43 protein-coding genes are annotated in these 55,105 nt (G+C 67.6%); 4 read left to right on the plus strand and 39 right to left on the minus strand.

The genetic code is table 11. The annotated features are described in order from the left end of the window. From NN2_RS25825 to NN2_RS25835, 3 genes are all read right to left on the minus strand, one after another. Positions 1-1,834, minus strand: a 1,834-nt coding sequence (locus tag NN2_RS25825) for a WXG100-like domain-containing protein (protein ID WP_176580377.1), incomplete at its 3' end; no start/stop codon positions are given. Between the two features lie 16 nt (positions 1,835-1,850). Further along, positions 1,851-2,351 carry a YbaB/EbfC family nucleoid-associated protein gene (locus tag NN2_RS25830; RefSeq protein WP_063016680.1) on the minus strand — a complete coding sequence of 167 codons (501 nt, stop codon included), beginning with the start codon at positions 2,349-2,351 and terminating at the stop codon, positions 1,851-1,853. A 25-nt stretch (positions 2,352-2,376) separates the two neighbouring features. Further along, positions 2,377-2,697, minus strand: coding sequence for a WXG100 family type VII secretion target (locus NN2_RS25835; RefSeq protein WP_146098677.1), 321 nt, complete (start codon positions 2,695-2,697; stop codon positions 2,377-2,379). Positions 2,698-2,861: 164 nt separating this feature from the next. On the opposite strand from NN2_RS25835, the gene dtd reads away from it, so the two are divergent. Continuing rightward, a complete protein-coding gene (gene dtd / locus NN2_RS25840; protein ID WP_063016682.1) occupies positions 2,862-3,305 on the plus strand; it encodes a D-aminoacyl-tRNA deacylase in 444 nt (147 codons plus the stop codon). A 9-nt stretch (positions 3,306-3,314) separates the two neighbouring features. On the opposite strand, the gene NN2_RS25845 is transcribed toward dtd, so the two are convergent. From NN2_RS25845 to NN2_RS25865, 5 genes are read right to left on the minus strand one after another with little or no spacing between them, the layout of a single operon-like run. Further along, positions 3,315-4,103: an ESX secretion-associated protein EspG gene (locus NN2_RS25845; RefSeq protein WP_063016684.1), complete on the minus strand. Its 789-nt coding sequence runs from the start codon at positions 4,101-4,103 to the stop codon at positions 3,315-3,317. Between the two features lie 10 nt (positions 4,104-4,113). Further along, the gene (locus NN2_RS37425; RefSeq protein WP_063016686.1) at positions 4,114-7,074 is read right to left on the minus strand and encodes a PPE domain-containing protein; all 2,961 of its coding nucleotides are present in this window, start codon (positions 7,072-7,074) and stop codon (positions 4,114-4,116) included. A gap of 2 nt (positions 7,075-7,076) precedes the next feature. After that, positions 7,077-7,409 (minus strand): hypothetical protein, encoded by a 333-nt coding sequence (locus tag NN2_RS25855; protein ID WP_063016688.1) that lies wholly within the window; start codon positions 7,407-7,409, stop codon positions 7,077-7,079. A gap of 21 nt (positions 7,410-7,430) precedes the next feature. Beyond that, positions 7,431-9,986, minus strand: a complete 2,556-nt coding sequence (locus tag NN2_RS25860; protein WP_063016690.1) for a WXG100-like domain-containing protein — start codon at positions 9,984-9,986, stop codon at positions 7,431-7,433. Positions 9,987-9,992: 6 nt separating this feature from the next. Continuing rightward, positions 9,993-10,508 (minus strand): YbaB/EbfC family nucleoid-associated protein, encoded by a 516-nt coding sequence (locus NN2_RS25865; RefSeq protein WP_051755293.1) that lies wholly within the window; start codon positions 10,506-10,508, stop codon positions 9,993-9,995. A 252-nt stretch (positions 10,509-10,760) separates the two neighbouring features. On the opposite strand from NN2_RS25865, the gene NN2_RS25870 reads away from it, so the two are divergent. Beyond that, the gene (locus NN2_RS25870) at positions 10,761-10,958 is read left to right on the plus strand and encodes a hypothetical protein (RefSeq protein ID WP_030513409.1); all 198 of its coding nucleotides are present in this window, start codon (positions 10,761-10,763) and stop codon (positions 10,956-10,958) included. Between the two features lie 59 nt (positions 10,959-11,017). Here NN2_RS25870 and map read toward each other — a convergent pair whose 3' ends face one another. The 16 genes from map to rplN all read right to left on the minus strand — a co-directional run bounded on the left by map (position 11,018) and on the right by rplN (position 20,122). Further along, on the minus strand, positions 11,018-11,818 hold the full coding sequence (gene map / locus NN2_RS25875; RefSeq protein ID WP_030513408.1) for a type I methionyl aminopeptidase: 801 nt from the start codon (positions 11,816-11,818) through the stop codon (positions 11,018-11,020). A gap of 5 nt (positions 11,819-11,823) precedes the next feature. Then, positions 11,824-12,369: an adenylate kinase gene (locus NN2_RS25880; protein ID WP_062994277.1), complete on the minus strand. Its 546-nt coding sequence runs from the start codon at positions 12,367-12,369 to the stop codon at positions 11,824-11,826. Continuing rightward, on the minus strand, positions 12,366-13,685 hold the full coding sequence (gene secY, locus NN2_RS25885; RefSeq protein ID WP_063016692.1) for a preprotein translocase subunit SecY: 1,320 nt from the start codon (positions 13,683-13,685) through the stop codon (positions 12,366-12,368). The genes NN2_RS25880 and secY overlap by 4 nt, the downstream gene beginning before the upstream one ends. 194 nt (positions 13,686-13,879) lie before the next feature. Next, the gene (rplO, locus tag NN2_RS25890; RefSeq protein WP_030513405.1) at positions 13,880-14,326 is read right to left on the minus strand and encodes a 50S ribosomal protein L15; all 447 of its coding nucleotides are present in this window, start codon (positions 14,324-14,326) and stop codon (positions 13,880-13,882) included. Then, positions 14,323-14,508 (minus strand): 50S ribosomal protein L30, encoded by a 186-nt coding sequence (rpmD, locus tag NN2_RS25895; protein WP_030513404.1) that lies wholly within the window; start codon positions 14,506-14,508, stop codon positions 14,323-14,325. Before rpmD ends, rplO begins: the two co-directional genes overlap by 4 nt. A gap of 1 nt (position 14,509) precedes the next feature. Continuing rightward, complete coding sequence (gene rpsE / locus NN2_RS25900; protein WP_039776501.1) at positions 14,510-15,154, minus strand: 30S ribosomal protein S5; 645 nt, start codon at positions 15,152-15,154, stop codon at positions 14,510-14,512. A 49-nt stretch (positions 15,155-15,203) separates the two neighbouring features. Beyond that, complete coding sequence (gene rplR / locus NN2_RS25905) at positions 15,204-15,611, minus strand: 50S ribosomal protein L18 (RefSeq protein ID WP_030513402.1); 408 nt, start codon at positions 15,609-15,611, stop codon at positions 15,204-15,206. Positions 15,612-15,614: 3 nt separating this feature from the next. Further along, entirely contained in the window at positions 15,615-16,154 is a 540-nt protein-coding gene (gene rplF / locus NN2_RS25910) for a 50S ribosomal protein L6 (protein ID WP_030513401.1), read from the minus strand. A gap of 14 nt (positions 16,155-16,168) precedes the next feature. After that, positions 16,169-16,567 (minus strand): 30S ribosomal protein S8, encoded by a 399-nt coding sequence (rpsH, locus tag NN2_RS25915; RefSeq protein WP_030513400.1) that lies wholly within the window; start codon positions 16,565-16,567, stop codon positions 16,169-16,171. A 261-nt stretch (positions 16,568-16,828) separates the two neighbouring features. After that, on the minus strand, positions 16,829-17,200 hold the full coding sequence (locus NN2_RS25920; protein WP_063016694.1) for a hypothetical protein: 372 nt from the start codon (positions 17,198-17,200) through the stop codon (positions 16,829-16,831). Positions 17,201-17,282: 82 nt separating this feature from the next. Continuing rightward, positions 17,283-17,615, minus strand: a complete 333-nt coding sequence (locus NN2_RS25925) for a hypothetical protein (RefSeq protein ID WP_231983020.1) — start codon at positions 17,613-17,615, stop codon at positions 17,283-17,285. Between the two features lie 201 nt (positions 17,616-17,816). Continuing rightward, a complete protein-coding gene (locus NN2_RS25930) occupies positions 17,817-18,386 on the minus strand; it encodes an SMI1/KNR4 family protein (RefSeq protein ID WP_063016698.1) in 570 nt (189 codons plus the stop codon). Between the two features lie 295 nt (positions 18,387-18,681). After that, complete coding sequence (locus tag NN2_RS25935; RefSeq protein WP_025347225.1) at positions 18,682-18,867, minus strand: type Z 30S ribosomal protein S14; 186 nt, start codon at positions 18,865-18,867, stop codon at positions 18,682-18,684. A gap of 4 nt (positions 18,868-18,871) precedes the next feature. Then, entirely contained in the window at positions 18,872-19,435 is a 564-nt protein-coding gene (gene rplE / locus NN2_RS25940) for a 50S ribosomal protein L5 (RefSeq protein WP_030513397.1), read from the minus strand. A 2-nt stretch (positions 19,436-19,437) separates the two neighbouring features. After that, positions 19,438-19,752, minus strand: coding sequence for a 50S ribosomal protein L24 (rplX, locus tag NN2_RS25945; protein ID WP_036498213.1), 315 nt, complete (start codon positions 19,750-19,752; stop codon positions 19,438-19,440). A 1-nt stretch (position 19,753) separates the two neighbouring features. Then, on the minus strand, positions 19,754-20,122 hold the full coding sequence (gene rplN / locus NN2_RS25950) for a 50S ribosomal protein L14 (RefSeq protein ID WP_030513395.1): 369 nt from the start codon (positions 20,120-20,122) through the stop codon (positions 19,754-19,756). Positions 20,123-20,525: 403 nt separating this feature from the next. Here rplN and NN2_RS25955 point away from each other — a divergent pair, with 403 nt between their 5' ends. Further along, positions 20,526-22,565, plus strand: coding sequence for a M13 family metallopeptidase (locus NN2_RS25955; RefSeq protein ID WP_063016700.1), 2,040 nt, complete (start codon positions 20,526-20,528; stop codon positions 22,563-22,565). A 2-nt stretch (positions 22,566-22,567) separates the two neighbouring features. Here the strand turns inward: NN2_RS25955 and NN2_RS25960 are convergent, their stop codons facing one another. The 12 genes from NN2_RS25960 to NN2_RS26015 all read right to left on the minus strand — a co-directional run bounded on the left by NN2_RS25960 (position 22,568) and on the right by NN2_RS26015 (position 46,710). Continuing rightward, a complete protein-coding gene (locus NN2_RS25960) occupies positions 22,568-24,676 on the minus strand; it encodes an amylo-alpha-1,6-glucosidase (protein WP_063016702.1) in 2,109 nt (702 codons plus the stop codon). Between the two features lie 268 nt (positions 24,677-24,944). Next, positions 24,945-26,099: an alkane 1-monooxygenase gene (locus tag NN2_RS25965; protein ID WP_063016704.1), complete on the minus strand. Its 1,155-nt coding sequence runs from the start codon at positions 26,097-26,099 to the stop codon at positions 24,945-24,947. Between the two features lie 264 nt (positions 26,100-26,363). After that, positions 26,364-27,680, minus strand: a complete 1,317-nt coding sequence (locus NN2_RS25970) for a lipase family protein (protein ID WP_146098678.1) — start codon at positions 27,678-27,680, stop codon at positions 26,364-26,366. Between the two features lie 104 nt (positions 27,681-27,784). Further along, a complete protein-coding gene (locus NN2_RS25975) occupies positions 27,785-28,933 on the minus strand; it encodes a lipase family protein (RefSeq protein ID WP_245658852.1) in 1,149 nt (382 codons plus the stop codon). A 330-nt stretch (positions 28,934-29,263) separates the two neighbouring features. Beyond that, entirely contained in the window at positions 29,264-30,073 is an 810-nt protein-coding gene (locus NN2_RS25980) for an ABC transporter permease (protein ID WP_082857262.1), read from the minus strand. Further along, entirely contained in the window at positions 30,070-30,855 is a 786-nt protein-coding gene (locus tag NN2_RS25985; RefSeq protein ID WP_063016710.1) for an ABC transporter permease, read from the minus strand. The genes NN2_RS25980 and NN2_RS25985 overlap by 4 nt, the downstream gene beginning before the upstream one ends. Then, on the minus strand, positions 30,852-31,829 hold the full coding sequence (locus tag NN2_RS25990) for an ATP-binding cassette domain-containing protein (protein WP_245007148.1): 978 nt from the start codon (positions 31,827-31,829) through the stop codon (positions 30,852-30,854). Before NN2_RS25990 ends, NN2_RS25985 begins: the two co-directional genes overlap by 4 nt. Before the next feature lie 76 nt (positions 31,830-31,905). Beyond that, a complete protein-coding gene (gene nbtC, locus NN2_RS25995) occupies positions 31,906-34,950 on the minus strand; it encodes a nocobactin polyketide synthase NbtC (protein WP_063016714.1) in 3,045 nt (1,014 codons plus the stop codon). Then, complete coding sequence (locus NN2_RS26000) at positions 34,943-36,241, minus strand: beta-ketoacyl [acyl carrier protein] synthase domain-containing protein (RefSeq protein WP_063016716.1); 1,299 nt, start codon at positions 36,239-36,241, stop codon at positions 34,943-34,945. Before NN2_RS26000 ends, nbtC begins: the two co-directional genes overlap by 8 nt. Continuing rightward, entirely contained in the window at positions 36,238-36,987 is a 750-nt protein-coding gene (locus tag NN2_RS26005; RefSeq protein WP_063016718.1) for a thioesterase II family protein, read from the minus strand. Before NN2_RS26005 ends, NN2_RS26000 begins: the two co-directional genes overlap by 4 nt. A gap of 23 nt (positions 36,988-37,010) precedes the next feature. Further along, the gene (locus NN2_RS26010; protein ID WP_063016720.1) at positions 37,011-43,181 is read right to left on the minus strand and encodes a non-ribosomal peptide synthetase; all 6,171 of its coding nucleotides are present in this window, start codon (positions 43,179-43,181) and stop codon (positions 37,011-37,013) included. A gap of 52 nt (positions 43,182-43,233) precedes the next feature. Next, complete coding sequence (locus NN2_RS26015; protein WP_063016722.1) at positions 43,234-46,710, minus strand: non-ribosomal peptide synthetase; 3,477 nt, start codon at positions 46,708-46,710, stop codon at positions 43,234-43,236. A 145-nt stretch (positions 46,711-46,855) separates the two neighbouring features. Between NN2_RS26015 and NN2_RS26020 the strand changes: the two genes are divergently transcribed. Continuing rightward, positions 46,856-47,554, plus strand: coding sequence for a siderophore-interacting protein (locus tag NN2_RS26020; RefSeq protein WP_063016724.1), 699 nt, complete (start codon positions 46,856-46,858; stop codon positions 47,552-47,554). A gap of 86 nt (positions 47,555-47,640) precedes the next feature. On the opposite strand, the gene NN2_RS26025 is transcribed toward NN2_RS26020, so the two are convergent. The 3 genes from NN2_RS26025 to NN2_RS26035 form a co-directional block, all read right to left on the minus strand. After that, a complete protein-coding gene (locus tag NN2_RS26025; protein ID WP_063016726.1) occupies positions 47,641-49,371 on the minus strand; it encodes an ABC transporter ATP-binding protein in 1,731 nt (576 codons plus the stop codon). Next, a complete protein-coding gene (locus NN2_RS26030) occupies positions 49,368-51,293 on the minus strand; it encodes an ABC transporter ATP-binding protein (RefSeq protein WP_063910876.1) in 1,926 nt (641 codons plus the stop codon). The genes NN2_RS26025 and NN2_RS26030 overlap by 4 nt, the downstream gene beginning before the upstream one ends. A 22-nt stretch (positions 51,294-51,315) precedes the next feature. Then, positions 51,316-55,105, minus strand: a 3,790-nt coding sequence (locus tag NN2_RS26035; RefSeq protein ID WP_063016728.1) for an AMP-binding protein, incomplete at its 5' end; no start/stop codon positions are given.

Raw genomic sequence — 55,105 nt, forward strand, 5'->3', positions numbered from 1 at the left:
GAGCGTCGACCGGCGACGCTCCGGACGCGGCCGTGGAGCCCGTCGACGCACCGGCTGTCGCGCTCGAGCCGGTCGACGCTCCGGGGCCCGTCGCGCTCGAGCCCGACGACGCGCTCGATCCCGACGATGCGCTTGATCCCGACGTACTCGGCCCCGACGAAGCGCTCGGGCCGGACGATGCCGCCGGTCCCGGGGCGGCGGCGGAACTCGCCGACTCGGCCGGTCCGGACGATGCGGCAGGACCGGCGGCCGTGCCCGCTTCGCTGCCGGCGGGTACGGCCCCCGAGGCATGGGACGCCGATTCGGAGGCGGGAGCCGTTGTCGGCGTGACGTTTTCGTGCGTACCACCGCTCGGTGTCGCGGCGGTGTCCGCGGTGGTGGAATCGTGCGCGCCGCCCGGCACCTCGCTGCGAGCCGGAGGAGTCGGCGACGAGTCGGATACCGGTCCGGTGGATGTCGCGGATTCGGACGGCGTACTCGAGCCCTCCGACCCGGGACGCTCCGCCGGCGGAGTCGACGGTGTGGTCTCGGAGGTATCCGAACGATCTTGTGGCGCGGTCTGTTCCGGCGTACCACCGGCGTCGGATGCCGGGCGCTCGTGGGTGCCGGCCGTCGTAGTCGGCGCACCCGCGTGGCTGTCGTGACCGTTGGTCACCGCCCCGCCGCGCACGGACCCGGAGGATCCCGGCTCGCCGTTCAGGCCGGTAGCGGAATCACCGTGCGGCACAGCGCCATTGCTGTCGGACAGGTCGACACGGGCGTTCGGCACGGTGCCATCGTGGGTGGAGCCGTGCAGATCACCGATATTGCCCAGATCCGGCCGCGGCGCGTTCAGCTTCCAGAACGGCGAGTTCTCGAAATGGCTGTGCGCCATATTGTGATTCACCGCCGACGCCCCGCCGGTGATCGCTCCGGCGCTGAACATGCGCCAATCGACGTGCGTATTCTTCAGATTCTTCAGCGCGGTGTCCAGATCACCGTGCGCCAGATCGGAGGCGAACTGCCAGCCGACCGAGCCCCCGAAGGCTGCCACCGAGTTGACCAGGCCCGATCCCGCGCCGATCCCCGCGCGGGTGAGATTGACGCCCCACTTCGAGGTGACGTCGCCGACCTCGTTGCGGAAGGCGTTGCCGAACTTCTTGCCCATCGCCTCACCGAAGGCGCCGCCGGCCGCGCCACCGACACCCGCGGCGAAGGTGGTGACCTCGAGCTGCTGCCAGTCGATGCTCTTGCGGTGCCCCTCCCACACCTGCCACTGCTGCACCGCGAAATCCTGGATCGCCCCGAGGGCCGCATTCAGCAGCACATGGCGGAACATGAAGCGCACCAACGCGTTCTCGGCCAACCGGCCCGCCCAACCGGCCATCGCGTCGAGTACCCGGCGCATCATCATCCGCACCGCGACACGGGTTGCGACGATGATGCCCGCTTCCTCCGCGGGAGCCGTCGGCGGGAAGATCCACACCGCGGCGATATCGGCGGCGGTGATCACCAGCGTCGAATAGAACATCAGCTTGGTGTATTCGATCTGCGTTCCGCCGCCGTAGACCGAATCCCCGACCTGATCGAAGTATCCCGCCAGCGCCTCCAGCGAATCCTTGCCGTGGCGCATGCTGTCGAAGGTGTCGATCATCTGCTGCTGGCCGTCGCCGGACGGGTACGCGGCCAGTGTCGCGGATTTGGCGTCGTCCATCAGGCTCAGGATGTCGCGCAGTTCGCCGGCGGCGGTATGCCAGTCGCCTGCCAGCGACCACATATCGTCTTCGTTGCCGTGCGGCCACTCCATCCCGATGGCCGCACCCAGCCACTCGAGCCAGCTGGGAAACTCGATCATGCGCGGTTACCCCGGGTCACCAACTGGAGTCGGTGACTCGGCGTTCCGGTTCGACCGGATAGGTCTCCGCATCCGCGAACCGGAGCTCGTCCTCGCCATAGGCGGCGGTTCGATCCGGTGAATCCGGCGGCGCCAGTGAGGGTTCCGGTGCGGTCGGCAGGCGCATATCGGGCATGCCCTCGATCAGATCGGTGAGTTTGGGCAACCGGGCCCGGCGTTCCTGCAGCGGCGCCATCAGTTCCCGATGCCGCTGCGCCAGATTCTTCGACGCCTGCTGGGCGGCCTCGGTCACCGCCCGAGCGATCTCGGAATAACTGAGATCCTCGATTCCGGCGCCGAACTTGGTCTCGATGACGGTGCCGTCGGCATTCACGCTGACCGTCACCCGGTTCTTGCGCACCGACGCGGTGCCGGTCAATTCCGCACGGTCACGCTGGATTTCGGCGATCACGCGCAGTTGCTGTTTGGCCTCGCCGATGATTCCCGCCAGCTCGGCCTTCATATGCTCGTTCGTCATGGGCGCTCGATCCGCGGCTGTTCGATCACTTGAAGCCGTAGGTGTTGCCGTGCTCCATGGTCTCCAGATAGGTGGCACTGTCGTTCTGGCCGTCGGAGAACTTCTCGAAGGCGGTGGAGAAGTTACGCGCGCCGGTGACCATGTTGTCGTGTGCGGCGAGGTAGCCGTCGCCGCTGCCGGTACCGGCGAACTGCTTGCCCAGACTGTCGTCCCCCCAGCAGTTTCCGTAGCCGGTGGTCTTACCCTGCAGTTTCGTCAGCACCTGTTCGATGTGGTCACGCACGTCCTGCGTCTTCCCGGCGGCCGTGCGGAGTTTCGCCACCTCGACCTCGATCTCGTCCGCCATCGTCCGTCCCTCCATCGCACTGCCGGCCGGCGCCCGTCGACGCTGGTCTTCGACGATGGCAGTCCCGGGAGAATCATCAGTGGCGCCGACGTGAACTCCGGGTGGCCGGTCCCGAAAGCCACCGCGAAACCCACCGCGGCGGCCGGTAACCGATGATGGGGGGCATGCGAATCCTGGTACAGCGCGTCAGCTCGGCCCGGGTCACGGTCGACGACGAGGTGGTGGGCGAGATCGACCCGCCCGCGATGGGAGTGCCGCACGGCCTGCTCGCCCTGGTGGGCGTCACCGGCACCGATACCGCCGCGCTCGCGAAGACGCTGGCGGACAAGTTGTTTCGCCTGCGCATTCTGGAGGACGAACGCTCGGCCGCCGACCTGGGCGCGCCGATCCTGGTGGTCAGCCAGTTCACCCTCTACGCCGATACCGCGAAGGGCCGGCGGCCCTCCTGGTCGGCCGCGGCACCCGGAGCGGTCGCCGAACCCCTGGTCGACGAATTCGCCGCAGCACTGCGCGATCTCGGCGCCACCGTCGCGACCGGCCGCTTCGGCGCGCACATGCAGGTGTCGCTGGTGAACGACGGGCCGGTCACGCTCCTGCTCGAGGCGTGAGCGGCGCGCTCACTCGTCCACCTCCTGATAGTCGTTCATCCGCTGCACGATGTGCTCGGCCTCGGTGTCGATCCAGTCGGCCAGTCCCGCCGAGCCCATCCCGACGGCCACCGGCGCCGGTTCCTCCAGGGGAATCACATAGCGACCGTCGTCGGGCAGATCGCGCCACAGCCGGGCCACCGAGATGCGGCCGCGGGGACCGAATTTCGATCTGCCCTGGGTCAATCGAACGGTGCCGGTGTGAGTCGCGGGAATGTCGAAGAAGGCCGCACTGGTGAGCCCGCGGTAGTCGTCATCGTCGTCGGCGACCATCGAACCGCCACCGGAGGACCGGCCGGTGCTCTCGCCGATCTCGATCTCGATCGGTCCGCGCCGACCCGGTCCGGCCGCCGGCAGCAGTCCGACGACCGTCTCACCGAGCGCCCGCGGATCGCAGGCGGTGATGGTGAAACCTTCGGCGTGTCTGAGGGTTTCGCCCGGCAACTGCACCACGACGAACCCACGGGAGCCGAGCCGCCCGGCATAGAAGCGCACCCGCTTGTTCGGATTGTCGAAATCCGAATCCTCCCACGCCTCGCCGCCGACCAGCACCTCCGGCAGCACCATGGTGTCCACGATCGCCTCGAAAGCGCTGTCACCGCGGTTCTCCAACTCCGCTCGGATGCGGCGCCATTCGCGCTCGTAGTCGTCCAGATACGGGATGCGGCTGGTGATGCTGAACATCGACGGCACCAGACCGAAGAATCGGGTATCGCACAACACCTTGAATTCCAGGTCCGTCAGGGTCCACCTGTTCACATTTCCTCGTTCATGGTTCGATCACCGGCTTGACCCGGAACGGGGTGTCGCCCATCGCGTCGTCGAGCCAGTCCGTGGACGTCAGGTATTTCGGCCGCCGGTGCTGACCCTGCGGTCCGGAGTTGCCCGCGCTCGACGCCGGGGTACCCGCCATACCGGGCTGGCCGGGTTGTCCGGGCTGACCGGCCTGCTGATCGTACGAATCGTGGTGTCCGGCACCATAGGTGGAGACGTCCGCCGGTAGCGATGCGCGCGGGAATTTATCCGGTTGCCGCGGTTGATCGAGTTGCTGGGGCGGTGTCGCATCGTCGGGCCCGACACCGCCACCGACTCCACCACCGTCACCGGCTCCGCCACCGGCATCGGCGCCGCCACCGGCATCGGCGCCTCCCCCGCCGGCGCTGTCGCCGCCGGGATCCAGTTGTGCCGCGATATCCGACAGCCCCTCCATACCCGGGGTGTGGCTGAGGTCCCGCAGCCGTTCCGCCAGCGAGTGCAGCGGATCGGTATCGCCCGTACCGGACAACAGTTGATCCAGGCCGGGAATCCCGGAAAGCAGGTGGCTCAGATCCGGATTGCCGGAGAGCAGTTGATCCACCCCGGTCGATCCCGAGACCAACTGGTCCAGACCGGGGATACCGGACAGAAGATGACGCAGATCCGGATTGCTCGCCAGCAACTGATCGAACCCAGGAATGCCGGAGAGCAGTTGCCCCAAGCCGGACAGGCTGTCGTGGGCCGTCTGCCCGAGCTGGTTCAGTGCCTGTTCGCCGCCCGAGAGCAGCGATTCGAGCGGATTGGTGCCACCTGCGCTCCCTCCGAGCAGCGACGCGAGCGGATTCGAGTTGCCCGTCCCGCCGGACAGCAGCGACTCCAGCGGATTCGCACTTCCCGTCGTCGCCGAATTACCGAAGGACGGCACCGTCCGACCGGCGCTGTCGCCGGTGGTGCCGGTTCCGGCCTCCGTATTCTGTTCTCCCGCAAGGCCGGACAGGAGATCGTCGAGTGACGGCAGCTGCTGCTGACCGTTCTTGGCCGCGCCCGCCCCGGACTGCTGGGTCTTACCGAGACTCGACGGAATCGACGACGAACCCGTCCCCGAGGTGGATCCGGTGCCGGTCGACGAGCCGGTGCCACTGCCGGTCGGACCGGAGTACGGCGTGCTGCTGGGACCGGAACTGCCGCCGGAGGATCCGCCGGTGTCGCCGAGTCCGGCGGAATTGAGCAGGTCGCTCAGATTCGGTAGTTGCTGGTTGGACTCGCCGCTGCCCGGCATGCTGTCGTAGTTGCTCGGCATCGGCGAACTCTTGCCGGTGCGACTCGAACCCGAGCTCGCCCCGGATCCGCCGCCGTAACCGCCGCCCGTACCACCTCCGTAACCGCCGCCCGTGCCACCGCCGTAGCCCGAGCCGTAGTCGGAACCGCTGCCGTAGCCCTGGCCGCTGCCATAGCCTTGGCCGCTGCCGGAGCCCTGGCCACTCCCGTAGCCGTCGCCACTGCCGTAACCGGATCCGCCGCCGTAACCGGAACCACTGTCGTAGCCCGAACCACTGCCGTAACCGCCTCCGTAGCCGGAGCCACTGCCGGAACCCGAACTGTGCGAACCCTCTTCGTAGCCGACCTGGTAGCCCTGCTGGTAGGCCTCCTGCAGCTGCTGCGATGTGGCGCCACTACCCGACCCACTGCCGGAGCCGGATCCGCTGCCATAACCCGACCCACTGCCGTAACCCGAGCCGCTGCCGGAGCCGTTACCCGAACCGCTGTCATATCCCGAGCCGCTGCCGTACCCGGATCCGCTGCCGTAACCCGAGCCGCTCCCGTATCCGGAACCGCTGCCGTAGCCCGAACCGCTGCCGTATCCAGAACCGCTCCCATAGCCCGAACCACTGCTGTAGCCCGAACCCGAACCACTCCCCGACCCGCTGCCCGAACCCGAGCCCGAGCCGCTGCCCGACCCGGATCCACTACCCGACGTGCTACCACCGCTCGCCTGGCCCGGGATGGCGATCGTCGGAATCGTCGAGATCGTCGATTTCATCGGTTCCGCGTAGTACTTCTTGTAATTCGCGCGGTATTCGTCGGTGTGGTGATGTTTGCAGCCCGTCTTCTCCGGCTGTCCGGGAGTGGGCATCGACTTGCGCGTGGCCTCGAGCCAGTCGCTGGTGTACCGCAGACTGGCACCGGTCACCTTGATGGCGTCGATCAGATCCTGCGTACTGTCCTTGTAATTGCGCACGGCGGTCACCGCCGCGGCCGACGACGTACCGGTCCAGCTGGCCTGCAACTTCGCGATCTGGTCCGCGTAGGTGGCCATATTGCTGGAGAGCAGCTTCGACATCGAATCCCAGAATCCGGACAGATCCATCGGCGGCTGGGCGTGAATCGTCTGCCCCAGCTGAATCATCTGGTCCCAGTCCAGACTGTCCGGGTTCTCGATATTGATGGTGACCGAATCGGTCTTACCGCCGTAACCCTGGATCGCCTCCGGGAAACTCGGCATCGACCAGCTGTCGTCGACGAGATCCTGATTGAGGTCGGCGACCAGACTCCCACCGTTCGAGGAGAGTTTCGGCGGCGTCACATTGCTGGTGACGTCCTTGGGTTTGGCCAGCGTGTCGAAATTGAACGTCGAACTGTGCTCGTGCGCCGCGAAGGTCTTCCCCGCGGCGACGAAGGTGTCGAACTGATCGCGGACCACATTCGCATGGGTCATCAGCGAGTTGTACAGTGCCGCACCGTGATTGCTGTAGACACCGGCCAGATCGCGGCTGGACTGCAGAATACTGAAGGCGCCGACCTCGTGCGCGCGGGTGTCGTGGACCGATTGCGCCAGGGCTTCCAGATTGGCGATCAGCTGCGCCGCGGCATCGGTGGCGGCCTTGATGTCCTTCGTATCGAACTGCAGCACACCGGAATTCGCCGCACCCAGAATTTGGGTCCATTCGGTGGTATCCGCATTCGGCAACGTCATGATCAGCCTCCGAGGCCTTGGGTCGAACCTTGTTCGGCGGCTCTGAACTGGTCGGCGGCCGACCGCTCACCCTCGGCGAATTGAAACAGGGCATCGGCCATGCTGTAGCCGCCGTCGACCATATTGGTCCGCGTCGCCTTGTATCCCTTGTCGCCGTCGGCGAACTTCTTGCCGGACTTGTCGTTTCCCCACGGCTGGTTGGCGGAGTCGTTCTCGATTCCGGCCAGCGTGCTGTGCAGGGTATCGATCACGCCCCGAACCTTGTGTGAGACTTCCTCGGGCAGGTCGGCGGCTCTTGTCAGCGCGTCGACATCCACCTCGATCTTCTCCGCCATTGTCAGTCCCTACCTGTGTGCCTACATCTGGAACGGCTTGTCGACATTCGGGTCGCCCCCACCCGGGTCGCTCGCGCCCGGATCGTCCGAGGCCGCCGCGCGCGGCGCGGGCGGAGGCTCGGCCGCGTCCAGCCACGCTTGCTCGCCCGGTGCGTCCGGGGCGTCGTAGTGCGCCGGCATCGGACCGATGTCCGGCACCTTCTTCGGCCGCGACTTCGCGCGATAATCCTTGCCCGGCCCCAACGGCCTCCCCGGATCCTTCGGCTCATCCGGGTCAGCGGGCGGGGGCGGAGCCGGCGCCGGACGCGACGGCGTCATGTAATTCGGATCCGACGGGTCGCGGAAACTGCCGCCCTGCCCACCATTCACCGGCGGCTGCGGCGCCCGACGCGACGGAGTCATATAGTTCGGATCCGACGGATCCCGGAAACCACCGCCCTGCCCTCCGGTGGAGGGATTCGACACCGGGGCAGTCGGAGGGCCTTGCTGGGTGAACGGTCTGGAAAAGTTCGGCGGGCCACTCGGATTGCCCGTCGAATTCCCCACCGGCGCAGCGTGAACCGGCGCCGACGACGAGCTCACCGGCCCGCCCCCCGACGCACCCGGCTGCGTGAACGGCCGGGAGAAATTCGGCGGATTGCTCGAATTCCCCACCGGCGCAGCGTTGATAGCAGGCGCCGGGCGAGAGCCGGGGGCCGCGCCCGCGGAATTGCCGATCGGATGCGGCACCGATCCGTCACCACCGCTTACCGGCGGGGCGGGGGCCGGACGCGACGGCACCATGTAGTTCGGATCCGAGGGCGAACGGAAACCACCGCCCCCCTGCCCACCACTCACCGGCGGCTGCGGCGCAGGACGCGACGGCGTCATGTAATTCGGATCCGACGGATCCCGGAAACCACCACCGCCCTGCCCGCCGTTCACCGGCGGCGCAGGGGCCGGACGCGACGGCACCATATAGTTCGGATCCGACGGATCACGGAAACCACCACCACCCTGCCCACCACTCACCGGCGGCTGCGGCGCAGGACGCGACGGCGTCATGTAATTCGGATCCGACGGATCCCGAAAACCACCACCCGCTATGGACGTCGACTGATGCGGTCCACCGAAACCCGCTGGGCCCGAATGCGTTCCGCCCGTTCCTGATTGTCCGCCCGCCCCCGCTGCGTGCGTCGGCGGTGCAGGGGCCGGGCGCGACGGCACCATGTAATTCGGATCCGAGGGATCCCGGAAACCACCGCCCCCCTGTCCGCCGTTCACTGGTGGCTGCGGCGCAGGACGCGACGGCGTCATGTAATTCGGATCGGACGGATCCCGGAAACCACCACCTTGCTGGTGGTTTCCGCCGTTCGTCGTCGAGGTATTCGTCGTAGACGCCGCCTCATTCTGTCCCGGCACCGGTCGCGGCGTCAGCGGATTGTTCGTGGGTGGCGTCTTCGGCGGGGCCCAGGGCGCCTTCGCATTCATCCAGAGGTTGAATCTCGGGTCGCCCTCGGTATTGGTGGTCGTCTTCGTTCCCAGACCGCGCATACCGCCGACCATTCCGCCGCGGGCCGCACTACCTACCCAGCCTTCCGGTCCCGCGAACGCGCCCGCGATATCACCGGTCACCGCACCCGCGCCGATATTGCCGAATATGTTGCCGAAGACACCGGCCGTGGCACCGATCGTCGCGCCTTGCAGGAACATTCCCGACCGGAACGGCATATTGGTGATCGCACCGCCGAACTTCTTGTCGAGATTGCCGATCCCGAAGCCCATGTACCGGCCGAGTTCGCGGCTGGGAATGGTGCTCAACGCCGAGGCCGCCCAGGACGCGCCGAATTCCTTCCAGTTGAATCCGTGCCGCTTACCGTCCGCGATCTGTGCGCCCTGCACGATCGCGTTGGTCACCGGAGCCCAGAGCGCGCCCTCACCGAATTTCAGCGTATACACGCCCATGCCTTTGGCCGTGGGCAGAATCGTCTTGGCCTTGTACTTCCAGGTCTGTCCCTTCATCCCCTTCCAGGTATCGGCGGAGAGGATGTGCTTGAACCAGTACCGCGAGGCGCCGTTGAGTTCGCCGCGGGTGGCGAATCCCAGTTTCGCCCAGGCACGTTCGAGCGCATTCTGCAGTGCGTCGGCGATGAATTTCACGATCGATCGGGTGGTGCCGATCGCGGCGGCCTCCACCGCCGGCGCGGTCGGCGGGAACAGCCACGCCCAAGCGATCTCGACCAGCAGAATGCACAGCGAGACGATGATGTTGATCTTCGCCGACTGCAGTTCGGTACCGACGTCGAAGGTCGAATCGCTGATGGTCTTGAACGATTCGGCCAGCGTCGCGAGCGACTGGTCACCTTGCAGAAAGGCATCGAACAACTTGCCGATCTGATCGGCGGCATCCCCGGCCGGAAATGCCGCCATCGCTGCCGTTTTCGCGCTCTCGATACCGGGAACCTGCGCCGCGAGATCCTTGGACGCCTGCTCCCAGGCCCGCGAAACCGCCCACATCTTGTCTTCGTCACCGTCGGGCCAGCTGGCGCCGGCAACCCAGGCGATCGGACGTACGGGCGGGGGCAGGTACAGGCTCACGGGGGATCAGTCCTCGTCGGACACCATCGAGCGGTGCGCGCTGCCGTCCACCGGATGCGCGGGCGGGACGTCGCGATAATCCTCGATCCGGGTCGGCGCCGGTGGCGCGGTCGGCATCATCTGCCCGAGATCCGGTGCGCCCTCGACGAATTCCGACAATTTCGGCAATTGCAGCTTCCGCTCGCGCAGCGGCTGCATGAGTTCGGCGCCGAGTCGCAGCACCTCCGCCGCGGCCTGCTGCACCGCCGCGGTCATCCCCGCGGCGATCTCGTCGTAGGTCAGATCCGCGATATCGTCGGCGAACTTCGTGTCGATGAGCAGTCCGTCGGCATTGACGGTCACCTGGATTCGCTGCTCACAGGTGTTCGCCGTGGCCGTCAGCCGGGAGCGTCGCAACTGGATCTCGGCGATGCCGCGCAATTGCTCGTCGAGCCCCTCGAGCACCGTCATCATGTCGGCATGGAGCCGTTCGTTGACCACTGCCACCTCCACCGTCGACGCGCGCAGTAGCAACAACAGCACACCAGATTGAATATCCGGTGGCGCCCAAGGAAATTCAGTGTCGGCTACCGCCGTGCACCCGGGCCGGGGCGGGCGACGGCGGCGCCGGGTAGCTGTGGCACACCCGCAGCGCCTCGCCGCACCGCTTGTGAGATGTCCAATGCGCCACCCGGAACGGAACGATCGGACCGGCCCGAGAGTTAGGTTCTCGACCAGCAGATATTCATCACCACGTGCGGTCTCGACGCCGTGCGCCGACTGTGAGGAGGGCCCGTGACCGAACGCAGTATCGCCATGAACCCCGGAATGCACGAGGTTCTCGACTACTTCGGCAAATGTCCCGAATGCGGTTATCCCGCACGGGCTTCCGCCGATTTCGCCGGGGCGCCCACCGTCGTCGCCAGTTGCGACCGCCCGTGCGGCTGGACCGGCGTGGTTCCGCTCACCACCATGACGGGACGCACGGCGTAACACCCCAGACAGCACGACGCACCCGCGCCGACGAGGCCACGGGTGCGTCGCGAAACGTATTATTCGGGTCGAACGGTCAGGATCCGCGGACCGTCCTCGGTGACCGCTACCGTGTGCTCCCAGTGCGCGGCGCGACTGCCGTCGGTGGTGACGACGGTCCAATCATCGTCCAGCACAGTCGTTTCCGTGGTGCCGAGAGTCAACATCGGCTCGATCGCCAGCACCGAACCGACCACGAGTTTCGGGCCACGTCCGGGTGCGCCCTCGTTGGCGAGGAACGGATCCATATGCATCTGGCGGCCGATGCCGTGTCCGCCGTACCCGTCCACGATGCCGTAGGCGCGGCCGTGCTCCTTCTCCGCGGCGCGCGTCCCCAGCTCGATCGCGTGCGAGACGTCGGTCAGGCGATTGCCCGGCAGCATGGCCGCGATACCGGCGTCCATCGACAGCCGGGTGGCCTCGCTGAGCAGCCGATCGGCCTCGATGACCTCACCGATGCCGAACGTCCACGCCGAATCGCCGTGCCAGCCCTCGAGAATCGCGCCGCAGTCGATGGAGACCAGATCGCCCTCGGCGAGCACCTCGTCCTTCGACGGAATCCCGTGCACCACACGGTCGTTCACCGACGAGCAGATCGATCCCGGGAAGCCGTGATAGCCCTTGAAGGACGGGACGGCGCCCGCCTCGCGAATGGTCTGCTCGGCGACCTCGTCCAATTCCCAGGTCGACACCCCGGGCTTGGCGGCCGTACGCACGGCAACCAGCGCACGGCCGACGATCGCGCCGGCCGCGGCCATGGCATCGAGCTCACCGGCGGTGCGGAACGGCACCACCTTCTTCTGCTTGAGGCCGAAAACCATTCGCCTCAGCGACCCAGAACGTGGAGCACGCGGGCGTTGACCTCGTCGACCTCACCCACGCCGTCGATCGAGACGACCAGGCCGTCGTAGTGCTGCAGCAGCGGTTCGGTCTCGTCGCGGTACACCTGCATCCGGTTGCGGATGACTTCCTCGGTGTCGTCGGCGCGGCCCCGGCCGAGCATCCGCTCGACCACCACATCGGTGGCCACCTCGAAGCTGATCACGGCGTCCAGCGCGTGACCGGACTCCTTGAGCATCTTCTCCAGGGCCTCGGCCTGGTCGACGGTGCGCGGGTAGCCGTCGAGCACGAATCCGTTGACGGCGTCGGGCTCGGCGATGCGGGACTCCACCATGCGGTTGGTCACATCGCTGGGCACCAGGTTGCCGGCGTCGAGGTACTTCTGCGCCTCGCGACCCAGCGGGGTCTGCTGGGAGATGTTCGCACGGAACAAATTCCCCGTGGAGATGTGCGGAACACCCAGCTTGTCCGACAGCAGTTCGGCCTGTGTCCCTTTACCGGCACCCGGCGGTCCGAGCAGTACGAGTCTCACTTGAGGAACCCTTCGTAATTTCTGTTCATCAGTTGGCTCTCGATCTGTTTGACCGTATCGAGGCCGACGCTCACGACGATCAGCACCGACGTGCCTCCGAACGGCAGGAAGTTCGAACCGCCACCGCCGGCACCGATGTGCAACAGCAGGTTGGGCAGTACGGCAACAGCACCGAGGTAGATCGAACCGGGGAGGGTGATTCGGCTCAGTACATAGTTCAGATAGTCGGCGGTCGGCTTACCCGGACGGTAACCGGGAATGAAGCCACCGAACTTCTTCATCTCGTCCGCGCGTTCCTCCGGGTTGAAGGTGATCGCGACGTAGAAGTAGGTGAAGAACACGATCAACGCGAAGTAGATCAGGACGTACACCGGGTTACCCGGGTTCACCAGATACTTCTGGATGATCTTCTGCCACCAGCTGTCGGAGTTGGAGGACTGGGTCAGCTGGGCGACCAGATTCGGCAGATACAACAGTGAGGACGCGAAGATCACCGGGATCACGCCGGCCTGGTTGACCTTCAGCGGTAGATAGGTCGACGACCCGCCGTACATCTTTCGGCCGACCACGCGCTTGGCGTACTGCACCGGTATTCGGCGCTGGCCCTGTTCGACGAAGATCACGCCGACGATCACCACGAAGGCGGCGACACACACCAGCCCGAAGATCAGACCGCCCTTGCTGTCGAGGATCTGCTTGCCCTCGCTCGGGATGCGGGCGGCGATACCGGCGAAGATCAGCAGCGACATACCGTTGCCGATACCGCGCTCGGTGATCTGCTCGCCGAACCACATCACCAGCGCCGCGCCGGCGGTCATCACCAGCACGATGATGATCAAGCCGAAGATGCTGGTGTCGGCCAGGATCTCGTCCGGGCAGCCGCGCAGCAGCTGGCCGCGCGAGGCGAGCGCCACCAGACCGGTGGCCTGCAGAATCGCCAAAGCGATCGACAGATAACGCGTGTATTGCGTCATCTTGTTCTGGCCGGACTGGCCTTCTTTTCGCAGTTCCTCGAACCGCGGAATGACCACCGTCAGCAGCTGGATGATGATGCTCGCGGTGATGTAGGGCATGATCCCGATCGCGAACACCGACAGCTGCAGCAGCGCACCACCGGAGAACAGATTGATCAGCTGGTAGATGCCGGCGTTGTCACCGCCGGAGACGACGTCGATGCAATGGCGGATCGCCTTGTAGTCGACTCCGGGCGACGGTAGCGAGGCGCCGACGCGGTACAGCGCGATCAGGCCCAGCGTGAAGAGAATCTTCCGCCGCAAGTCCGGGGTCCGGAAGGCCGACACGAAGGCGGAAAGCACAGATCCTCCTGGCTGACGACACGGGGGTCACGCCCACTTCCGTCACCTCGGCACATACCGGTGCCCTACAGGGCAGGGCCGGTCCTGTGCCACGACAACGGGGCAGACTGGTTGGCAGACAACACTTGAACTCTAACAGCGGCGCCGGACGGGCTCTCACCCGTCCGGCGCCCCGACTGTATTACCAGTAACTGTCAGCCCAGTTCGGTGGCGGTACCACCGGCGGCGGTGATCTTCTCCTTGGCGGAGCCGGAGAACTTGTCGGCGCTGACCTGAACGGCCACACCGATTTCACCCTCGCCGAGCACCTTCACCAACTGGTTCTTGCGCACGGCACCGGCAGCGACGAGCTCGTCCTTGCCGATGGTGCCGCCCTGCGGGAACAGCCGCGCGATATCGCCGACGTTCACGACCTGGTACTCGACGCGGAACGGGTTGGTGAACCCCTTCAGCTTCGGCAGGCGCATGTGGATCGGCATCTGGCCGCCCTCGAAACGGGCCGGCACGTTCTTGCGAGCCTTCGTACCCTTGGTACCGCGACCGGCGGTCTTACCCTTGGAGCCTTCACCGCGACCCACACGGATCTTCTCGGTCTTGGCGCCCGGGGCGGGCCGCAGGTGGTGGAGCTTGATGGGGGTCATGCGGTTTCCTCCTCAACGGAAACGAGGTGGCGCACGACGTTGATCAGCCCGCGGTTCTGGGCGTTGTCCTCGCGGACCACGGTCTGGCGGATACCGCGCAGGCCGAGGGTGCGAAGCGACTCCCGCTGATTCTTCTTGGCGCCGATCGTGGACTTGATCTGGGTCACCTTGAGCTGTGCCATGTCAGACTCCCTGTCCGGCACGCGCACGCAGCATGCCCGCCGGGGCAACGTCCTCGATCGGCAGACCGCGGCGAGCGGCCACCTCCTCCGGACGCTGCAGCATCTTCAGGGCAGCGACGGTCGCGTGCACGACGTTGATGGCGTTGTCGCTACCGAGCGACTTGGCCAGGATGTCGTGGATACCGGCGCACTCCAGCACGGCACGCGCCGCACCACCGGCGATCACACCGGTACCGGGCGAGGCCGGACGCAGCATGACGACACCGGCGGCAGCCTCACCCTGCACCGGATGCGTGATGGTGCTGCCGATCATCGGGACGCGGAAGAAGCCCTTACGAGCCTCCTCGACACCCTTCTGGATGGCCGCGGGGACTTCCTTGGCCTTGCCGTATCCGACACCGACCAGGCCGTTGCCGTCGCCCACGATCACCAGGGCGGTGAAGCTGAAGCGACGACCACCCTTCACGACCTTGGAGACGCGGTTGATCGCGACGACGCGCTCGAGCTGGTTCTTCTCGGCCGCATTGTCGCGACGGTCACCGCCGCCGCGACGGTCACGACCGCCGCCGCGCTGATCGCGCTCGTTGCCACTGCCACCCTGTCCGGCGGGTCCGCTGCCGCCGTCACGCCGCTGACGTCCCGGCATCAGACGTTCCTTCCGTTCATGTTCATTCGGTCCATGAGCTGAATCTGCATCAGAATTTCAACCCACCTTCGCGAGCAGCATCCGCCAGAGCGGCGATGCGGCCGTGGTAGTCGTGGCCACCGCGGTCGAACACCACGGCCTCCACACCGGCAGCCTTCGCGCGGGCGGCCAGCAGCTCGCCGACCTTCTTGCCCTTCGCGGACTTGTCACCGTCGAGCGCGCGCACATCGGCCTCGATCGAGGACGCGGAGGCGACGGTCTTGCCGACGGAGTCGTCGATCACCTGGGCGTGCAGGTGCCGCGAGGAGCGGAACACGACCAGACGCGGACGCTCGGCGGTGCCGAGGACCTTCTTGCGCAGACGGAAGTGCCGACGGGTCTTCGACACCCGGCGACGAGTCGACGCATCCTTGCCGACCGGCTGGCGGGCGGCTTTCTGAGCTTCAGTTTGTGCCATGGCTTACTTACCCGTCTTTCCGACCTTGCGGCGAACGACCTCACCGGCGTAGCGGATGCCCTTGCCCTTGTACGGGTCGGGCTTGCGCAGGCCGTGGATCACTGCGGCGATCTGGCCGACCTTCTGCTTGTCGATGCCGGACACCGAGAACTTGGTGGGGGCCTCGACCTGGAAGGTGATGCCCTCGGGGGCCTCGATCGGAACCGGGTGGCTGTAGCCGAGGGCGAACTCGAGGTTCGAACCCTTCTGCTGCACGCGGTAACCGACGCCGAAGATTTCCATCTTCTTCTCGTAGCCCTGGGTCACGCCGACGATCATGTTGTTGATCAGGGTGCGGCTCAGGCCGTGCAGCGAGCGGTTGCGGCGCTCGTCGTCCGGACGGCCCACCTCCAGCTCACCGTTCTCGGCCTTGGTGACGGTGATCGGCTCGGCGACGGTGTGCGAGAGGGTGCCCTTCGGACCCTTCACCGACACCTGCTGGCCGTCGATGGTCACCTCGACGCCGGCGGGAACCGAGATCGGCTTCTTACCGATACGCGACATTGTTCCTACCTCCCTTACCAGACGTAGGCGAGGACTTCCCCGCCCACACCCTGCTGCTTGGCCTGACGGTCGGTGAGCAGGCCCTTCGACGTGGAGATAATTGCCACGCCCAGACCGCCCAGCACCTTGGGCAGGTTGGTGGATTTCGCGTACACCCGCAGACCCGGCTTCGAGACGCGGCGCACACCCTGCAGGCTGCGCTCCCGGCTCTGGCCGTACTTCAGGTCGACGATCAGGGTCTGGCCGACGGGCGCATCCTCGGTGCGGTAGTCGGCGATGTAGCCCTCGCGCTTGAGGATCTCGGCGATGTTCGCCTTGAGCTTCGAGTGCGGGGCCTTCACCTGATCGTGGTACGCCGAGTTGGCGTTGCGCAGACGGGTCAGAAAGTCTGCGATCGGATCAGTCATGGTCATGTGTTGACCGTTACCTTTCTCGCCGCGGTTCCCATACAGCACCGTCACGCGGGGCGGTCGTGGGCCTACGACAATTTCGGCTGGTCCGGCCGACACCGTTGCCGACCGGATTGGAATGCTGTCACCCGGAGCAGCGCGCACGCATATGGGCACGAGGGTGCCCGAGCAACCGGTCTAGTGTAGGCGAGCGGTATGAGCGGGCAAAATCGGGGTGACCACCGCCGACTGCGTCACAGCGCGCCGTACTCCGCCGCGCTTCGGCTACACCTCGAGTTCCTCTTCGATGCCGCGCAGGCGATGCCGCGCCGGAGCGAGGTTCGCCCGGCCACGATCCAAGGCCAAATAGAGGAACAGGCCCTTGGAAGTGCGGCCGGTCATCGGGCGAATGATGTGGTACTGCGTGGACAGGGAGATCAGAATGTCCTCGATCTCCTCGTTGAGGCCCAACTGTTCGATGGTACGCAGTTTCGCGCGCACCACCTCCGTATTACCGGCACCGGCGACCTGCAGGTCCAGAGCCTTCGAACTGCCGAGCATTCCCAGCGACATGCCGCTGTTGTAATCGACGACCGATGCGCCGAGCGCGCAGTCGATCGCCATCATTTCCTTCAGCGCCAGATCCAAATTGGACATAATATTCCCGGAACGAACCGTCCCCCGCGTGCAACACCCCGGTACTTCTCTCCTGCTCCAGCCGTGTCATTCCACGGCCAGGTCAGCGCCCATGACTGCCTTCGGCGAGTTCGGACAGGATCGCGCGCAGCTGGTATCGGGACATCGCCAGATTCCCGGTCTCCTCGTCGAAGAGGACGTGGACGAACAGCCGGCCGTCGAAATCGCCGTCGACCATATTCAGCAGGTGATAGCCGCGGGGGCCGGACACGATGATTTCGGTGACGTCGTCGTCCGGTTCCGCACCCAGCGCCGGGCAATTCAGCACGGCGCGCACCACATCCGTTGTGGCAGCGGCATCCTCGTGCTCGTCGATCGGATCGTGCCTACCGGCGGCGGCGACGGCGAGCCCACTCGCCCCGTCCACCAACGTCACTCCGCGCGCACCCGGAACTTTCGTCGCGCCACAGGTCATCCGGTTCGCATCAGGCCCGGTACAGCCGAAACCCGCTACCCGCACCCATGTTTCGGGCAGTCCCATTCACCGGCCGGGTGCCAACTGGACAGTCGAGCAAATCGCAGGTGCACACCCGGTCCCGGCATCCGGACAGATCGGACGACCGCGGCGCGAACCGGGTCAGAACGGTGCGAAGCTCGGCTGAATCGCCCTGTCGGCGATCAACTCCGCCACATCCTCCGGCTCCAAGAACGTCAACTCGTCCGGACCGGCGACGTCCCGGGGTTCGGGATTTCGCAGCCGGTCGACGAAGCGAAGCACGAATCCGGTGAACGGTCCGTCGAAGACCTCGGTGCCGACCTCGTGCACCATCGTCACGACCTTCCAACGCTCCGGGTCCGGATCACAGGGCAGGAAGAAATGTTCGTCGCCGCTGTGGTCGTAGCCCCAGGAAATGAGACCCCCCGGCTCGGGGTGAATCGGATACGGCACGTCATCGGGATCGTCTTCTCGCAATTCGCCGAATGTTTCGTGGATGAGCTGCATGCGCTCCAGCAGCGGACTCGGTCCCTGCGGATGAAAGACGGCGAGCTCTCCGGAAATCACCCCACTGCCGTAGGCATCGAGAAACGCCTTGAAGTCACCGGGCAATGCGGCGCCCACATAGTTCTCGACCTGCGCCCAATCGCCGGCCGCGCGCCGCGGCGCCGGAGCGCCCAGCAACCGCACGAGTTCATCGAAATCCGTCACGCACTTCCCCGTTCCATCGACAGCCGAGCGGTGGACAAGGTAGCCGCGCGATATGAACTGCGCCGGCGATTCGTTGCCAGCAGTGAGAAGGACGCGAACGGCAAATCTTTTGCGCCACAGGATTTCCGGCGGAGTATGGACGCGTCGATCCCCGAGCCGGATTTTCGCGGAGATTGCACGAGGAGTTCGAAACCTTCACCCCCAACACAAGAAAGGGTACGGACTCGGATGAGTCCGTACCCTTTCTCGATTCGATTGTCGCGCTCAGCGCGGGCGCTGCGTCAGCAGCGCCGGCTCACCAGGAGCTCTTGTGCACGCCCGGCAGCTCGCCGCGGTGCGCCATCTCACGGACGCAGACGCGGCACAGGCCGAACTTGCGGTAGACCGCGCGGGGGCGGCCGCAGCGCTGGCAGCGGGTGTAGCCACGCACGGCGAACTTCGGCTTCGCGGCGGCCTTGTTGACGAGAGCTTTCTTAGCCATGTGCTCAGTTCTCCTTGAACGGGAAGCCGAGGTGCTTGAGCAGGGCGCGGCCCTCCTCATCGTTGGTCGCGGTAGTAACGACCGTGATGTCCATACCGCGCGGACGGTCGATGGAGTCCACGTCGATCTCGTGGAACATCGACTGCTCGCTCAGGCCGAACGTGTAGTTGCCGTTGCCGTCGAACTGCTTCGGCGACAGGCCGCGGAAGTCGCGGATACGGGGCAGCGCGATGGACACCAGGCGGTCCAGGAACTCCCACATGCGGTCGCCACGCAGCGTGACGCGCGCACCGATCGGCATACCCTCACGCAGCTTGAACTGCGCGATGGACTTGCGGGCCTTGCGGATCTCCGGCTTCTGACCGGTGATCAGGGCCAGGTCGTTGACGGCGCCGTTGATCAGCTTGGCGTCGCGGGCGGCGTCACCGACACCCATGTTGACGACGACCTTCACCACGCCCGGGATCTGCATCACGTTGGCGTAGTTGAACTCGTTGTTCAGCGCGTCCTTGATCTCCGCGCGGTAGCGCAGCTTCAGGCGGGGCTGAATCTTTTCAGACGTGGTCATGCTCAGATGTCCTTCCCGTTGCGACGGGAGATGCGCACCCGCTTGCCGTTCTCGTCGGTGCGGTAACCCACCCGGGTCGGCTTGCCGTCGGAGTCGACAACCATCACGTTGGACACGTGGATGGGCGCCTCCTGGGTCACGATGCCGCCGGAGCTGGCGCCGCGCTGGTTCGCGGAGTTCGCGACGTGCTTCTTGATCCGGTTCACGCCCTCGACCAGGACCTTGTCGGTCGCCGGGTAGGCCTGGATGACCTTGCCCTTTGCGCCCTTGTCCTTACCCGAGACGACGATCACGGTGTCGCCCTTGTGCACCTTCATGTCAGAGCACCTCCGGGGCCAGCGAAACGATCTTCATGAACCGCTTGTCACGCAGCTCGCGGCCGACGGGGCCGAAGATGCGGGTGCCACGCGGATCGTTGTCCGCCTTGATCAGCACCGCGGCGTTCTCGTCGAACTTGATGTACGAGCCGTCCGGACGACGACGCTCCTTGACGGTGCGCACGACGACCGCCTTGACGACGTCACCCTTCTTGACGTTGCCGCCGGGGATGGCGTCCTTGACGGTGGCGACGATGACGTCGCCGATACCGGCATAGCGACGCGACGACCCGCCGAGCACGCGGATGCACAGAATCTCCTTGGCACCCGTGTTGTCGGCGACGCGCAGTCGCGACTCCTGCTGAATCACTTCAGCTCCTCCTAGACCTGGACGTAATGCACGCCGGATTGCCGACCCGACGGGCATGGTCAGTTGCCCTTCGACGGACCTTGACGGCCCGCTCCCGCAAGCTCAGCGGGGCAGCGCCTGCCAGCGGTTTTGCATGATCGGAAGGATCAACCACTGTGGGTTCGCGGCCGAAGTGCGGGCACAATACCCGCAGGCAACCCGACAAGTGTAGCGAAGCCGCAGGTCGCGCCCAAATCAGGGTCGAACGGGGTCCGGCACGGCCACCCCACGGGTGGCGGTCGAACTCAGCCGAGTCTCAGCAGGTTCGGTTAGCCTCTCACGGACGCAACCGGCCCGGCCTCCGCGTGGAGTCGCAGTGACGGTCGTCGCGCAGGTGCACGATGAGTCGGGGAGAGGATTTTCTGTGACATCGTCCGGTCGCCAGGTCCGCCTGGGTCGCCGCTCGTTCCTGATCGCCCTCGGCGCGGTGCCGGTGGCCACCGCCCTGGTGGCGTGCAATAGCGACGCGAAGCCGAAACCCCTCACCGGCCCCGATCTGTCGGGCGTCGATCCCGCGGTGCGGCCGCAGGACGATCTGTACCGCAATATCAACGGCGCCTGGCTGCGCACCTACCAACTGCCGCCGGACAAGGTCTCCTACGGCACCTTCGCCGAGGTGTCCGATCGGGTCGAAGGGCAGCTGCGCGAGGTCATCGACGGAATCCACGATCCCAAGGACGGGTCGGAGGGCCAGCAGATCCGCGACCTCTACGACGCGCGGATGGATCTCGACACACTCGAGAAGCTCGGCACCACCCCGCTGCAACCGCTGTTCGCGCGGATCGACGGGGCGCAGACCAAGGCCGATCTCGCGAAGGTCATGGGCGCGCTGCCGCTGGGCGGCCTGATCGGGCTCGGTGTGAGTATCGACCGCAAGAATTCGAATGCCTACATTCCGTCCGTGGGCCAGTCCGGTCTCGGAATGAGCGAGCAGTACTACCGGAAACCCGAATTCGCGCAATATCTTTCCGCGTACCAGACGCTGCTGCACAAACTGGCGACCGGCGCCGGCCTGCCCGATCCGGACGGCGCGGCCGAACGCACACTGGATCTCGAGAAGCGCATCGCCGCCGGTTACTGGGACAACGTGCGCACCCGCGACTCCGATGCCACCTACAACCTCATGGCGTGGAACGAGATGACCACGCTGGCACCGGGTTTCGACTGGGAGCCGTGGCTGGCCGGCAGCACCGACCGGCCCAAGGAACTGTTCGGGAAGATGGTCGTCGGCGAACCGTCGTTCGTCACCGCGGCCGGGCAGCTGTGGACCGAGGTGGATATCAACATCTGGCGAGAATGGCTGAAGCTCAGCCTGCTGCGCAAATACGCCAAGTACATGAACAAGGATCTGTCGGACGCGAATTTCGATTTCCTGAAGGCCACCAGCGGGATCGAGCAGCGCCCGGAGCTGTGGAAGTCGGCGGTCGCGGTGGTCGACGCCAATCTCGGTGAGCAGCTGGGCAAGTTGTACGCGGCGAAATACTTTCCGCCGCAGGCGAAGACGCGCGCCAAGGAGCTGGTCGACAATCTGCTGGCCGCCTATCGCGACAACTTCCGCAACTCGTCGTGGATGTCGCCGCGGACCCGCGAGGCCGCGATCGCGAAACTGGACAAGATCACGGTCAAGATCGGCTACCCCGACAAGTGGGTGGACTATTCGAAGCTGAAGGTCACGCGCGGCCGGCTGGTCGAATCCCTGCTCGCCATCGAGGCTTTCGAGGCGAAGCGTTCGATGGACAAGCTGGGGACGCCGGTGGACAAGGCCGAATGGGGTATGTCGCCGCAGACCGTCAACGCCTACTACGAGGCAACCTCCAATTCCATCAACTTCCCGGCCGCGATCCTGCAAGCCCCGTTCTTCGACACCGACGCCGAACCGGCGGTGAACTACGGCGCGATCGGCGCGACCATCGGCCACGAGATCGGGCACGGCTTCGACGACCAGGGCTCGAAGTACAACGGCGACGGCAATCGCGAGGACTGGTGGACCCCGGAGGACCGGACCGCCTTCGAGGCCAAGACGAAGCAGCTGATCGATCAGTACAACGCCCTGGTGCCCGAGGGCCTGCCGCCCAGCGATCACGTCAACGGCCAGCTGACCGTCGGTGAGAACCTCGCCGACCTGCGCGGACTGATGATCGCGCTGGCCGCCTTCCGCATCGAGGAAGCCAAGAACGGCCGCAACACGCCCGACTACACCCCGATGTTCCAGTCCTGGGGCCGCAATTGGCGGGAGAAGCAGACCCAGCAGTCGCTCGAACAGCAGGTTGCCACGGATCCGCACTCCCCCGGCGAATTCCGCTGCAACCAGGTGGTGCGCAATCTGCCGGAGTTCTACGCGACCTTCGGCGTCCAGCCCTCGGACAAGCTCTTCCTGCCCGAGGACCAGCGCGTGATTCTGTGAGGTCAGTGGGTGATCAGCCGCCAATCCTCGGGCAGGTTGGCGGCGGTCACCTGCTCACCGTCCACTGCCAGATCCACCGCAGTTCCGCCGAGGCGCAGATCGGTGAGCTCTACCCTGCCCCAGCGCGCGGGGACATGCGGCAGGACGGTCACCGTGCGGTGCGGCACGTCGGGTTCGAGCCCCAGGAACGAACGGACCAGCAACAGCGGCGCGGCGCTGGCCCAGGCCTGCGGGGAACACGAGGTCGGATACGGCACCGGCGCCGAGAAGCGGGAGCGCTGAAAACCACAGAACAACTCGGGCAGCCGGCCGCCGAAAGCGGTTGCGGCGTCGAGTAATCCGTTGGACAACCGGGTGGCCAGCCCGACCGCGCCCGGGATGTGGCGGTAACGCAGCAGACCGGCGACCGCGATGGCGGTGTCGTGCGGCCAGACCGAACCGTTGTGATAGCTCATCGGATTGAACGCGCCCATCCCGGAAGACAGTGTGCGCAAACCGAATCCGGAGTCCATCTCCGCGGTCGCCAGATGGTGCACCAGTTGTTCGGCGTGGTCGTCGGTGACGATGCCCGACCACAGGCAATGGCCGACATTGCTGGTGAGCGCATCGACGCGGCGCTTGTTACCGTCCAAAGCGACCGCATACCAGCCCTTTTCGGGAATCCAGAAGGCTTCGGCGAATTTCGTGCGCAATTCGGCGGCATGTTCGCGCAGCTTCCCGGCCTTGTCCGACTGCCCGAATTCCTCGGCCAGTTCGGCCCGGGCCAGGATCGCCGCATAGACGTAGCTCTGCACCTCACACAGCGCGATCGGCGCCTGGGCGAGATGTCCGGCCGCGTCGTTGATGCCGTCGAAGCTGTCCTTCCAGCCCTGGTTGATCAGGCCGCGGTCGGTCGCGCGCTGATATTCGACGAAGCCGTCACCGTCGCGATCGCCGAAGTGCGACATCCAGTCGAGGGCCGCGTCCGCCGCCGGCAGCAGCGTCTGCACCGCCTCCGGCGACGCGCCCCAGCGCCGGGTCTCGGCCAGCAGCATCACGAAAAGTGGTGTGGCGTCTACGGTTCCGTAGTACACCTCCCCGCCCAGGGCCAGTCCGCCCGCCGGTCCGCGGCGGATCTCGTGCATGATCCGGCCCGGCTCCTCCTCGGTCAGCGCGTCGACCTGCTGGCCCTGCATTTCGGCCAGCTGCTGCATGGTGCCGAGTGCGAGCGAGGAGTCCAGCGGCAGCGCCATCCACGCGGTGAGCAGCGAGTCGCGGCCGAACAGCGTCATGAACCACGGTGCGCCGGCCGCGACGAAGGTGCGATGCCGGCGTTCCTCGCGAATCTGCAGTGCGCCCAAATCGCTTTCGGTGCGCTGCAGAATGGCGGTGAGCTGCGGATCACCCGTGGTGAGTTTGGTGGCGGTGTCACGCCAGGCCGCCATCTTGCGGCCCGGTTCGCTGCTGCGATAGTGCTCGCCGGGGCGCAGGGCGACATGCACCCGCTGATTGGCCACGGTCGGCTGCGCGAGGATCTCGGTCTGCCAGCGGCCGGTGGCGGGCACGACGATGCGCCAGGTCAGCGAGCCGGGCAGCACGGTCGGGAGCTCCGAGGAGGACACCGCCAGGCCGCGTGCGCGATCGGAGCGGTCGTTGAGCAGCAGTTCGTTGTCGGTGACCAGTATTTCGGCGCGTCCGTGCCCGGCCCGGCCCTCCTTGACGGCGAACAGATCCACGAAGTCGGCGTCGGCGCGCAGCTCGAGCACGACGGCCGTGGGTTCGCGGCCGAGATTCTCCAGGATGACCGTTTCTCGCATCCCGTCGGCGACGAGTCGTTCGCGCACCACCAGGAGACTGGAATCGGCGGCGCCGGACCGCGGCGGCCGCCGCAGGATGAAGCGCGCGGTGAATGCCTCGGGGCTGAGCACCGACAGCGGTTCGAGCCGCTGCCCGTCCACGCGCAGCTCCCACCGCGACACCACCCGGGCGTCGCGATAGAACAGGCCCTGCGAGGTTCCCGATTCCACATCGCCGACCCGGTCGGACAGGCAGAAGGTGCTGCCCTCGACCAGCGTCACCGAACCGTTCAGCAGGGCGGGTTCGCCGCCGTTGAGAGGTGAGGGCCCGGTCATCGCGCATCACCCACTCGGGGGTGTCGCGGCGCCGCGGTAGGCACGGTAGATCGTTTCGTCGACTCGAACATCACCATCGCGAACGGCTCCTCCCTGATCACCGGCGACAACCGATCCGGCTCGAGGTTTGCGTGGGCCTATCCGACAACGTTCGCACGAGAACGTCTCGATCATCGAGAGTAACCGCTGAACGGTGCTCGGCACGGCCAATCCCTCGACCAGGTCGCAAATCCGCGCTGTGGCACGGCACGGCGCATCGCCGAAAAACTCAGCGCGAGCGCTCGCCAGTCCCCTCGATCGGCTGTTTGCGCCGCGTTTTGACGTTGACCAGGCCGAGGTCACCGCCGTAGTGGGCCAGCACGCGAGGATCGATCACGGCGCGCCACAGCGGCGGCACCGCGGCCAGCAGGACCATCCCGGCATAGCCCATCGGAAGCTGTGGCGCCTGCTCGACGCTGCGCAAGGTCTGGTAGCGGCGACCCGGATTCGCGTGGTGGTCGCTGTGGCGCTGCAGATGGAACAGGAAGATGTTGGTGACCAGACTGTCGCTGTTCCAGCTGTCGCGCGGCGAGCAGCGCCCGAATGTGCCATCGGCGCGGCGCACGCGCAGCAGGCCGTAGTGCTCGACGTAGTTCACCGTCTCGAGCAGACAGGCGCCGATCAACGCCTGCAAGGCCAGCCACGGGATCACCCGCGGACCGAAATACAGGATCATGGCGCCGAACAGCACGACGCTCATCGACCAGGCCTGCAACAGATGGTTCTCGTAGCTGAACCACCGTTTTCCCCTGCGTGCCAGGCGGTCTCGTTCGAGCCGGAACGCCGAGCGGAGCCCGCCGAACATGCTGCGCGGCAGGAACACCCACAGGGACTCGCCGAAGCGGGCGCTGGCCGGGTCCTCCGGTGTCGCGACGCGCGCGTGATGGCCGCGATTGTGCTCGACGAAGAAGTGCCCGTACGCGGACTGCGCCAGGGCGATCTTCGACAGCCACCGTTCCAGATGCTCGGACCGGTGGCCGAGTTCGTGCGCGGCATTGATCCCGATGCCGGACACCACTCCGAGTGTGATGGTGAGGCCGAGTTTGTCGACGAACGACAGCCCCGTGTCCACCCACAGATAGCCCGCGATGAACAGGCCGAGGAATTGCATCGGCAAGAACAGGTAAGTGCACCAACGGTAGTAGCGGTCGTTGGAGAGCGCTTCGTAGTCCTCGTCGTGCGGATTACTGCCGTCGTTCCCGATCGCCCAGTCCAGCAGGGGGATGACCACGAAGACGATGATCGGCCCGATCCACCAGAACACCGGTGAGCCGGTGACTACCACCAGCGGTCCGGGGAGCAGGGCACAGGCCGGTGCTATCAACCCCAGCATCCAGAGGTAGCGCTTGGGGTCGCGGGCACGGGTGTTTTCGAAGATCGCCATGTACTTCTCGCTATCCAGAAGTGACACCAGATCGAGAATGCGGCCGCGCGAAGCGGCGCCGGCCTGAAATATGAAGCGGCGTAGGCCTGAAACATTCAGAGTAGCCGCTCCTCCCAGGCTGTCCAGAGATCAGCGAAAAAGACCTACAGACGTGCAGATACCCCGAAATCGCCAAGGTATGACAGCAGTTTTTCGGACTGGGGTCTCGATCCGAGACGACGCGACGCCGCCCACCCTGTCGGCGGGCGGCGTCTGCCGGGCTCGCTACGGTAGGGCGCCGCAATTGGTCGGCGCGGGCAGACCGGCCAGCCGATCGGTCATCCATGAATGCGCGGTCATCAGCGACGGGAAATAGGCCAGGTCGTGGGTGCCCACGACGCCGGTGATAGCGGGCAGTTGCGGATTCGCGTCCAGCTGGACCGGAGTGCCGCCGGCACACCACCCGGCGGCCACGGCGCGAACCGGTGGATACGGTGTGCCTTCGTCGTTCACGGCCGAGGCGATGAGCACGGGCATCGTGGGCGCGATCGTTCCGATGCGCTGTTCGTCGAACGCCGCTTTCAGCGCCGGCGACCGGTCGATGAGAGCGGTGAGAGGTTCTCCGCTATTGGTGATTTGCGTTATTCGCCGTATTTGAATGTCGAGTGACGCGGCGATAGCGCACTTGTCCAGCGCGTCGCGCATCAGCCCTTTACCCGCGTCGTTGATTTCGGCATCGAGGATCGGCCGCGTTTCGGGATAGTCGGCGGCGATACCGTTGAGGGTGAACGGCGCGGCGGATCCGACACCGGGCTGGCCGTAGTTGTAGCCGATGAAATTCTCGGGGTCGACGATCGGGCCGCCGATGTAGGCACCACGCACGTTCAGTTCGGGTGCGTAGCTCGATTGCAGTTCGGCGGCCCCGGCCGAGGCCATACCGCCCTGGGAATAGCCGAACAGGATGACCGGCGAATGCGGATTCAGTCCGGTGCCCGGCAGCTGCAATGCGGCACGGGCGGAATCGAGTACGGCATACGCCTGAGCCTTCCGGTTGAGGAAGTCGTGCACATCGGGCGTGCCCAGTCCGTGATAATCGGTCAGCACCACGGCCATACCGCGGGCGAGCAACGAGGCCAGCGCGATGACGTCGTATTCGGCGATGACGTCGTACGGCGGCCGGAACTGGGCCAACTGCGGCAGCACCTTCGACGGCGCGCACTGGTCGCCCTGGCCCTGAGAGCCGACGCCGTAGGCGACCAGCGGACGTTCGCCCGGTCCGGTCCACGGCACCACCGGCTGTAGATACGTCGCCACCACCGCGGTCGGGGCATCGTGAGTATCGCTGCTGAGATACATCATTCGCGTCGACGCCGCCGGCACGACACCCGGCTGGCCGGGTGCCGACAAAGCCAGCGCCGCCGGTTGGGTACGAAGGATCGCGCCCGGCGGCATCGGCGGTGGCGGCGGCGGTATGTAGAAATCATCGGCGGCGACCTGCGTAGCCGGTTGCGGCGACGCGGGTGGCGCCGATATCGCCGCGCCCGCGATGACGACGAGCGAGCCGAACAGAACTGCGTTCCATCTGCGGATCAAGCCCCTCACGATCGATCCTTCCCTGCGTTTTCAGCGGATATACATCGAGCGTCGAGCGATCGAACATCGGTGGCCCGGGTGGGGGTCTGCGGCCTCTCCGGGCACGTCGGCCGCTACGGCAACGCGGCGCAATTGCTCGCCGCGGGTGCCGCCGCGAGCCGATCGGTCAGCCACATCTGCGAGGCCGCCAAGGACGGGAAGAAGGCGAGATCGTGGGTGCCGACGACGCCGGAAATCGGCGGAAGCTGGGAGTTCGCATCGATCTGCACCGGGACGCCGCGACTGCACCACGCGGCGGCCACATCTCGGATGGGCGCGTACGGCGCGCCCTCGTCGTTCTTCGCCGAGGCGATGAGCACCGGCGCCGACGGCGTGCCGCCGCCGATGCGCTGATCGGCGAAGGCCTGGCTCAACGCCGGGGAGCGATCGATCACCGTGGTGAGTGGCTGTCCGCTGGAAGTGAACTGGGCCGTCTGCCGCTGCGGATTGTCGATCGATACCGCGATCGCACATTTGTTCGCGGCGTCGCTCAGCAGCGCCTTGCCGGCATCGTTGAGTTCGGCGTCGAGTTCCGGGCGCGTCTCGGGGTAGTCCGCCGCGATGCCGTTGAGTGTGAATCCGACCGCGCCGGACAGGCTCGGCTGGCCCTCGTTGAAGCCGATGAAGTATTCGGGATCGACCACCGGCCCGCCGATGTACGCGCCACGCATATTCAGTTCGGGCGCATAACTCGGCTGCAATTCGGCCGCACCGGCCGAGGCCATACCGCCCTGGGAGTAGCCGTACACGATGACCGGCGGCCGCGGCCCCAGACCGTTGTTCGGCAACTGCTCCGCGGCCCGCGCCGCGTCGAGTACCGCATAGGATTGCGCTTTCCGATTCAGGAAGTCGTGCATTTCCGGTGTGCCCAGCCCGTGGTAATCGGTGACCACGACGGCCATACCGCGCGACAGCAGCGAATACAGCGCCAACACATCGTATTCGGCGATGACGTCGAACGGCGGCTGGTATCGGACGAGCTGCGGCAGCAATTTCGAGGGCGCGCACTGGTCGCCCTGGCCCTGCGTTCCGACCGCGTACGCGACCAATGGGCGGTCACCGGGACCGGTCCACGGCAGCATCGGCTGCAGATACGTTCCCGTCACCGCGGTCGGCGCGTCGTGCGTGTCGTTGCTGAGATACATCATGCGTGTCGAGATCGCCGGGACGACGCCGGGTTGTCCCGGCGCCGAGAACATCAGCGATGCGGGCTGAGCTCGCACGATGGCTCCCGGAGGACCGGGGGGCAGGGGCGCCGGCGGAACGTAGAAATCATCATCGGCGGCGGCCTGCGCCGGAGGCTGCGTCCAGGCATGCGGCGCGGAAACCATTCCGCCCGCGACGGCGATGAGAGCTCCGAACAAGACAGCGGTACAACTGCGTATCCGGCTCCGCACGATTCGTCCTTTCCTGAGCTTCGGGATGCCTATCGGAACGAACAAACGGATCTCGACAGTACCGAAAAAGACGGATCGATCTTCGGTGAATCAGAATGACACTCGGCGTGTCTCGCTAATTACGGGCTAATGGCTTGTCAGGAGGCGGAAGACGGGTCAGCTCTGGGCGGCGCGACGGTAACCGCGAATGGCGACGGCGCCGAAAACCACCATCAGCCCCACCGACCACGCCACGGTCTGCAATACCGGAACCAGCAGCGGACCACCGAGAGTGAAGTCGCGCATCGCCTCGATGGCGCAGCTCATCGGCTGAGCCCGCACGATCGGTTGCAGCCGGCCCGGATAGTTCTGCACCGGCACGAATCCGGAATTGAAGAACATGCCGACCAACACCACGATCGCGAACAGCTGCACCACCTTGTCACCGGCGCTGCTCACCCCGACCGCGATGACCAGCGGGGTGAATCCGGCGATCACGATCACCGGTACCAGCAGGACGCCGATCGCACCGCCCCAGCCCTGCTGGAACCGCAGGCCCAGCGCCATGCCGACGGCGACGACCACGACCGTCGCCGCGAACGCGCGGGCGCATTCGGCGGCCAGCCGGCCGGACAGTCCGGCCCAGCGATGCATCGGAAGCACCCAGAATCGGCGCAGCAGACCGCTTTCCCGCTCGGCGTACAACGACATGCCGGTACCCATCGCGCCGTACATCGCCCCGGCGACGGCGATCATCGGCACGAACCCGTAGATCGGGTCGGCCCCGCCGGCGGCGCCGAGGGATTTGTCGAGCACCAGGTCGTACATGAGCAGCAGCAGAATCGGCAGCACCAGCGTGCTGGTGATCACCTCCGGCTGCCGTGACCAGCGCCGCAGCAGGCGACCGGTCTCGATCAGGGTCTGCGACCACAGATCACCGATCCGGGAGCCGAGCACGGGAGAATCGTCCACAACGGTCGCACTCATCGCCGGTGCCCTTCCGCTCGCACTGCCAGGACCACGGCGACCACCAGCAGCACCGCGATCCAGATCGCGGCCACGCCGAGTTCGGCGGGGTACTTCCCCGCCGCCAGTCCGCGCAGCGCGTCGGTGATCTGCGAGACCGGCTGATTGCGTACATACGGCTGGATCCAGCCCGGAAAACCCTGCACCGGAACGAACCCGGTGGAGGTCATCACGAGCAGCAGTTGCGGGCCGAACAGGACGGTGCCGCTGAGTTCGCTGTTGCGGGTGATGGTGCCGAGCGCGTCGGTGGCGATCACGAGCGTGGTGCCGAACGCCAGCACCACCAGCACGAAGACCAGCGTGGAATCCGCGCCGTGGAATCGGAATCCGAAGATCGTGCCGATGATCAGCGCCCCGGCGAAGGCGGCAACGGCGCGCACCAGATTCGCCGACATCCGAGCGGTCACCGGAACCCACGGCGGCACCGGCATCGCCCGCAGCCGGGTGGCCATGCCGCCGACGACCTCTCGCGCCGCCCGGTCACCGGCGAACATGGAGGTGAAGAACATGGCGAAGACCGCGATCAAGGGCAGCAGGTACTGCGCGTAGTCGATACCACCGGCCTCCATCGACTGCCGCAGCGGCACGTAGAAGCAGACGAAGAACACCACCGGCGCGGCGAAGGCCAGCACCAGATCGCCCTCGCGCAGCGCGGTGCGAATCATGCGGCCGCTCAAAGCCGTCCATTGCAGCCCGGCCGGAACCCGGAACAGTTCGGGGGTTTCGGTGCTCGCCGCGGTCATGCCGGGATCTCTTCGGCCGGTTCGGTCAGCTGGATGAAGACCTCGTCGAGGGAGGGACGGCGCAAGGCGATGTCGATCAATTCGATTCCCGCGCTGTTGATTCGGTCCAGTGCTTCCGACAGCGTCACCGCGCCACCGGGCGCGGGCACCGACACGCGGTCCTGCGATTCGGCGATCGTGACCTCCCCCAGGCTCGCCAGCGCGGCGGCCACGGCCGGCACATCGCCGGCATCGACCGGGACGACCTCGCAGTAGCTGTCGCCGGAGCGGGCCTTGAGCTGATCGGCGGTGCCCTCGGCGATCACGGTGCCCTTGTCGACGACAATGATGTTGTCGCTCAACGCATCCGCTTCCTCGAGGTACTGCGTGGTGAGCAGAATCGTGACGCCCTGTTCCTTGAGCGAGCGCACCATCGCCCACAGGCTCTGGCGACTGACGGGGTCCAGGCCGGTGGTGGGTTCGTCGAGGAAGACCACGCGCGGCGGCCGGACCAATCCGCAGGCGATATCGATGCGCCGGCGCATACCGCCGGAGTACTGGCCGACCCGTCGTTCCGCCGCCTCGGTGAGCGCGAACTGCTCCAGGAGTTCGTCGGCGCGCTGCGCGGCGGCCTTGCGCCGCAGGCCCATCAGACGGGCGAAGAGCACCAGATTTTCCCGGCCGGTGAGCATTTCGTCGAGCGCCGCGTACTGGCCGGTCAGCATGATCGAGGAGCGGACCTGCGCGGCCTGGGTGACGACGTCGAAGCCGGCTACCCGCGCAGTACCGGCATCGGGACGAATCAGCGTCGACAACACCGATACCGTGGTGGTCTTACCCGCGCCGTTGGGCCCGAGCACACCCAGCACACTGCCCGCGGGGGCGCTGAAACTGATGCCTCGCAACGCGCGCACCGCGCCGAAGGTCTTCTCGACACCGTCGACGACGATCGCGTTGTCCGTATCCGCCGGACTACCCATTGAATTCGACACCATGCTCTCCGTCCGAGCTCCCGCCCAGTTACTTTGGTAAGGCTAACTTGATAATTCGATGAACTCCACCGCCTCGGCCTCAACCGAGCAGCGCCACCACCTCGTCGAGAGAGGCGCCGCCGAGAATGGCGGTGACCGGGAGATCCCGCCGCAATTCGGCCTCGACCCGCTTGCGGAGGTCGAGCGCCTGCAGCGAATCCAGGCCCAGCGCCACCAGCGGGACCGATCCGTCAACGGCCTCGCTCGGTTCCAACCCCATCACCACCCGCAGGGCATCGCGCACGGTGTCGGCGGTGCCGCGCGCGGCGGCCGTGTCGGCGGCGGGCTCGGGTTCGGTCACCGGTTCGGCCACCGTAGCCGCCTCCGGCTCCGGTTCGTCGGTGGGTAGTTCGGCGAACAGCGGCGCGAAACCGAAGACCGAGAACAGATCTCGGATGCGACCCCACTGGGCGGCGGCGACCAGCACAGTGGCCGCGCGTGGCGCGAAACCGGCGGCGACCGCCACCGCCGGGTCCATCGGCAGCAATCCGGTGCCACTGATGCGGGCCAGCGCTTCGGCATGGTCGGCGCCGACCGCCCGCCACAGGCCCCACTGCACCGCCGAGCATCGGATGCCTTCGGCCCGGTAGTGCGCGGCCTGCGCGTCCAGCATCCGGTTGATCGCGGAGTAGACCATATGCCCGCGCCCGCCCAGTGTGGCCGACAGCGACGAGCACACCACGATGCGACCGTCGTCGGTGCGCGGGAAGATACGCGTGAGGTTGTGCAGCACGACGGATTTGGCGTTCGCGGCCGCGCGAATGGCCGCCGGATCCGGATCGGCGGCCGCGGCGTCGTAATCCACGGCGGCATGCACGACGAGAGTCGCCGGGCTCGCGGTGTAGTCCGCCGCGAGGTCGGCGAGTGCGTCTGCGTCACCGGCGTCGCAGCGGCGCACCACGATCTCGGATTCGTGCCGGGCGCCGATCTCGGCGATGCGCGCCGCGGCGGCGGCCGAACCGCCGGACCGGCTGATCACCGTGATGCGGCCCGCGCCCGCGGCGGCGAACTGCTCGCAGAAGTCGAGCCCCACCTTGCCGGTGCCGCCGACGATGACGACCTCGCGCAGTTCCTCCCCGTGCGGCGGAAGATCACCCGCGGTGTCGTCGAGGATCAGCCGTTTCGCGTAGTAGCCGCCGTCGCGCACGGCCAATTCCGGCTCCACCGCGATATGGATCGCGCCGAGCAGCGCCTTCGCCGCCGCGGCGGCATCGGTCCCGGCGCCGAGATCGACGTGCCGGAAGGCGACGCCGATGTGTTCGGCTGCCAGACAACGGAATCCGGCCTGTGCGGCGGCATGGAACGGATCCGGCAGATCGGAGTCGACGACCTGTTCGCCGCCGCCGGTCACCAGCCAGATATCGCCGATGCCGTCGAGTTCGGCCAACCAGCCGCGGTCCCCGAGGAATTCGGACACATCGTGCACCGGACCGTCCGGCGACGCGGGCGGGGCCAGCACCACCAGGGTGTCGGGCCGCGCGCCGGTACCCGCCTCGATCACCGTGGCGCCCTGGCGGGGCGCGGCCGCTCGGACGGCGGCCGCGAGTTCGGCGTGGGCGCCGCTCGGATCGACCACCGCGAGGGTCCGCGGCGGCACCATCGTGCGCCGCCGCAATCTGGTCCAGGTCTCGAGCACCCGCTGCGGGGCGACCGTGGAATCGTCGGAATCGCTTCCAGTGGAGCTCTTTTCGACAGTGTGAGCGTAATCGAACGGCGCCCACAGCGATTTGGCGTTCATCTGCGTATTGGGGAAATCGAGCAGCGGCAGCGCGGGCACACCGCCGTCGCCCGGTTCGCGCAGCGCCTCCCACCGATAGTTCGCGTCGTGCACCGCGACGGTCGCCAGATTGCGGGTGAACTCCCGCAGATCCTCGGCGGTCCGGCGCGAGGTGCCCAACATCTGAAATTCCCGCTGCCCCGGAATTTCCGACAGATTCTCCTGAATCGCGAGCATCAGCGTCGGATGTTCGGAAATCTCGATGAAGGTGCTCGCCCCGGCGTCCACGGCTTTCCGGATCGCGAGGTCGAAGCGCACCCGGTTACGCAGGTTCAGATACCAGTAGTCGACGATGGACAGCCCCGGATGGAGGCGGTCGCCCATGGTGGCGCCGATACAGTCGATCTCGGTGTCGATGAAGGCGTGGTTGTCCATTTCCGGACCGACCGTGGCAGCCAGCAACTCGCGCCCGGCACTCACATAGGAGGTGTGCGCCGGATATCGGACGCGAATCTCTTTGGCGAATTTCCCTGCGGCATTGAGTGATTCGACGATGGTGACGACGGCGTCGCGTTCCCCGGAGATCGCGATGATGTGGCGGGAGTTGATCACCGACAACTCCACGAAATCGGCCTGGCGTGCGATCAGGTCCTCGCACTCGTCGCGGTCGATGCCCAGCACCGCCATGGAATAGCCGCTGAGCTGACGGTCGTCGACGATCCGCGCCCGGGTGGTGACGATTCGGACCGCGTCCCGCAGGGTCTGCGCCCCGCTGACGTAGGCGGCGGCGATCTCACCCTGCGAATGCCCGACCGTCACACCCGGGCCGACCCCGGCGGCCTGCCACATGGCCGCCACACCGACCATCTGCACGAACAGCGCCGGTTGCACGGTCAGCGCCTTGTCGTCGGCCTCCTGCCCGGCCTCGAGCAGATAGGGGCGCGGCGACCAGCCGTAGAGATCGTGAAAGACCTTGTCGCACTCGTCGACAGCATCGCGATAGGCCGACGAGTGCTCGTAGAGCATCGCGCCCATACCGGGGCGCTGGCTGCCCTGGCCGGGAAAGACGTAGGCCACGCGCTGCGCGGTCGCGGCGCGCTCCGATCGCACCACCGCCGGATGCGGTCGGCCGTCGGCGACGGCACGTAGCGCGGCGATCACATCGGTCTGCGCATCCGCCATCACCACAGCGCGATGGCGGCGCGGTGAGCGGGTGCGAAACAGCATGTCGGCCAGGCGGTCCGGAGTCACCTCGGGATGGTCGGCGAGGTAGTCCGCGACGGCGGCCGCCTCCGGTCCCAGCAGGTCCGGGTTGTCGCTGGACAGCAGGATCGGGACGCTGCCGTCGGGCAGGCGGTAGCTAGACATGACTCTCCTCTTCGGCCGGAATGGCCAGCAGCGCATGAGCATTCGTGCCCGACACCCCGAACGACGACACCGCCCCGTAGCGCACGCCGTCGTGCGGCTGCCAGTGCTCGAGTTTCGCCGCCAGCCGCAAGCCGGTCGCGTCCCAATCCACCTTGCCGGTCGGATTGTCGGCGAAGCGGGTCGGCGCGATCTGTCCGTGCAGACCGCTGAGCAGCACCTTGATCAGCCCGAGCATGCCCGCCGCCGCCTGTGCGTGGCCCAGATTCGATTTCACCGAGCCCAGGCGCGCGGAGCCCGATCCGTAGACGCGGTCCAGCGCCTCGAGTTCCAGCGGATCGCCGACCGCCGTCGCGGTGCCGTGGCCTTCGATCATGCCGACGACCTCGGGTGAAATATCCGCTGCCGCAACCGTCGCGCGGATCAGTCGCTCCTGCGCGCGGCTGCTCGGCACGGCGATCGGCGCTCCGGCGCCGTTGTGGTTGACCCGGGTGGCGAGCAACCGGCCGTAGATCCGGCGACCGGCCGCGCGGGCCCGCGATTCGCGTTCCAGCACGACCACCCCCGCGCCCTCGCCCCAGAGCGTGCCGTCGGCGGCATCGGAATACGGTTTGCACTGCCCGTCCGCGGCCAGCGCGTTGTTCTTGGAGAATTCGAAGAACGCGGCGGGCGAACCCATCACACAGACCGCACCGGCCAGCGCCCAGTCACATTCCCCGGCGCGGATCGCCGCCGCCGCCATATGCAGCGCCGACAGTGACGAGGCACAGGCGGTGTCGACCACGATCGACGGGCCGCCGAGGCCGAGGCAGTTGGAGATCCGCCCGGCCACCGCTCCCAGCGCCGCGCCGGCCGCACGATAGCCCGAATAGTCGTTGACCTCGGCGCTGTGCGGACCGTATTCGGTCGGCGAGGCGCCCATATAACAGCCCACCTCGTCACCGTCGACGGCCGCGGGATTGATGCCGGCGTTCTCCAGTGCCCGCCAGGCCACCCGCAGCGCCACCCGCTGCTGCGGATCCATCGCGACCGCCTCGCGCGGTGTGATGCCGAAGAACATCGGATCGAATTCTGCTGCGCGATCGAGAAATCCGCCCGCGTCGCGGACCGCGGCCCAGCCGTCGTGGCGCGACAGGTTCAGCAGTTCGGCGAGCGGCCAGCCGCGGTCGCGCGGGAACGGCCCGGTCAGATCGCGGGCCTGCGACAGCGCCGCCCAGTACTGGCCCGGGGTCTCGATGCCGCCGGGCGTCTCGACGGCGAGGCCGCTGACGACGATGGGATCCGCATCGCTCACGCTGTTGTCTCCATCTCGGCGACGAGCAGCTCCGCGATGCCCTCGACGTGGTCGTGCAGATAGAAGTGGCCACCGTCGAATATCGATACCGCCAGCTGCGATTCGGTGTGCTGCCGCCAGCCGTAGAGGTCGCCCATGGTGACGTACTCGTCGTCGCTGCCTCCCATCGCCTGCACGGGAGCCTGCACCCGCACGTCCGGCGGGCAGGTATAGCGGTCGAAGGCGGCGTAGTCGGCCTTCAATGCGGGCAGCGCCATCCGCATCAGGTCGCGATTGCCGAGCAGATCCGAGCCGGTGCCCTCCAGCCCGGCCATATGGTCGAGCAACTGTTCGTCCTCGGTGGGATGGTTGGGCATCTCGGCCACCCGCGACGGGGAAACCGCACCCGAGACGGCCAGCAATCGCACCGGCACGCCTTCGGATTCGGCGATGCGGACGAATTCGAAGGCCACGATCGACCCCATGCTGTGGCCGAGCACCGTGATCGGCTCGTCGCGGTTCCACGGTGAGAGCGCGAACTCGTCGAAGGCGCCCTCGGCGATCTCCGGCAGCGTCCGCAGCGCGGCCTCGCGAGCGCGGTCCTGGCGGCCGGGGTACTGCAGCACACCGACGTCGAAATGGTCGCGCAACTGCTTCGAGAAGGGCCGATAGGTCGATGCGCCGCCGCCCGCGTGCGGGCAGATGATCAACGGTGCGCTCGCCCCGCGCGGTGCGTGGAACTGCCGGATCCAACCGGGTGCTGCCATGCTCGTCTGACTCCTCATATCTGTCACTGCCACATCCGCCGCATCACCAGCAAGCCCTGATCCTCGTCGTCGAGCACGGTGGTGTCCGCGACGGCGCGGTCGGGCTGTTCGGCGATGGCGCGCAACGTATTCCGGAACGCGGTCTCGATGATCCGGGCGTCGTCGGCCTCGAAACTGTCCTCGGCGTAGAACACCACTGCCCGCACTCCGTCGCCGGGTAGCAGGGAATTGGCCGGGAAGATCATCAGCAGCAGCGCGTTGTCGGTGGCGCCGCCGCCCTCGAACGACACCAGCTCCAAACCGCCCTCGCGCAACGAGGTTTCCAGTTCGTCGCGGCCCGGCGGATAGGACTGGAAGACGAACATGCTGTCGAACAGCTTGCGCGCCGCCGGGCCCGACCGTCCCGCCGCCCGCATCGCCGAGGTGAGCCGGTACTGGTGGTACTCCATGAGATCCACCCGATGCCGCTGCATCTCGGCGAGATGGTCGCGCCAGGTACGGTCGCCGGCCAGGTCGATCGCGACCGGAACGGTGTTGGCGAAGCAGCCGACCGCATGGTCGACGCCGTCGAGGTCGGCGGGCCGGCCCGACACCACCTCGCCGAAAACCGTTGCCTGGTCGCCGGTGACGTATCGCAGCGCATTGGCCCAGGCGAGCTGGCAGACCAGGCTGAAGGTGGCGCCCTGCTCGGCGGCCATTTCGGTGGCACGCGCGACCGTGTCGTCGTCGAGAACGAACGTGCGCCCCTCCGGTACGCCGCCGCTGTCGGGCGTGCGTGCCGGGGCGACGAGGCACGGTCGCACATCCTCGAGGTAGTTCCGCCAGGCCGCCTCGGTGGCCTCCTCCCGGTCCCGGGTGAGGCGCAGGAAGCGCGCGAAGGTATCCGGATCGCCGAGCGGCTCGCCCCCGCGCCCGGCGTATTCGGCGAAGATCTCCCGCGGCAGCAGCTGCCCGGACCAGCCGTCGGTCAGTAGATGGTGCGAGGTCAGCACGACCGTGTGCCGGTTGCCGGGCAGATGCACCACGGTGACCCGCAGCAGCGGACCCTGGGTGAGGTCGAAATGTTCCGCCTGGTCGGCCCGGAAGAAGTCGTGCAGCCGCTCCTGCGCGTCCGGCAGATCCGCGAAGTCGATCTCGCGCACCGGAATGCTCATGTGGTCGGCGACCACCGCATAGGGCTGTCCCGCATGCGACACCGAAATCGACACGCGCAGATTGGGATAGCGGTTGAGCGCGGTGTCGAAGGCCGCGGACAGCCGCGGCAGGTCGAGTTCGCCGCGGACCCCGATGAGCGTTTGCACGTTGTAGACGTCGTTACCCGCGGACCCGAGCGCGGTGAAATACAGACCGGCCTGCAGCGGGGCCAGCGGGTGGATGTCCACGCATCCGCGATACAGCGCCTGCCAGCGATCCAGATCCGGCTGGGTCACCTCGTCGGCGACCACGTCGCTGGGCGTGAGGCGGCGAATCGGGTTGTCGCGCACCGTCTTCACGAGTTCGCCCAGACCCTCGGCCCACAGCTGGGCCAGTTCGCCGGCTTCGTCCTCGGACAGCGGACCCGCCGGGAACCGGAAGGAGGCGTGCAAACGCACACTGTCGCCGTCGGCCAGTGCCACGGTGTTGACGTCCAGCAGCGCCGGGGCGGGCATGGCCGGATCCGCATGACCACCCAGATAGCCGAATTCCGGTGCGGCGTCCCAGGTTCGGACCGAGTCGCGGTCCGCGGCGGATTCGGCGAATCGGCCCATGTAATTGAAACTCACCTGCGGCGAGCGTGAACCGGCCAGCTCGGCGCGGGTCTCCGGGTTGAGCCAGCTCAGTAGTCCCCAACCGATCCCCGATTCGGGCACCGCGAGCAGTTGCTCCTTGACCGCCTTCACCGCGGATTCGACCTGCTCGCCCGCCTCCGGAATGCGCAGCGAGACCGGGTAGGTGGTGGTGAACCAGCCGACGGTGTTCGCGAGATCCACTCCGCTGAAGAGGGTTTCGACCCGGCCGTGTCGTTCCATCGTCACCGCGACCGCATCCGCGTCCCGGTCGCGGCGGCGGCGGAAGCGATGGATCGCGACCGCGAGCGAGGCGACCTGGATGTCGAGAAAATCGCAGCCGAAAGCCGTTGTGGCCGTGCTCATCAGGAACGCGGTATCGTCCGCGTCGAGGGTGGCGGTGATCTCACGCACGGTCGCGACGGTGTCGACGGCCGGATCCAGGGCGCGACTGCCGAGCAGCGGATCCACTGCTTCTACGGCCGCGCGCCAGTACGGCAGCGTCGCGAGGACGGCGTCGCTGTTCGCCACCTGTGCCAGGCCGGTGTTCCAGGTCTTGACCGAGGTCCCCGGCTGCGGTTCGACCGTCGTGGCCGCGACACCCCACAGTCCACGCAGATCGTCGTGCAGCACACGCCAGGACACACCGTCGACCACCAGGTGGTGGACGACCAGCAGCAGCCGCCCCTGGGTTCCGTCGGCGGAGTGCACCCAGGCGGCGGCGAGCATGCGGCCCGCGCCGGGGTTCAGCTGCGCGCTCAGCTCGGCCAACTGCGCATTCAGCTGCGCACCCGCGGTGCGGTCCCAGTTCTCGTCATCGATCACGACCTCGGCGAAAGCGGGCGCGACGGTCGGCTCGTCCGGTTCCGGGACGTAATACGCCGTGGCGCCCTGGGGATCGGTGCCGAGCCGGGCACGCAGCATCGGATGGCGTGCGGCCAGCGCCGAGACGACCTCGGCGATCTGCTCGCGAGTGCTGTGCGCGGGCGCGACGACCGCGGTGGCCTGGGTGTAGGAGCGGTAGTCGTCGGATTGTTCGGTGAGCAGCGCCGCGATGGGATTGAGCGGGATCCAGCCGGCCGGGCTCTCCGCCTCGATCAGGACCGGGCCGCTGCTTTCGGCGATCGGCTCGCACGCCGCGGCGATGCGGGCGATCGTGCGCGCCTCGAACAGCGCGCTGGTGGTGATCAGCAATCCGTACTTCTTCAACGTCGACGCCATCCGGATCGCGCTGATGGAATCGCCGCCCAGGGCCAGGAAATCGTCGTCGGCCGCCAGCGCGGTGGTATCGCCGAGGTGCAGCACCGCGCGCACCACCTCCGCGACCGCGGTTTCGGCGCCTTCGCGCAGTTCCCGCCCGTGCCCGGTGCTGCCACCCAGATCCGGCTGCGGCAATGCGCGGCGGTCGAGTTTGCCGTTGGCGGTCAGCGGCAGTGCCGCCAATTTCACCAGTGCCGTGGGGATCATATATTCCGGCAGGCGTTGCGCCAGTGCGGCTTTGATGCGCTCGGTGTTCTCGGCGTCGCCGGCGGTGGCGAACTCCGAATTCGCCTCGGGCACATAGTAGGCCACCAGCGCCAGGTCGTGGCTCGGCTCGCCCTGCGGCACGGTGATCGCGACGGCGGAGGCGATACCGGGCACGCGGCGCAGCACGGTGCCGATCTCACCCAGCTCGATGCGATGTCCGCGCACCTTGACCTGATCGTCGACCCGGCCCAGATATTCCATGCGGCCCTGCGAATTCCAGCGCACGATATCGCCGGTGCGATACATCCGGGCTCCGGGCTCACCGGCGAACGGGCATGCCACGAAGGCCCCGGCGGTCAGATCGGGGCGGCGATGGTAGCCCTGGGCCAGCTGCACGCCGCCGAGGTAGAGCTCACCGATCACACCGGGCGGCACCTGCCGCAGCCGCTCGTCCAGCACGTAGACCGACGAATTCCATTCGGGCAGGCCGATGAGCGCCGGTTCCAGCGCGGCGCCGGCCGCCCCCTCGGTGTTCGTCCGCCCGGCGAAATCCTCGTGCATGAGGTCCATCGACCCCTCGGTGGGGCCGTAGAGACCGAGCACCGTACCGCCGAAGAAGCGGCTCGATTCCGCGACCAGCGCCGGCGGCACCGCCTCGCCGCCCAGGTACACGTAGCGCATGGATTGCAGCCGCGCCGCGTCCGGCCCCGCATCGATGAAGGCGCGAACCACACTGGGCACCAACGAGATCTGCGTGATGCGGTGCCGGTGGATGATATCGGCGAGCGCCTCCACATCGGCCTGCCACCACTGCGGCGGCGGCAGCACCGTCGCCGATCCGGTGCACAGCGCGTTCACCAGCTCGAAGACCGAGACGTCGAAGCCGATCGGCGCCTTCTGCAGGATGCGCTCCTCGCCGAAGCCGAGGTAGTCGCGCATCCACTGCACATGGTTGGCGATACCGCGGTGGTGGATGACGACGCCCTTCGGGCGGCCGGTGGTGCCGGAGGTGTAGAGCAGATAGGCGGGGTCGAGCGGATGCAGGGGCCGCGGCAGCTCGACCGGCGACAGCTCCGAGCCGTCCAGCGCGGACAGCCGTTCGATCACCGACGTATCGCTGAGATCGATTGCCGCGACATCGGTTTCGAGATCGATCTCGCTGTCGGCCGACATCAGCAGCAGCGCCGGCTCGGCATCGCCGAGCATGTACTCGATGCGGTCGAGCGGATAGCTGGGGTCGATCGGGAAGTACACCGCGCCGACGCGCAGCACCGCCGCGAACGCGATCGGCAGCCGCTCACTGCGTTCGGCGTAGACGCCGATTCGGTCGCCGGGCCGCACGCCCTCCGCCAGCAGCAGGCGCGCGAGCCGGTTCACCCGGCTGTCGAATTCGCGGTAGGTCAATTCGATATCGCCGAACACCACGGCCGTACGGTCCGGGTAGGTGCGCGCGGAGGCGCGGATCATCGCGTCGGCGGTCTCCGCCTCGATCGGCACCGCGGCGCCGTGCGACCACTGCGCCAGCGCCTTACGATCGGTCGGCGACAACGTGGCGAGCTCCGATACCTTTCGGTCGGCGGTCGCGGCGGCGAGCACGAGGTCGATGTATTCGTGCAGGCGATCGATCGTGACGGGATCGAAAAGATCGGTGCGATAGGTGATCTGGACGTCGGTTCGATCACCGTGCATGAAGGTCTCCACCACCAGCGGCAGCAGGGCCGCGCCGTTGTCCATCAACTCCCAGCTAGTGGTGGCGCCCGGAAGCTGGGGGCCGTCGATCTTCTGGTGCAGGAACAGCACCATCGTGTCGAACAGCTGGGAACCGACGTTGCCGGTCGCGGCGTTCACCGCGCGGACGATGCCTTCCTGCGGAAAATGCTTGTGCCCGAACGCGCCGGTGACCACGCCGCGCACCTGCTCGACCAGCTCGGCGAAGCGCTGATCGTCGCGGCCGGCGATGCGCAGCGGGAGCATATTGCCGAGATTGCCGATCAGCAGTTCCATCCCGGACTCTTCGCGGTTGGCCACGGTGGTGCCGATGACCATGTCGGTGCGCCCGGTCATCTCGCGCAGCGCGACATAGTAGGCGGCGAGGAAGACCGAGAACGGGGTGGTGCGCAGGTCGGCGGTGAGGCGGCGCAGCGTCGAGTCGGCGGCCGCGCTCAGCGGGCGATCGCGGCGGGCGCCGCGTTCGGTGGCCGCCACCGGGCGGCGATCGTAGGGCAGCTGCAGTTCCGGAAGCTCACCGTCGAAGCTGTTGCGCCAGAAGCGAATATCCTCGGCATGGTCGTCGGCGGCGAACCGGTCGGCCTCCCATTCGGCGAAATCGGCGACCTGCAACCGCAGCGGCGCCACCGTGACCGGGCCGGTCAGTGCCTGCCGGTAGAAGTTCTCCACGTCCCGCGAGAGCGCGGGCAGTGTCATACCGTCCCACGCGATGTGCTGAATCACCACCACCGCGACCAGTTCACCGGCGGATATGCGAACGAAGGTCACCCGCAGCGAGGACTCCGATGTGAGATCGAAGCTTTCGCGGGCCGCGGCCTCGGTCAGCTCACGCAACCGCTGCCGGGCCTGCTCCTCGGCGAGACCGGACAGATCCTCCTCCACCAGCCGGGGCGGCAGATCGGAATGGATCCGCTGATAGGGCTCACCGTCCTCATCGGTGTGATAGGTGGTGCGCAGCACCTCGTGCCGCTCGACGAGCGCGGCGAAGGCCGTGCGCAGGGCGCCCACATCGATCGGCTCGGCATCGGCCGCGCCCTCGAAGGTCAACGCCAGGCACAGGTTGTAGGCGGAGCTGCCGGGCGAAATCTGCTGATGCGCCCACACGTAACGCTGTCCGAACGACAACGGCGCCCGTTCCGGATTCCGGCGCACCGGCACGGCCGCGGCGGTGGCCAAACCCTCCTCGGCGAGCCGAGCGGCCATCGCTACCTGCAGGTCTTCCAGCGAACGCATCTGACGAACCAATCTGTCTACAACGAAAACTCGGGGCCTGTGCTGCGGTGGCTCAGTTCCACGCCGAGGCGAGAGCCGAATCGGCCTGTGCCGAATCAGGCTGGGGCACCGGCACTTCGGCCAGCTCCAGCAGGATTCGCGAGACCTGCGCCAAGCGACCCGGGATGGTTTCGTCGGCCTGCAACCGCGCGGCGATGCGGCGCACCGTCCGGCCGGCGAATACCGCGGTGACACCGAATTTCTCGACCGCGAGCAGTCCGCGCACCTTGGCGGTCAGCGTGGTGGCCAGAATCGAATTGCCGCCGATCTCGAAGAAATCGGTTTCCACACCGACGGTCTCGACACCGAGAATCTGCGCCGCGATATAGGCCAGCGCCGCCTCGACCTCGTTCGCCGGCGGCACCGCGGATGCGCCGGCATCGGGCGCGCCCGCCTCCACCAGCCGCCGGATCGCCGCCCGGTCCATCTTCCCGTTGGGAGTCAGCGGGATCTCGGAGACGGTTTCGATCAGGTCCGGAATCATCTGGGCGGGAAGCAGATCCCGCAGCGCGGCCCGCAGTTCGTCGGCGGTGACCGCCGCGCCGGCCCGCACCGCGGCCGCCAACCGGCCGGAACCGGTCACCAGCGCGACGGCCTGCTGCACGGACGGCAGTGTGGTCAGGGCGGTTTCGACCTCGCCGAGTTCCACGCGATAGCCGCGGATCTTCACCTGATGGTCGGCGCGACCGAGGAAGTCGACGGTGCCGTCGGGCAGGTAGCGGGCCAGATCGCCGGTGCGGTACCACCGCAGGCCGCCGTACTCGACGAAACGCTGCGCGGTGCGTTCCGGATCGCCGCGATAGCCGTCGGCCACACTGGTTCCGCCGATCCACAATTCGCCGACGACCCAGTCGGGACAGTCCTCGCCGCGCTCGTTCACCACGCGCATCGCCACATTGGCCAGCGGCGTGCCGTAGGGCACCGCTGCGCGGTCGGCCGGGAAGTTCTCGGTCACTTCGCAGACCGTCGAATGAATCGCGGCCTCGGTGGCTCCGCCCAGACCGGCGAAACGCAGGCCGGGCACCAGGGCGCGCAGGCGATGGGCGAGTTCGGCCTCGACCCGGTCGCCGCCGGTGACGACCACCCGGAGGCTGCGCAGGTCCTGCGCGTCGGCCGAGTCCAGCAACATCCCGATCAAGCCGGGCGCGCAATTGAGCACGCTCACTTCGTGTTCGGCGATCAGCCGGGCCCACGCCCGGGCGTCCCGCTCGATTTCGGCGTCCACGCACACCAGCGCACCGCCCAGCGCGAGCGGGGCGAAGATGTCGAAGACCGACAGATCGAATTCCAGTGACGACAGGCCCAGCAGGCGAGCGTGCGCGTCCAGGCCGAAATACGCCGCGAGGGCGTCGACGGTGTTGGCGGCCGCCCGATGGCTGACCTCCACACCCTTGGGCTCACCGGTGGATCCGGAGGTGAACAGCACGTAGGCGACGGCATCCGGATCACTGGCGTAGGCGCGATCGAGACGACGACCCGTCAGCGCGGTGCTCAGTGCGATCGGGGTGACATCGGCCGGCAGGTCGAGCGCCGCATCGGTGAGCGCGACCCGGGCGCCCGCGCGGGCCAGAATGCGATCGCGTCGCGCGCGCGGCTGACCGGTGCCGATCGGCATGTAGGCCGCCCCCGCGGCCAGCACACCGAGTACGGCCGGAATCTGCCGATGCCCCTTGGGAACGATCACCGCGACGGTATCGCCCGGCCGCACGCCGGCATCGGTGAGCGCGGCGGCCACCGCGAGCGCCTGATCGGCCAGGTCGCCGTAGTCGCAGGCGCCGCCGCGCCGGCGCAGGGCCTCGGCTTCGGGCTTGCGACGGGCCCGGTCGAAGAACTCACCGTGCAGGGTGCGCGCCCGCCAGTCGGTGAAGGTGTCGTTCACCCGCTCGCGCACCGCGCGCTGCCGCACCGGCAGGTCGATCGACAGCGGTGCGTTCCAGTCCGCGCCCGGCTCGGCGAGGGTCAGCAGCAGGCGGCGGAATTCGGCGAACATCGCCGCGACCACGCCCTCGGGCATGGCGTCGCGGCGCACATCCCAGTTGACCAGCAGTCCGCCGCCCAGTTCGGCGACCTGCGCGTCCAGATCGACCTGCGGGCCCTGCGACAGAATCCACACCGGCTCGCCGAACAGCGCGGTGACCCGATCGGAGAAGAGCTCACCCAGGTCCAGCCCCGAGGTGAACACCACCGACGGCGTCACCGGCCCACCACGCGACCGGCCGAGATCACGCAGCACATCCAGGCCCTCGTATACGGAATGCACGGCGCAGGTGTGCAATTCGCGCTGCAGGCGCTTGGCGCGGGCGACCATCGATTCCGGCTCGCGGGCATCGACGTCGACCAGCACCGAGTTCGTGAAATCACCCACCACGCGGTCGATGTCGTCGTGCAGCGGCTCCCGGTCGAACAGCGGGACGTTCAGCAGGAAGCGCTGCCGCGCGGACCAGCGCGCGATGGTCTCGGCGAACACCGTGGCCAGCGCGACCGCCGGGGTGACGCCGTGGCTGTGGGCGAGTGTGTCGAATCCGGCCTTGGCCTCGGGTTCGAACCAGTGGTGCAGCCGGATGCTGCGGCTGGGATCGGTGCGCTCGTCCTCGGCCAGGACCGGCAACGACGGGATATCGGGCAGATCGGCGAGCCGCCCCTCCCACCAGGCCTTGGCCGCCGAATTGTCCGGCGCGTGGCGCGTTCTGGCGTCGAGATATTCGCGGAAGGTGTAGCCGACGGTGTCGGCCGGATCGGCGTCGCCGTCGTACAGCGCGGCCAGATCGTCGAGAATGCGCCGGTAGCTCAACGCGTCCGCGGCGAGCATGTCCACATCGACGTGCACGCGGTGGGCGCCGTCGGGCAGCAGAGTGAGGGTGATGTCGACGACCTGCCCGGATTCGACATCCATCCGCTGATGACTCTTGGCCTGGCGCAGGCGTTCCAGTTCCGCGTCCGGATCGTCGGACGTGCGCAGGTCCTGCACCCGGAACACCGGGAGCGGCGGCTCGGGCAGCACGCGCTGTGTGCCGGCGTCGGTGAACTGCACCCGCAACTGCGGATGGCGGCGTACCAGGCGGCCGACCGCGCGGCCCATCCGATCGGCTTCCAGGCCGCGGCCGTCGAATTCGACGTAGAGATGGGCGGCGACACCGCCGAGCCGCTGGTCCTGGCGGCGACCGACCCAGTAGGCGTGTTGCATGGTGGCGAGGGCGAATTCCTCGCCCTCGGTGAATGCCGCACCGTCGGTGGCAGAGTCGGTACCGCTGTCGGCGGGGGCCGGTTCGGGGGTGGCGCCGAGCAGCTCGGCCCATGCCGAGATCGTGGGTGAGAGCGCGAGTTCGGAACTGCGGACCTCGTGGCCCTGTTTGCGCCAGCGACCGGCCAGTCGCATCAGTTTCATCGAATGCATGCCCAGGCCGACCAGATCGTCGTCGTATCCGATCGATTCGGGTTGGATCCCCAGCTCCGCCGCCACGATGTCACGAACGTCAGCCTTGCCGAGCATCAGACAAACTCCTCACCGGCCGGAAATCGGGCCTCACCACCTACTTCAAAGGCTAGGCTTGCCTAACCTGGAAGCATAGTAGCCCACAGCCTCCATCTACCGTAGGGGTGTGGTTTGGCTAACCTAACCCAGCTACCCTAACCCCATGGGCAAAGGCATCAACGGCGTCATCCTCAAGGCACTGCGCGCGGACGACTACCGGCTGACCGTCACCTCGGTGCGGCAGATCGGCGACAAGTACCTGCGGCTCGGCTTCACCGGCGGCGGGCTGCTGGCCGACCATCCCGTCCATCCCACGCAGTGGATCCGCATCTGGTTCCCCGACGACGACGGCGACCTGCAACAGCGCGGATACACCCTCGTCGACCCCGATCCCGGCAACGACGCATTCGATATCGAATTCGCGCTCCACGGCGGCCCGGCCTCGCAGTGGGCCGCGCGGGCCACGGTCGGTGACGAGATCGACGCCACCGTCATGGGCTCGAAATTCGCGGTGCCCGAACCGGTTCCGTCGGAATTCCTGATCTTCGGCGACAGCGCCTCACTGCCGGCGATCAATTCGCTGCTGGACGCGATCGGCGAGACGCCGGCCCGGGTGTGGCTGGAATGGCAGGAGGAGTCCGAGCAGTCGCTGCCGGTGCGCACCGGACCGAAGACCGAGGTGACCTGGGTACAGCGAGTCAACTACGGCCAGCTGCTGCGGCAGGCGGCCGACTCGGTCACCTGCTCCCCCGATGCCTTCGGCTGGGCCGCCTGCGATGCCGCCACCACGCGCGCAATCACCAAATCGCTGAAAGCCAAACTGCCGAAACATAATATCGCCGCCCGCGGCTACTGGCGGTGACCCGCACGCTGCCACCGGGCGCCACCACGCACCGGGCGGCGGTCACGGCATAGGTGCGTGACCGCCGCCCGTTCGGCGCCGAATCCTCAGGCCGACACCAGATGCCAGCCGGTCGCGCGGGACCGCTCCGACCAGAAACCGGCATAGCGGCCGCCGAGTTCGAGAAGTTCGGCGTGCGTGCCCCGTTCGACGATCCGGCCCGCCTCCACGAACAGAATCTGATCGGCGTGGGCGATGGTGTCGAGCCGATGCGCCACCACGACGACGGTCTTGTCCCGCGTCAGTTCGTGAATGCCGCGCACCACCGCCGCCTCGCTGTGCGGATCGAGGGCGCTGGTCGCCTCGTCGAGCAGCACGATCGGCGCGTCCTTGAGCAGCGCACGGGCGATCGAAACCCGTTGGCGCTCACCGCCGGACAGTGCCGCACCGCCCTCCCCGACCGCCGAATCCCAGCCGTCGGGCAGCCGGTCGACGATCTCGTCCACCCGGGCGATCTCCGCGGCCCGGCGCACCTGCTCGGTCGTGGCGTCCGGATTGCCGACGCGGATGTTGTCGGAGATGGTCTCGTTGAACAGATAGACGTCCTGGAAGACCGGCGACACCTGGCGCAACAGGGTTTCCGAGGGCTGCCGGCGCACATCGTGACCGCCGACGGTGATGCTGCCGGAACCGACGTCGTAGAACCGGGAGGCCAGCTTCAGCAGCGTGGTCTTTCCGCCCCCGGACGGTCCCACGATGGCCGTGGTGGTGCCGCTCGGCACGGTGAAAGATACGCCGTCGATGACCTTTTCACCCTCGCGGTAGCTGAAGTCGACGTTGTCGAAGACGATCTCCGGCGCACCCGGCGCCACGGATTCGGCAGCCTCGGCCAGATCGCGCTCGGCGAGGAAGTTCGTGATCCGGTCGGCGGCGTCGGCGGCGCTGCGGATCGCGGTGCTCAGCTGCGCGGCCCGGTTGATCGGTTCGATGAACCGGGAGGTCACCGCGATCAGCGCGATCGTGGCCGGGATGGAGAGGTCGCCGCCGGTCCCGCGGGCGACCACCACCGACACCACGATCAGGAAGACGATCTGCACGCACAGCGCGAACACCATCAGCCCCGGCACACTGGCGACGATCATGCGCTTGGAAGCCGCCTCCTGTTCGCGCAGTGCCCGGGTGAGTGCCCGGTTGCCCGCGCCCACCGCACCGAAGGCCCGCAACACGGGCTGTGCCTGCGCGAACTCCACGACGCGCGAATTGGCTTCGGCCGCAGCGGCATCGAGTCTGCGGTCGGCGCGGGTGTAGCTGGTGTTCGCCCAGCGGCTGACCAGCAGCAGTACCGGCAGGCTGATCAGCATCACCAGCGCGATCCGCCAGTCGATGAAGGCGACCCCGATGGCGACACCCACCGGAACCAGTACCGCGGTCAGCACGGGTGCGATCAGATAGTTGACCACACTGAGGATTTCGCGCACGCCGCCGACGACCATCCGCGAGAGGGAGCCGGCGTTGGCGGTGGCGAACCAGCCCAGCGGCAGCGTGCTCAGATGATCGCCCAGCCGGGTCTGCACGCCGCGCAGCATGCCCACGCCGATCCGCAGGCCCACCAGCAGCTGCTGATACGAGCACACCGAGGCGACGATCACCGCGAGCGCCAGCCAGGCGGTCCAGCGCCACGCGCGGCCGAAATCGCCGTCGAACAGCGCCTGCAACACCGGAATCAGCAGCAGATAGGCCGCGATCTGTCCCAGCGCGCCCGCGCCGATGAGAGCCACATGGCGCGGCACGTAGCGGCGCAGTTCCGGCGGAACGAGGGCGAAGATCTTCCTGATCACCGCAGTTCTCCTTCGGAGTCGGAACCGGTCGCCGCGGCATCGGCGCCCCGCCGGGTCAGCGCGCCCACCGACGCCTGATTCTGTTCCCAGAGGCGCTGATAGAGCCCGCCGGCGACCGACAGCGTGGCGTGGTCGCCCGTTTCGGCGAGTTCGCCGTTGTCCAGCACCAGGATTCGGTCGACTCCCGTGATGGTGTGCAGCCGGTGCGCGATCACCAGCACGGTGCGGCCGGCGACCAGGACGGCGAGCGCGTCCTGAACCGCGGCCTCGGATTCCGGGTCGGCGAAGGCCGTGGCCTCGTCCAGCACCAGCACCGGGGTGTCGGCCAGCAGGGTGCGGGCGATCGACAGGCGCTGCGCCTCACCACCGGACAGCACCGCGTCGACGCCGATCTCGGAGTCGTAGCCGCGCGGCAGTTCCAGGATCCGATCGTGGATCTGGGCGGCGCGCGCGGCGCGCTCGACGGCGGCCGCATCCGCATCGGGCCGGGCCAGCGCGATGTTGTCGCGGATCGTCCCGCGAATCATCCGCACGTCCTGCAGGACGAAACCCACGGTGCGGTAGAGCTCTGCGGTGGAGTACTCGCGGACGTCCTTGCCGCCGATCGTGATTCGCCCCGCGGTCACGTCGTAGAAGCGCGGCAGCAGCCGGGCCAGGGTCGACTTGCCGGAACCGCTCGGGCCGACCAGTGCGGTGATGGAACCGGGAGCGAGTTCGAAGTCGACCGCACGCAGCACGGTTCGATCGGCGCGATAGCCGAAGCTCACCTGCTCGAACCGGACCGCGAGTCCCGTCGCGACGCCGTTGCCGGCCACATCCGCAGCCTCGGCGTCGGCTCGCACCTCGAGTTCGGGTGTTTGCTGCAGTTGGTGCAGGCGCAACGCCGCGGCACCGCCCTCGCGCAGCGCCTGCCCGCCGAAGCCGATGCCCAGCAGCGCGCCACCCAGCCCGATGCCGAGCAGCAGGAACGGCAGGATGTCGACCGGATCGGTCCAGCCCAGATCGGCGAAGCCCACACCGGCCACCACCACGACGAGCATGAGCAGCACCGGGGTCAGCAGGATCTCGGCGGCCGACTGCAGCTTGGTCATCGGCGTCTTCCAGGCCAGCAGGCTCTCGGCGGTGTTGTCGACCGCGCGCTGGAAGGTGCTGTGCGCCTTGCGAGCCCGGCCGAACGCCCGCACCACCTGAATGCCGTCGACGAATTCGATGATGGACTGTTCGATGGCGCGTTCGTTGGCGTCGAAGACGGCGAAGCGCTCCTGATGCGCCTTACCCATCATGGCCGCGAGGCCGCGCGTGTAGAGCACCAGCGGAATCAGCAGGATCAGGGTCAGCCGCCAGTCGACGGTGAACAGGTAGATCAGCGCCACCACCTGCACCGTCACCGCGCCGACGAATTCGAGCCGGGCGTGCGCGACCAGATAGTGCAGGGCCTCCACATCGTCCTGCAGGAACTTCTTCACCTCACCGGAACTGCGGTCGGTGAACCAGCCCAGCGGCACCCGGGTCAGCTTGGCCGCCAGCAGTTGTCGCAGCGTGAGCTGGAACTTCGCGTCGACCATATGGGTCCAGACCAGCGCCGCGGCCTGCAGCAATCCGCGCAGCACCAGCACCACGACCGCGGCGATCACCAGCGTCCACACCCGATCCGTGTCGATCGGAGCGGACAGCAGTTCGCGGCACGCCTCGACGGTCAGGATGAACGGCACCACGGCGCAGATCGAGGAGGCCACGACGACCAGGCTCGCCAGCGACAACGCACCGTTGACCGGCGCCAGCACCTGTTTGCGGGCCAGGCCGTCGGCGCGGCGCTGCTGTTCGATCGCGACCCGGTCCGGTTCCAGCGGTGCGTCGGGCGTGGTGGGCGGCACCGGCCGCGCTGCCTCCGGCTCGGCCGGATCCACGGTCTGAACCGTCATCAGTCCTTCCCTCCCATAGCTGTCACCCTGCCTGTCGCTGGGCGCCGAATTCGGACATTCCGGAGGCGAAATCACACAGTATGGTGCGCCAGCGCTCGGCGCGCTCGTCGGCCCCGGCCTCGTCCAGCACCGCGGAGTTCACGTCGATATGCGCGACCAGAACCGGGCGCGAATCCTTCGGAACCACCGCGGTGTTGAGGTCGATCGTGAAGCGCAGCGGCAGATCCGGATGTCCGGCCGCACCGAATTCGGCGGTGAGGTCCGGCAGCGGCACCGGCGTCCACGGGCCGCTGCCGAACTGCAGCACATCGAAGCGGCCCAGGTGGTTGAGGCGAATCTGCCCGCGCGCATGCAGGGTTCGATCGTGGACCGGCGCACGGCCGGCCGCCGGAGTCCAGGTCTCGAGTTCGGCCGCCGGCACCAGTGCCGTCTCCTCGACGGTGAACCAGCCGACGCGGCGGGTGTCGTCGCCGGGGTCGCGGCCGTGCGATTCCCGGGTGACCGCGATGCGGTCGGTGGCGTCGGCGGTATCGGCGACCAGCCGGGCGCAGGCGGCGAGCAACAGATCATCCAGGGGCACATCGGTTTCCGCGCACCGGGCGAGCAGGGCCTCGGTGTCGTCGGGGCCGAGTTCCACGATCCGCCGGATCGCCTTGCCCGACCGGTCGCGGCGTGGATCGGTGTAGCGGCCGCCGAGCGGTGTGCCCAGCGTCGGTGGAGCGTCGGACCGCGTCGGGATCGGATCCGATTCCGGCCGATCCTCGTTCATCGGTTGTTCGCCCTGTTCCAGCCGGCGCAGGTCGTCGACCAGGATGAGCCAGGACACCACATCCACGGCGAGGTGATGGATGGACAGGACGAGCCGCGGTTGCTCTCCGCGCAGCAGCGTGGCCGACATCATTCGGCCGGCGCCGGGGTCCAGGCGCTGCACAGTGTCAGCGAGATAGTTTGCCGCACTGTGCCTTTCGGTTCCATCGGCGACGGTGAGCAGTTCGGCGGCGCCGGATTGCTCCTGCGCGACGAGCACAGCGCGGCCGTCGTCGCCGGTGACCAGCCGCGAGCGCAGCGTGGGATGGGCGACCGCCAGGGCCTCCAGCCGTTGGACGACCGACTCGGGAGTGACTGCCGGATCGAGCGAGAAGACCTGGGACTGGGCGAGATAGCGGTAATCGCCGTGTCCGAGGATCTCCTGGGCCAACGCGGTGAGCGGCAGCACCGTGCCCGCCGGCGTCACCTCGGCATTCCCGGGAGCGTCCCCGGACGGATCGTCCAGACGCTCGGCGAGATCGCGAAGATCGGCCGCGGCCAGCACTTCTCGCGCCGAGATGCGGTAACCGGCGCCGCGCAGCCGCGACACCAGATCGATGACGCCGATGCTGTCGATACCCAGATCCACCAGGCTGTCCAGGATGCCGACCCGCGTCCCCGCTCCCGCGCTCATCGCCTCGATCAGCGCCAGCAGGGTGCGTTCGGTCTCGGTTCGCGGTTCGGCGCGGGCGGCAATGTCGGCCGGGCGGGTCAGCAGGTCGGTCGCCACGTGCACATCGAGTTTGTCGTTGCGGTTCAACGGAATCTCGTCGACGAACGCGATGCGGGTGGGGACCAGGAATTGCGGCAGCCGGCGGGCCAGATCCGAGCGCAATCCTGCGACGGTGCCCTCGCCGACCACCAGCGCACCCAGCCGGGTCCGCCCGTTCTCGGTGAAGGCCAGCGTCGCGGCGTGGCGTACGCCGTCGAGTTCGCGCAGCACCACGCTGACCTCGTCGGGTTCGACGCGGTATCCGTTGATCTTGACCTGCCGGTCGACACGGCCTTCGTAGGCGAAGGTGCCGTCGTCGGACCGGCGCACGAGATCACCGGTGCGATAACGTCTTTCGCCCGCCTCGGCCGCGACGAAGGCGGCCGCGGTGGTGGCGGGCCGCCCCAGATACCCGAGCGCGAGTTGCGGCCCGGAAAGGTAGAGCTCGCCCTGCCCACCGGGCGGCACCGGCCGCAGCCGATGGTCGAGCACCTCGGCGGTCATCCCGTCGAACGGGCGGCCGATGGTCGGCGCGGCGTGATCGTGCACGTCGGCCATCAGCGCCTCGACGGTCGCCTCGGTCGGGCCGTAGAAGTTGATGACACGAGTGGTCGCCAATCCCTGCAGGCGCCGCCAGGTGTCCGGACCGATCGCCTCACCACCCAGCGCGAGCACGGCCAGCGGACAGCGCTCGGATCCGGTCTCGGGATCGGTGCGGAACAGTCCGGCGGCGATCAGCCGGTTCAGCATCGACGGCGATGTGTCGAAGATGTCGATCCCGAATTCGCCGATGGCGCCGACGATGCGCTCGGCATCGGTGCGCACCTCGTCACCCAGCAGGACCACGGTGTGACCGCTCAGCAGCGCGACCGTGGGCTGCCAGGCAGCGTCGAATCCGGTGGACCAGCCGTGGCCGATGCGCAGCGTGCGCCCGGTGGCGGCGGCGATGGGCGAGAAGATCCGCCGCTCGTGATTGCCCCAGTGGTTGAGCAGTGCGCGATGCGATACCGCGACCCCCTTGGGCCTGCCGGTCGTGCCGGAGGTGAACACCACGTAGAACGCGGCATCCGCCGACATCGTCACTCGCTGCACATCACGGTCGCCCGCCGTAACCGCAGCGATGCCCGGGAATCGGAGGCGGCCGTCGCTGTCCGTGATCCCGTGGCGGCACTCCGCCCCTTGGGCACGGACCTCGGTCAGCACCTCGGCTCGATCCGCATCGGCGAGGACGATCCGCGCGCCGCTGGTGCTCAGCAGATAGGCCACACGATCGGCGGGGGTGGCCGGGTCGATGTGGACACAGGTGGCACCGGCGAGACCGATCGCGAAGGGAGCGTGGAGGACTCGGCGGTCACGGGGCAACATGACCGCCACCGCGTCGCCGCTGCCGACCCCGGCGGCCCGCAGTTCATCGGCCAGGGTGCATACCGCGACACCGAATTCGGCGAAGCTCTGCTCGCCCGCCGCGTCGACCACCGCCACCCGGTCTGCCGCCGCATGCGCCGCAAGCAGCAATGCCTGGGGAACCGTCGTAGCCTCCACGGCAGGCACAGCGGGCAGCGCCTGCGCGGGCTCGACGGAAGCCTGTACGCCGGGCACATCGGACGAGCTGACCGCCTCCTTCGCCGTATCGGAAAACTCTGCACCACAGTCGTATTCAGCGATCAGCACGGCGGGCTCGTCGTCGAGCAGCACGTCGAGCGCACTACACTGCCGCGCGTCCACGATCCGGGTGGCGACCGCGAGGAGCCGGCGCGCCATCCGGTCGGGGTCGAAAGTGGTGAGCAGGTCGGGGCGGGTTTCGACGCGGCAGATCAGCTCGCCCTGCTCCAGCACCGGGACGAGGGCGATCGGATAGTGGCTCGGGGAGTCGACGCGGCGGGCGGTCATGGTGGCGCCGCCGCCCATCGGCATGCGCGGCGCGACCGCGCCGACCGGGGAGTTCTCGAAGACCAGCAGGCTGTCGAACAACTGCCCGGCCCCGGCGTGCCGCGTGATCTCCGCGATGCCCAGATACTCGTGCGCCCGCAGCTGCGCTACCGAGCGCTGCAGTTCGCCACCGACCTGAGCGGGCGTGCGCTCGTCGATTCGGACCCGCACCGGAATGGTGGTGACCAACGCGCCGACCAGGCGTTCCGCATTCGGCAGCGAGGCATCGCGGCCGGAGGTGGTCTGACCGAAGACCACATCGTCGCGGCCCGTGAGCCCGGAAAGAATTCGGGCCCAGGCCATTTGGAGCACGGTGTTCAGTGTGAGGCCGTTGGCGCGCGCCCAGCCGACGAGCCGGTCGGTG

The sequence above is a fragment of the Nocardia nova NBRC 15556 genome (genome assembly GCF_001613005.1).
GTDB lineage: Bacteria > Actinomycetota > Actinomycetes > Mycobacteriales > Mycobacteriaceae > Nocardia > Nocardia nova.

What these genes read in the sequence shown, in the direction of transcription:
- NN2_RS25830 (WP_063016680.1), bottom strand. Translation starts at nt 2,351, where the DNA reads ATGACGAACGAGCATATGAAGGCCGAGCTGGCGGGAATCATCGGCGAG.
- NN2_RS25835 (WP_146098677.1), bottom strand. Translation starts at nt 2,697, where the DNA reads ATGGCGGACGAGATCGAGGTCGAGGTGGCGAAACTCCGCACGGCCGCC.
- dtd (WP_063016682.1), top strand. Translation starts at nt 2,862, where the DNA reads ATGCGAATCCTGGTACAGCGCGTCAGCTCGGCCCGGGTCACGGTCGAC.
- NN2_RS37425 (WP_063016686.1), bottom strand. Translation starts at nt 7,074, where the DNA reads ATGACGTTGCCGAATGCGGATACCACCGAATGGACCCAAATTCTGGGT.
- NN2_RS25855 (WP_063016688.1), bottom strand. Translation starts at nt 7,409, where the DNA reads ATGGCGGAGAAGATCGAGGTGGATGTCGACGCGCTGACAAGAGCCGCC.
- map (WP_030513408.1), bottom strand. Translation starts at nt 11,818, where the DNA reads ATGGTTTTCGGCCTCAAGCAGAAGAAGGTGGTGCCGTTCCGCACCGCC.
- rplO (WP_030513405.1), bottom strand. Translation starts at nt 14,326, where the DNA reads ATGACCCCCATCAAGCTCCACCACCTGCGGCCCGCCCCGGGCGCCAAG.
- rpmD (WP_030513404.1), bottom strand. Translation starts at nt 14,508, where the DNA reads ATGGCACAGCTCAAGGTGACCCAGATCAAGTCCACGATCGGCGCCAAG.
- rpsE (WP_039776501.1), bottom strand. Translation starts at nt 15,154, where the DNA reads ATGCCGGGACGTCAGCGGCGTGACGGCGGCAGCGGACCCGCCGGACAG.
- rplR (WP_030513402.1), bottom strand. Translation starts at nt 15,611, where the DNA reads ATGGCACAAACTGAAGCTCAGAAAGCCGCCCGCCAGCCGGTCGGCAAG.
- rplF (WP_030513401.1), bottom strand. Translation starts at nt 16,154, where the DNA reads ATGTCGCGTATCGGTAAGAAGCCGATCTCGGTTCCCGCCGGCGTCGAG.
- rpsH (WP_030513400.1), bottom strand. Translation starts at nt 16,567, where the DNA reads ATGACCATGACTGATCCGATCGCAGACTTTCTGACCCGTCTGCGCAAC.
- NN2_RS25920 (WP_063016694.1), bottom strand. Translation starts at nt 17,200, where the DNA reads ATGTCCAATTTGGATCTGGCGCTGAAGGAAATGATGGCGATCGACTGC.
- NN2_RS25935 (WP_025347225.1), bottom strand. Translation starts at nt 18,867, where the DNA reads ATGGCTAAGAAAGCTCTCGTCAACAAGGCCGCCGCGAAGCCGAAGTTC.
- rplE (WP_030513397.1), bottom strand. Translation starts at nt 19,435, where the DNA reads ATGACCACGTCTGAAAAGATTCAGCCCCGCCTGAAGCTGCGCTACCGC.
- rplX (WP_036498213.1), bottom strand. Translation starts at nt 19,752, where the DNA reads ATGAAGGTGCACAAGGGCGACACCGTGATCGTCGTCTCGGGTAAGGAC.
- NN2_RS25960 (WP_063016702.1), bottom strand. Translation starts at nt 24,676, where the DNA reads ATGACCGGGCCCTCACCTCTCAACGGCGGCGAACCCGCCCTGCTGAAC.
- NN2_RS25965 (WP_063016704.1), bottom strand. Translation starts at nt 26,099, where the DNA reads ATGGCGATCTTCGAAAACACCCGTGCCCGCGACCCCAAGCGCTACCTC.
- NN2_RS25980 (WP_082857262.1), bottom strand. Translation starts at nt 30,073, where the DNA reads ATGAGTGCGACCGTTGTGGACGATTCTCCCGTGCTCGGCTCCCGGATC.
- NN2_RS25985 (WP_063016710.1), bottom strand. Translation starts at nt 30,855, where the DNA reads ATGACCGCGGCGAGCACCGAAACCCCCGAACTGTTCCGGGTTCCGGCC.
- NN2_RS25990 (WP_245007148.1), bottom strand. Translation starts at nt 31,829, where the DNA reads ATGGTGTCGAATTCAATGGGTAGTCCGGCGGATACGGACAACGCGATC.
- nbtC (WP_063016714.1), bottom strand. Translation starts at nt 34,950, where the DNA reads ATGTCTAGCTACCGCCTGCCCGACGGCAGCGTCCCGATCCTGCTGTCC.
- NN2_RS26005 (WP_063016718.1), bottom strand. Translation starts at nt 36,987, where the DNA reads ATGGCAGCACCCGGTTGGATCCGGCAGTTCCACGCACCGCGCGGGGCG.
- NN2_RS26010 (WP_063016720.1), bottom strand. Translation starts at nt 43,181, where the DNA reads ATGCGTTCGCTGGAAGACCTGCAGGTAGCGATGGCCGCTCGGCTCGCC.
- NN2_RS26015 (WP_063016722.1), bottom strand. Translation starts at nt 46,710, where the DNA reads ATGCTCGGCAAGGCTGACGTTCGTGACATCGTGGCGGCGGAGCTGGGG.
- NN2_RS26020 (WP_063016724.1), top strand. Translation starts at nt 46,856, where the DNA reads ATGGGCAAAGGCATCAACGGCGTCATCCTCAAGGCACTGCGCGCGGAC.
- NN2_RS26030 (WP_063910876.1), bottom strand. Translation starts at nt 51,293, where the DNA reads ATGACGGTTCAGACCGTGGATCCGGCCGAGCCGGAGGCAGCGCGGCCG.